This window comes from Cupriavidus gilardii, from assembly GCF_008801915.1.
In the GTDB taxonomy this organism is placed as follows: Bacteria; Pseudomonadota; Gammaproteobacteria; order Burkholderiales; family Burkholderiaceae; genus Cupriavidus; species Cupriavidus gilardii.
The window spans coordinates 1-49,011 of record NZ_VZOV01000031.1; the positions used below are offsets into that span (position 1 = coordinate 1).

Genomic DNA, 49,011 nt, shown 5'->3' on the forward strand with positions numbered 1-49,011 from the left:
AAATGGCAAAGGAAAAGTTCGAGCGGACCAAGCCGCACGTGAACGTTGGTACGATTGGTCACGTTGACCACGGCAAGACGACGCTGACGGCGGCGATTGCGACGGTGCTGGCTTCGAAGTTCGGCGGTGCCGCGAAGAAGTACGACGAAATCGATGCGGCGCCGGAAGAGAAGGCACGCGGTATTACCATCAACACCGCGCACGTCGAGTACGAGACGGCCAACCGCCACTACGCGCACGTTGACTGCCCGGGCCACGCCGACTACGTCAAGAACATGATCACGGGCGCCGCGCAGATGGACGGCGCGATCCTGGTGTGCTCGGCCGCTGACGGCCCGATGCCGCAGACGCGCGAACACATCCTGCTGGCCCGTCAGGTGGGCGTGCCGTACATCATCGTGTTCCTGAACAAGTGCGACATGGTGGACGACGCCGAGCTGCTCGAGCTGGTGGAAATGGAAGTGCGCGAGCTGCTGTCGAAGTACGAGTTCCCCGGCGACGACACCCCGATCATCAAGGGTTCGGCCAAGCTGGCGCTCGAAGGCGACAAGGGCGACCTGGGCGAAGAGGCGATCATGCGCCTGGCCGAGGCGCTGGACACCTACATCCCGACGCCGGAGCGCGCCGTGGACGGCACGTTCCTGATGCCGGTCGAAGACGTGTTCTCGATCTCGGGCCGCGGTACCGTGGTGACCGGCCGTATCGAGCGTGGCGTGATCAAGGTCGGCGAGGAAATCGAAATCGTCGGTATCCGCCCGACGGTCAAGACCACCTGCACCGGCGTGGAAATGTTCCGCAAGCTGCTGGACCAGGGCCAGGCTGGCGACAACGTCGGTCTGCTGCTGCGCGGCACCAAGCGTGAAGACGTCGAGCGCGGCCAGGTGCTGTGCAAGCCGGGTTCGATCAAGCCGCACACGCACTTCACCGGCGAGGTGTACATCCTGTCGAAGGACGAAGGCGGCCGTCACACCCCGTTCTTCAACAACTACCGTCCGCAGTTCTATTTCCGTACGACCGACGTGACCGGCTCGATCGAGCTGCCGAAGGACAAGGAAATGGTCATGCCGGGCGACAACGTGTCGATCACCGTCAAGCTGATCGCCCCGATCGCGATGGAAGAGGGCCTGCGCTTCGCCATCCGTGAAGGCGGCCGCACCGTCGGCGCCGGCGTCGTCGCCAAGATCCTGGACTAAGCAGTCACGACAGCAAGCGCGGCACCAACCGGCCGCGTTTGCCGCCAGTGGGGTTGGCTCCAGCCGACCCCAAAGTTGTTTTAGGGGTATAGCTCAACTGGCAGAGCGTCGGTCTCCAAAACCGAAGGTTGGGGGTTCGATTCCCTCTGCCCCTGCCAATTCAATCAGCCGCGTCGGGCGGATCCACAGAGGATCCATCGTGACGCGGCTTAGTCTCGTTTGCGAAACATGGCCAATCCCAACGTCGAAACCGTCAACACCTCCAGTGGCAAGTGGCTGCTGGGCGTGGCCGTGCTGCTCGTGGTGGCCGGCGTGATCGGTTTCTACGCGCTGGCACAACAGCCTGCCTACGTGCGCGGCGCCGCGCTGTTCGTTGGCATCGCGCTCGGCGTGATCGTCGCGCTGGTGTCCGCGCCGGGCAAGGAATTCGTGGGATTCGCCAGGGAATCGTACCGGGAAGTCCGCAAGGTGGTGTGGCCGACCCGCAAGGAAGCCGGACAGATGACGGGCCTGGTGTTCGTCTTCGTGGTCGTGATGGCGCTGTTCTTGTGGTCGGCCGACAAACTGATCGAGTGGGTGATCTTCTCCCTCGTGCTGGGCTGGAAATAAGGGAAAGGACATGACGGACGACGCAAAGCAGGAATCCACTCCTACGCAGCCGCCTTCGAAGAAGCGCTGGTACGTGGTCCACGCTTACTCCGGCATGGAGAAGAGCGTGCAGCGCGCACTGCAGGAACGCATCGAGCGCGCGGAGATGCAGGACAAGTTCGGACGCATCCTGGTGCCGTCCGAGGAAGTGATCGAAATGAAGGGCGGTCAGCGTTCGGTGACCGAGCGGCGCTTCTTCCCGGGCTACGTGCTCGTGGAAATGGAGATGACCGACGAGACGTGGCACCTGGTCAAGAACACCAGCAAGGTCACCGGTTTTGTCGGCGGCGCGCGCAACCGTCCGAGCCCGATTTCCCAGAAGGAAGTCGACAAGATCATGACGCAGATGCAGGAAGGCGTCGAAAAGCCGCGGCCCAAGACGCTGTTCGAGGTGGGCGAAATGGTGCGCGTCAAGGACGGCCCGTTCACCGACTTCAACGGCAACGTGGAAGAGGTCAATTACGAGAAGTCGCGCCTGCGCGTCTCGGTGACCATCTTCGGTCGTGCCACCCCGGTCGAGCTCGAGTTCGGCCAGGTCGAGAAGGTCTGATCGTCACAGGATTCGCAGGGTCGCGCCGTTTTCGGGCGGTGCGGCCGGCGACGCTCCGCAAGGGGCACAAGAGGAGCGTGAGGCCGGTCCCGCCGCAGGCGGACGGCGACAGCGCGTTACGACTCAACAGGACCGATTGCCCAAGGTGCAGCGGTCCGGATTGGAGTAAAGATGGCCAAGAAGATTATTGGCTTTATCAAGCTGCAGATCCCGGCTGGTAAAGCGAACCCCTCCCCGCCCGTGGGCCCGGCACTGGGTCAGCGCGGCCTGAACATCATGGAGTTCTGCAAGGCGTTCAACGCGCAGACCCAGGGTATGGAGCCCGGCCTGCCGGTGCCGGTGGTGATCACCGCCTACGCCGACAAGAGCTTCACCTTCGTGATGAAGTCGCCTCCGGCCACCGTGCTGATCAAGAAGGCTGCCGGCATCACCAAGGGTTCGGCCAAGCCGCACACCGACAAGGTTGGCAAGATCACCCGCGCCCAGGCTGAAGACATCGCCAAGGCCAAGAACGCCGACCTGACCGCCGCCGATCTGGACGCGGCAGTGCGCACCATCGCCGGCTCGGCCCGCTCGATGGGTATCACCGTGGAGGGTCTGTAAATGGCTAAGGTTTCGAAGCGCGTAGCGGCCAACAAGGCCAAGATCGAGCGCACCAAGTTCTACCCGATCGACGAGGCGCTGGGCCTGGTCAAGGAATGCGCGTCGGCCAAGTTCGACGAGTCGATCGACGTCGCCGTGCAGCTGGGCATCGACGCCAAGAAGTCGGACCAGGTGGTTCGTGGCTCGGTGGTGCTGCCCGCCGGTACCGGCAAGACCGTCCGCGTGGCGGTGTTCGCCCAGGGCGACAAGGCTGAAGCGGCCAAGGCCGCCGGCGCCGACGTGGTCGGCATGGAAGACCTGGCCGAACAAGTGAAGGCCGGCAACCTGAACTTTGACGTCGTGATCGCTTCGCCGGACACGATGCGCATCGTCGGTACGCTGGGCCAGATCCTGGGCCCGCGCGGCCTGATGCCGAACCCGAAGGTCGGTACCGTGACTCCCGACGTGGCCCAGGCAGTCAAGAACGCCAAGGCCGGTCAAGTCCAGTTCCGCGTCGACAAGGCCGGTATCATCCACGCGACCATCGGCCGCCGTTCGTTCGAGGACGCCGCGCTCAAGAGCAACCTGTCGGCGCTGATCGACGCGCTGGTCAAGGCCAAGCCGGCCACCAGCAAGGGTGTCTACCTGCGCAAGATCGCGGTCTCGTCGACCATGGGCGTGGGCGTTCGCGTCGACCAGGCTTCGCTGGCCGCCTAAGCGGTTGGCATCGCGCTGACCGGACCCGATAACACCGGTCGGCGAAAGCATTCGAGGTTCCGGCCCTGCGCCGGAACCGGTCCGCCACGGCGGGCCAGAGAAAGGCTTTGGGCAGTGGTGCCGGCGTCAGACGCCGGTCCCGCTGGTTATCAAAGACCGCTGGCGGTCATTGTTCGCGCGCAAGCTGCGGCATGGCCTTAATCGGTGGGACCGTACACGGCAGCAAGGTGACGGCAACCTGCCCGCCAGCGTAGATGGCGAACCCGAAGGTTGGAATGGTCCGGGGCGAGACCCCCGGGTGATTCGGGCCAATCGGACGCCGTTCGTTTGGACTGATGCAAGGTCCTCCGTCGCCGGAGTACCACGCATCGTTTTGGAGCTTAACCGTGCCACTCAATATTGAAGATAAGAAGGCCGTCGTTGCTGAGGTGTCGGCGCAAGTCGCCAAAGCCCAGACCATCGTCGTGGCCGAATATCGCGGCATCACGGTTGGCGATCTGACCAAGCTGCGTGCCACCGCCCGCGAGCAAGGCGTCTACCTGCGCGTTCTGAAGAACACGCTGGCCCGCCGCGCCGTGGAAGGTACGCCGTTTGCCGCGCTCGCGGAGCAACTGACCGGTCCGCTGATCTACGGGATTTCCGAAGATGCAGTGGCCTCGGCCAAGGTTCTGAACGACTTCGCCAAGACCAACGACAAGCTGGTCCTGCGCGCCGGTTCGTTCGACGGCAAGGTGCTCGACGTCAACGCCGTCAAGGCGCTGGCCTCGATCCCGAGCCGCGACCAACTGATTGCTCAGCTGCTTGGCGTCATGCAAGCGCCGGTGTCGGGCTTTGCCCGCCTGCTGGCCGCGCTGGCCGAGAAGAAGAGCGAAGGTGCCCCCGCCGAGGAAGGCGCCGCGGCCTAAGGTCAGGCTCGTCCCGATCGCAATACCGATACCGAATCAAATCTAGGAGTATTTCCAAATGGCAATCACCAAAGACGACATCCTCGAAGCCGTTGGCGCGATGTCCGTGATGGAACTGAACGACCTGGTCAAGGCGTTCGAAGAGAAGTTTGGCGTGTCCGCCGCTGCGATGGCCGTGGCCGCCGCTCCGGGCGCTGCTGGCGCTGGCGCCGCTGCTGAAGAGAAGACCGAATTCAACGTCGTGCTGGCCGAAGTCGGCGCGAACAAGGTCGGCGTCATCAAGGCAGTTCGCGAAATCACCGGCCTGGGCCTGAAGGAAGCCAAGGACCTGGTCGATGGCGCACCGAAGCCCGTCAAGGAAGGCGTGGACAAGGCTACCGCCGACGAGGCCAAGAAGAAGCTGGAAGAAGCCGGCGCGAAGGTCGAAGTCAAGTAAGTGGTACTCGCGTGCCCTCCGGCACGCGAATGGGGCTGGCAAAGGGGAAATCCCGGCGCCAGCCTTTTTGCGCTTCTGTGATGTGTGTTTTATAGGACACCCCATCGCGCATGAAGTGATGCATTGCCTACTCGGCGTCGGGGTGAACCTCGGGGCCGCAGCAGAGGCCAAACATCAGTGGCACACTAAGCGGTTGCTGCTGATGTTTGTCTTCTGAACCGACTGCAGAAGACAAGTTTGGTCGGGTGTTCCCCGGACCGGCGCGCGTGGATGATGGCGCCGGTTCGCAGCGCGCGGACACCGTCAGCCAGAGGTTGGTAGCGGCCAACCGCCAAATCCCCTCCCAGTCGCTGAACACCTCAGGCGCCGGTCAGGTCCAGCCAGCCCTGCGATGATTCGGAGATCCCATGGCGTACAGCTTCACCGAAAAGAAGCGCATTCGCAAAAGCTTTGCGAAGCGCGCGACGGTTCACCAGGTTCCATTCCTGCTAGCCACCCAGATCGAATCGTACACCCAGTTCTTGCAAGCGGATACGCCACCCGCGCGTCGCAAGAGCGAAGGCCTGCAAGCGGCCTTCAACGCAATTTTCCCCATCGTCTCCCATAACGGGCTCGCCCGTATGGAGTTCGTGTCGTACCACCTGTCCAACCCGCCGTTCGACGTCAAGGAATGTCAGCAGCGCGGCCTGACCTTCCACTCGGCCCTGCGCGCCAAGGTTCGCCTGATCATCAACGATCGCGAGAATCCGGGCAAGGTCAAGGAGGTCAAGGAGCAGGAAGTCTACATGGGCGAGATCCCGCTGATGACCTCGACCGGCTCGTTCGTGATCAACGGCACCGAGCGCGTGATCGTCTCCCAGCTGCACCGTTCGCCGGGCGTGTTCTTCGAGCACGACAAGGGCAAGACGCACAGCTCGGGCAAGCTGCTGTTCTCGGCACGGATCATTCCGTACCGCGGCTCGTGGCTGGACTTCGAGTTCGACCCGAAGGACATCCTGTACTTCCGCGTCGACCGCCGCCGCAAGATGCCGGTGACGATCCTGCTCAAGTCGATCGGCCTGACGCCGGAACAGATCCTCGCGCACTTCTTCGTGTTCGACAACTTCACGCTGCAGGCCGAAGGCGCGCAGCTGGAGTTCGTGCCCGAGCGCCTGCGCGGCGAAGTCGCGCGCTTCGACATTGCCGACAAGAACGGCCGTGTCGTGGTCGAGAAGGACAAGCGGATCAACGCCAAGCACATCCGTGACCTGGAGTCCGCCGGCACCAAGCTGATCAGCGTGCCGGAAGACTATCTGCTGGGCCGCGTGCTGGCCAAGAACATCATCGACCCGGATACCGGCGAGGTGATTGCCAACGCCAACGACGAGCTGACCGAAACGCTGCTCGAGTCGCTGCGCGAAGCCGGCGTCAAGCAGATCCAGACGCTGTACACCAACGATCTGGATCAGGGTCCGTACATCTCGCAGACCCTGCGCACCGACGACACCGCCGACCAGACCGCGGCCCGTATCGCGATCTACCGGATGATGCGCCCGGGCGAGCCGCCCACCGAGGACGCCGTCGAAGCGCTGTTCCAGCGCCTGTTCTACAGCGAAGAGTCGTACGACCTGTCGCGCGTGGGCCGCATGAAGGTCAACAGCCGCCTGGGCCGCCCGAGCGGCGAGGGCAGCATGGTGCTGCAGGACGAGGACATCCTCGAGACCATCAAGATCCTGGTCAACCTGCGCAACGGCAAGGGCGAAGTCGACGACATCGACCACCTGGGCAACCGCCGCGTGCGTTGCGTCGGCGAACTGGCCGAGAACCAGTTCCGCGCCGGCCTGTCGCGCGTGGAGCGCGCCGTCAAGGAACGTCTGGGCCAGGCCGAGACCGAGAACCTGATGCCGCACGACCTGATCAACTCGAAGCCGATCTCGTCGGCGATCCGCGAGTTCTTCGGTTCGTCGCAGCTGTCGCAGTTCATGGACCAGACCAACCCGCTGTCCGAGATCACGCACAAGCGCCGCGTGTCCGCTCTGGGCCCGGGCGGCCTGACGCGCGAACGCGCGGGCTTCGAAGTCCGCGACGTGCACCCGACCCACTATGGCCGCGTGTGCCCGATCGAAACGCCGGAAGGTCCGAACATCGGTCTGATCAACTCGCTGGCACTGTACGCCCGCCTGAACGAGTACGGCTTCCTGGAAACGCCGTACCGCAAGGTCGAGAACGGCAAGCTGACCGACCAGGTCGACTACCTGTCGGCGATCGAGGAAGGCAAGTACGTGGTGGCGCAGGCCAACGCGACGGTCGATGCCGAAGGCAACCTGATCGACGAACTGGTGTCGGCGCGCGAAGGCAGCGAGCGCGAGACCCGCATGGTCACGCCGGACCGCGTGCAGTACATCGACGTGGCGCCGTCGCAGATCGTGTCGGCCGCGGCCTCGCTGGTGCCGTTCCTCGAGCACGATGACGCGAACCGTGCACTGATGGGCGCGAACATGCAGCGTCAGGCCGTGCCTTGCCTGCGTCCGGACAAGCCGCTGGTCGGCACCGGCATCGAGCGCACCGTCGCGGTCGACTCGGGCACCGCCGTGCAGGCGACCCGTGGCGGCGTGGTCGACTATGTCGACGCGAACCGTATCGTGATCCGTGTCAACGACGACGAAGCCGTGGCCGGCGAAGTCGGCGTGGACATCTACAACCTGATCAAGTACACGCGTTCGAACCAGAACACGAACATCAACCAGCGTCCGATGGTCAAGGTGGGCGACCACGTGGCCCGCGGCGACGTGATTGCCGACGGCGCCTCGACCGATCTGGGCGAGCTCGCGCTCGGCCAGAACATGCTGGTCGCGTTCATGCCCTGGAACGGCTACAACTTCGAAGATTCGATCCTGATCTCGGAACGGGTCGTTGCCGAAGACCGCTACACCTCGATCCACATCGAGGAGCTGTCGGTGGTCGCCCGCGACACCAAGCTCGGACCCGAGGAAATCACGCGCGACATCTCGAACCTGGCTGAAGCGCAACTGGCCCGTCTGGACGAGTCCGGCATCACCTACATCGGTGCCGAGGTCGAGGCCGGCGACGTGCTGGTCGGCAAGGTCACGCCCAAGGGCGAGACCCAGCTGACGCCGGAAGAGAAGCTGCTGCGCGCGATCTTCGGCGAGAAGGCGTCCGACGTGAAGGACACCTCGCTGCGCGTGCCCTCGGGCATGAGCGGCATCGTGATCGACGTGCAGGTCTTCACCCGTGAGGGCGTGACCCGCGACAAGCGCGCGCAGTCGATCATCGACGACGAACTGAAGCGCTATCGCCTGGACCTGAACGACCAGCTGCGTATCGTCGAGGGCGACGCCTTCCAGCGTCTGGAGCGCCTGCTGATCGACAAGACCGTCAACGGCGGTCCGAAGAAGCTGGCCAAGGGCGCGAAGCTGACCAAGGAGTACCTGGACGATCTGGACAAGTACCACTGGTTCGACATCCGTCCGGCCGACGAGGAAGTCGCGGCCCAGCTCGAGGCGGTCAAGGAAGCGATCGAGCAGAAGCGCCACGAGTTCGACCTGGCCTTCGAGGAAAAGCGCAAGAAGCTGACCCAGGGCGACGAGCTGCCCCCGGGCGTGATCAAGATGGTCAAGGTGTACCTGGCCGTCAAGCGCCGCCTGCAGCCTGGCGACAAGATGGCCGGCCGTCACGGCAACAAGGGCGTGGTGTCGAAGATCGTGCCGATCGAGGACATGCCCTACATGGCCGACGGCACGCCTGCCGACATCGTGCTGAACCCGCTCGGCGTGCCGTCGCGGATGAACGTGGGTCAGATTCTCGAGACCCACCTGGGCTGGGCCGCGCGCGGTCTGGGCCAGCGCATCGGCGACATGCTGAAGGCACAGGCCAAGGCGCAGGAACTGCGCGCCCTGCTCGCTCAGATCTACAACGAGAGCGGCAAGGCCGAAGACCTCGACAGCCTGTCGGATGCCGAAGTGCTGGAGCTGGCGAACAACCTGAAGAAGGGCGTGCCCTTCGCGACCCCGGTGTTCGACGGCGCGCACGAGGCCGAAATCCGCCGCATGCTGGATCTGGCGTATCCGGACGAGGTGGCCAAGGAGAAGGGCCTGACGGCGTCCAAGCAGCAGGTCACGCTGTACGACGGCCGCACCGGCGAAGCGTTCGAGCGTCCGGTCACGCTGGGTGTGATGCACATGCTCAAGCTGCACCACCTGGTCGACGACAAGATGCACGCCCGCTCGACCGGCCCGTACTCGCTGGTCACCCAGCAGCCGCTGGGCGGCAAGGCGCAGTTCGGCGGCCAGCGTTTCGGCGAGATGGAAGTGTGGGCGCTGGAAGCGTATGGCGCCTCCTACGTGCTGCAGGAAATGCTGACGGTCAAGTCCGACGACGTGAACGGCCGTACCAAGGTGTACGAAAACATCGTCAAGGGCGAGCACTCGATCGATGCCGGCATGCCGGAGTCGTTCAACGTGCTGGTGAAGGAAATCCGCTCGCTGGGTATCGATATCGATCTGGATCGCTATTGATCGTCAGATCGAAACGGGGACGGCAGTGAAGCCGTCTCCGGCGGATTTCCCACAGGATGAATGCCGGCGGCCCGTTACCTCGGGCCGGCGGCGAAACAAGGAGTTGCAATGAAAGCATTGCTCGATCTCTTTAAGCAGGTTCAGCAGGAAGAGCAGTTCGACGCGATCAAGATCGGTCTGGCCTCGCCCGAGAAGATCCGCTCGTGGTCGTACGGCGAAGTCAAGAAGCCGGAAACCATCAACTACCGTACGTTCAAGCCCGAGCGCGATGGTCTGTTCTGCGCCAAGATCTTCGGTCCGATCAAGGACTACGAGTGCCTGTGCGGCAAGTACAAGCGCCTGAAGCACCGTGGCGTGATCTGCGAGAAGTGCGGCGTCGAAGTGACGCTGGCGAAGGTGCGCCGCGAGCGCATGGGCCATATCGAACTGGCCGCGCCGACCGCGCACATCTGGTTCCTGAAGTCGCTGCCGTCGCGTCTGGGCATGGTGCTCGACATGACGCTGCGCGACATCGAGCGCGTGCTGTATTTCGAAGCGTTCGTGGTGCTCGAGCCCGGCATGACCCCGCTCAAGAAGAGCCAGATCATGTCCGAGGACGACTACATCGCGAAGTGCGAGGAGTACGGCGAGGGCGAGTTCGTCGCGATGATGGGTGCCGAGGGCATCCGTGAACTGCTGCGCGGCATCGACATCGAGAAGCAGATCGAACAGATCCGCGCCGAGCTGCAGGCCACCGGTTCCGAAGCCAAGATCAAGAAGTACGCCAAGCGCCTGAAGGTGCTCGAGGCCTTCCAGCGTTCGGGCATCAAGCCCGAGTGGATGATCCTCGAAGTGCTGCCGGTGCTGCCGCCCGAACTGCGTCCGCTGGTGCCGTTGGACGGCGGCCGCTTCGCGACCTCGGACCTGAACGACCTGTATCGCCGCGTGATCAACCGCAACAACCGGTTGAAGCGCCTGCTCGAGCTGAAGGCCCCCGAAATCATCGTGCGCAACGAAAAGCGCATGCTGCAGGAAGCGGTCGACTCGCTGCTGGACAACGGCCGTCGCGGCAAGGCGATGACCGGCGCCAACAAGCGCCCGCTGAAGTCGCTGGCCGAGATGATCAAGGGCAAGGGCGGTCGTTTCCGTCAGAACCTGCTGGGCAAGCGCGTCGACTACTCCGGCCGTTCGGTCATCGTGGTCGGTCCGACGCTGAAGCTGCACCAGTGCGGCCTGCCCAAGCTGATGGCGCTGGAGCTGTTCAAGCCCTTCATCTTCCACAAGCTGGAAACGATGGGCATCGCCACCACCATCAAGGCGGCCAAGAAGGAAGTCGAGAGCCAGACGCCGGTCGTGTGGGACATCCTCGAAGAGGTGATCCGCGAGCACCCGGTGATGCTGAACCGCGCGCCGACGCTGCACCGCCTGGGCATCCAGGCCTTCGAACCGGTGCTGATCGAAGGCAAGGCGATCCAGCTGCATCCGCTGGTCTGCGCGGCGTTCAACGCCGACTTCGACGGCGACCAGATGGCCGTCCACGTGCCGCTGTCGCTGGAAGCGCAGATGGAAGCCCGCACGCTGATGCTGGCGTCGAACAACGTGCTGTTCCCGGCCAACGGCGATCCGTCGATCGTGCCGTCGCAGGACGTGGTGCTGGGCCTGTACTACACCACCCGCGACAAGATCAACGGCAAGGGCGAGGGCATGACCTTCGCCGACGTCAGCGAGGTGATCCGCGCCTACGAGAACAAGGAAGTCGAACTGGCTTCGCGCGTGAACGTGCGCATCACCGAGTATGAGCTGGTCGACAAGGACGCCGAGGGCGACGCGCGTTTCGCGCCGAAGGTCACGCTGCAGGCCACCACGGTCGGCCGCGCGATCCTGTCCGAGATCCTGCCGAAGGGCCTGCCGTTCTCGGTGCTGAACAAGCCGCTGAAGAAGAAGGAAATCTCGCGCCTGATCAACACCGCATTCCGCAAGTGCGGCCTGCGCGAGACGGTGATCTTCGCCGACAAGCTGCTGCAGTCGGGCTTCCGCCTGGCCACGCGCGCCGGTATCTCGATCGCGATCGACGACATGCTGGTGCCGCCGCAGAAGGAAAAGATCATCGCCGACGCCGCGGCCAAGGTGAAGGAATACGACAAGCAGTACATGTCGGGTCTGGTGACGGACCAGGAGCGCTACAACAACGTCGTGGACATCTGGGGCGCCGCCGGCGACCAGGTCGGCAAGGCGATGATGGAGCAGCTGCAGCACGAGGACGTGGTCGACCGCAACGGCAACACCGTCAAGCAGGAGTCGTTCAACTCCATCTACATGATGGCCGACTCGGGCGCACGGGGTTCCGCGGCGCAGATCCGTCAGCTGGCCGGTATGCGTGGCCTGATGGCCAAGCCGGACGGCTCGATCATCGAGACGCCGATTACCGCGAACTTCCGCGAAGGCCTGAACGTTCTGCAGTACTTCATCTCGACCCACGGCGCCCGTAAGGGCCTGGCCGATACCGCGCTGAAGACCGCGAACTCGGGTTACCTGACCCGTCGTCTGGTCGACGTGACGCAGGATCTGGTGGTGGTCGAGGAGGATTGCGGCACCACCAACGGCGTCGCGATGAAGGCGCTGGTCGAGGGCGGTGAAGTCATCGAAGCGCTGCGCGACCGTATCCTGGGCCGCGTGACGGTGTCGGACGTGGTCAACCCCGAGACGCAGGAAACCGCGATCGAGGCCGGCACGCTGCTGGACGAAGATCTGGTCGACCTGATCGACCAGATCGGTGTCGACGAGGTCAAGGTCCGTACCCCGCTGTCGTGCGACACGCGCTATGGCCTGTGCGCCAAGTGCTATGGCCGCGATCTGGGCCGCGGCACGCTGGTCAACACCGGCGAGGCGGTCGGCGTGATCGCCGCGCAGTCGATCGGCGAGCCGGGCACGCAGCTGACGATGCGGACGTTCCACATCGGTGGTGCGGCATCGCGCGCGGCGGTTGCCTCGAGCGTCGAAGCGAAGGCTACCGGCACGGTGCGCTTCACCGCGACGATGCGCTATGTGACCAACGCCAAGGGCGAACTGATCGTGATCTCGCGTTCGGGCGAGGCGCTGATCACCGACGACCACGGCCGCGAGCGCGAGCGCCACAAGATCCCGTACGGCGCCACGCTGCTGGTGCAGGACGGACAGGCGATCAAGGCGGGCACGCAGCTGGCGACGTGGGACGCGCTGACGCGCCCGATCGTGTCGGAGTACTCGGGCACGATCAAGTTCGAGAACGTCGAGGAAGGCGTGACCGTCGCCAAGCAGATGGACGAGGTCACCGGTCTGTCGACGCTGGTCGTGATCGACGCCAAGCGCCGTACGGCTGCCACCAAGGGCCTGCGCCCGCAGGTGAAGCTGCTCGACGCCAACGGCCAGGAAGTCAAGATTCCGGGCACGGACCACTCCGTGACCATCGGCTTCCAGGTCGGCGCGCTGATTACCGTCAAGGATGGTCAGCAGGTGCACGTCGGTGAAGTGCTGGCGCGTATCCCGACCGAGTCGCAGAAGACCCGCGACATTACCGGTGGTCTGCCGCGTGTGGCCGAGCTGTTCGAAGCGCGTTCGCCGAAGGACGCCGCCGTGCTGGCGGAAGTCACCGGTACCGTGTCGTTCGGCAAGGACACCAAGGGCAAGCAGCGTCTGGTCATCACCGACCTCGACGGCAATGCGCACGAGTTCCTGATCGCCAAGGAAAAGCAGGTGCTGGTCCACGACGGTCAGGTGGTGAACAAGGGCGAGATGATCGTCGAGGGTCCGGCGGATCCGCACGACATCCTGCGCCTGAAGGGCATCGAGGAGCTGGCGCACTACATCGTCGATGAAGTGCAGGACGTCTACCGTCTGCAGGGCGTGAAGATCAACGACAAGCACATCGAAGTGATCGTGCGTCAGATGCTGCGCCGCGTGCAGATCGTCGATGTCGGCGACACCAAGTTCATCCCGGGTGAACAGGTGGAGCGCTCGGAGCTACTGGACGAAAACGACCGCGTGATCGCGGAAGGCAAGCGTCCGGCGACCTACGAGAACCTGCTGCTCGGTATCACCAAGGCGTCGCTGTCGACCGACAGCTTCATCTCGGCGGCATCGTTCCAGGAAACGACGCGCGTGCTGACCGAGGCCGCGATCATGGGCAAGACCGACGACCTGCGTGGTCTGAAGGAAAACGTGATCGTGGGCCGTCTGATCCCGGCCGGTACGGGCCTGGCCTACCACCGCGCCCGCAAGGCGCGCGAGGCGGCCGAGCGCGAACGCGCCCAGGCAATCTCCGACGAAGAGCAGTCGCTGTTCATGGAGCCGTCGGAGGTGCATGCCACCACCGAGAACGGCGGGGACAACCCGGCGGTCTGAGGCCGATGCGGTAACGCTGTAAAGCCGTAGCGAAAAGCCCGGTGCGAGAAATCGCACCGGGCTTTTTTTTCGCCTCTGTTCGGAGCCGGCGGCAGTACACCGTGGCGTCAGCGCCTCAGACGTAGGCGCGCGCCGCGACGGTGGCGGTGGCCGCGGTCGGCGACGTGGGTGCGGCGTCGCTGGAGGCGAAGCCGCCCGGCTTCTCCAGCGATTTCATGATCAGATCGGACAGCATGCCGAATTCACGCGAACCCAGCTTCTGGCCATATTGCTTCAGGAAGGCGTCGATCGGCACGCCGGCATTGCGCAGCGACTTGATCTCCGAGTCGCTGAGCGTCACGGTTTCGTAGTTGCCGCTCTGCTGCGACAGCCTGGCCAGTTCATTGGCCTGTTCGCGATAGAACGTGGCGGCGGCGAACAGATCCAGGTCGCCGCTGGCGCCGATGCCGGCGCTGAGGGACACGGCCTGGGCGGCGCCGCCGACTTCCGGCGTCTGCGTTGATGCGGCGAGCGGCTGGACCGGGTGTTGGGGAGGGGAAACGGGGGATACAAGCATGGTAACGCTCCAGGAAACTCCAAAAGACTGCGATGGTTCTGATCGTCGTCATCGTTGCTTGCACAACGATTGGACGAGGCAGATGTTCGTCGCCACGAGACGGCGCTGTCTTGCGGTTTCCGAAGCCGACTTGGGGTTCTCGAATCGTTCGCCGTATGTCACGCAAGCCCGAGACGAAATTCGCAAATCGGCGGAGTCCGAGTGTGATACGGCGAAGGCCTGATTCCGCGCGCCGCACCCGCGTGGCAGCCCGTGGGCTCCGCATCGAGCCAGCCGTGACGCCACGCCGGCGATGGCCGGCGTCGTTACGATTCGAAGGGATCGCCAGCCGGTGCGGTGGTATGGTTACGCCTTTCCGATACGTTGCCCGTTTCCCGCTGTTCCTATGTCTGCTGCCCTGGCGATACTCAAGGATGTCTTCGGCTATCACGCCTTCCGTGGCCGCCAGGCGGAAATCATCGAACACGTGGCCGAGGGCGGCGATTGCCTGGTGCTGATGCCGACCGGCGGCGGCAAGTCGCTGTGCTATCAGATTCCCGCGCTGCTGCGCCAGCGCGCCGGCCATGGCGTCGGCATCGTGGTATCGCCGCTGATCGCGCTGATGCAGGACCAGGTTGCGGCGCTGACAGAAGCGGGCGTGCGCGCCGCGGTGCTCAATTCCACGCTGACCGGCGCGGAGGCATCGGCGGTCGAGCGCGACCTGCTGGCCGGCCGCCTCGAGATCCTGTACGTCGCGCCGGAACGGCTGATGACGCCGCGCTTCCAGGATCTGCTGGATCGCACCCGCGTCGGCCTGTTCGCGATCGACGAGGCGCACTGCGTGTCGCAGTGGGGCCACGACTTCCGGCCGGAATACATCCAGCTGTCGGTACTGCACGAGCGCTTCCCGCAGGTGCCGCGCATCGCGCTGACCGCGACGGCCGACGACGTGACGCGGCAGGAGATCGTCGAGCGCCTGGCGCTGCACGACGCCCGCGTCTTCCTGTCGAGCTTCGATCGTCCCAATATCCGCTATCGCATCGTCGAGAAGGACAACGCGCGCCAGCAGCTGCTGGCCTTCATCAAGGCCGAGCACATGGCCGCGGACGGCACCCACGACAGCGGCATCGTCTACTGCCTGTCGCGCCGCAAGGTCGAGGAGACCGCCGACTGGCTGCGCGGCCACGGCATCAACGCGCTGCCTTACCACGCCGGCATGGATGCGGCCGTGAGGCAGCAGCACCAGGCGCGCTTTCGCGACGAGGAAGGGCTGGTGATGGTCGCGACGATCGCCTTCGGCATGGGCATCGACAAGCCGGACGTCCGCTTCGTCGCCCACCTCGACCTGCCCAAAAGCATGGAGGGCTATTACCAGGAGACCGGCCGGGCCGGCCGCGATGGCCTGCCGGCCAATGCCTGGATGGCCTATGGGCTGGGCGACGTCGTGCAGCAGAAGCGGATGATCGACGAGTCGGAGGCCGACGAGACGCACAAGCGCGTGTCGTCGGCCAAGCTCGACGCGCTGCTGGGCCTGTGCGAGACCGCCGGTTGCCGCCGCGTGCGCATCCTCGCGTATTTCGGCGAATCCAGCGAGCCCTGCGGCAACTGCGACACCTGCCTGGAGCCGCCGGCGACCTGGGACGGCACGCGCGAGGCGCAGATGGCGCTGTCCTGCGTCTATCGGACCGCGCAGGCGAGCCGCGTGCACTTCGGCGCCACCCATCTGATCGACGTGCTGCGCGGCAACGCGACCGAGAAGATCCGGCAATGGGGCCACGACAAGGTGTCGACCTTCGGCATCGGCGCCGACCGGTCGGTGTCGGAGTGGCATGCGATCTTCCGGCAGCTGATCGCGCACGGCCTGCTGGTGATCGACCACGGCGGCCACGGAGCCCTGCTGCTGGGCGAATCGGCGCGGGCGGTGCTCAAGGGCGAGACCAGCATCACGCTGCGCCGCCAGGTCAGCAAGCCGGCGCGCGGCGAGCGCGGCGAACGGGGAGGGGCCGGGCGTGGCAACCGCGTGGACCATACCGCCCAGATGGATGAGCAGCAGCTGGCCAAGTGGGAGGCGCTGCGCCGCTGGCGCACCGAGACGGCGCGCGAGCATGGCGTGCCGGCCTATGTGATCTTCCACGATGCGACGCTGGCCGAACTGGCGCGCAGCGCGCCCGACAGCATGGCGGAACTGGCCGAGGTGCCGGGCATCGGCGCGGCCAAGCTGGAACGCTATGGCGACGAATTGCTGGAAGTGCTGCAGAAGGCATAGTCAGCGGGGCGACACGCGGGTGGAGCGCCGCAATGCGGCGCCTGCCGTCGCGCCGACATGTTCGCGCAGGTAAACCGCTTGACCGTTGATCGGTGCGCTGCTAGCATGCCGGATTCGAGTTTTTGGCTTCGGATTTCGCTCGCGCGTCGTTCGGCACCCGGTGTCCGACGATCGTCCCGGCAGTTCAGTCAGTCCTGACTGATTTCGCCAGCGGGATCCCAGGCGAGCTCGCGCTCTTTGGCAAGTCTGGTTGTTCACACAGTCCCGTCCCAGAGCGTTCTGCTCGCCTGCTCCCGCCCAAAACCCGTCCTACCGTTTCGTCGATCGTCGTCGCGCTTGCGGGCGTGCCGCCGATTCGTCGTCGAAGCGGTGTTTTTTTGTAAAACCAAGCTGGATTGAACAATGCCAACTATCAACCAACTGGTTCGCAAGCCGCGCGTCTCTGAAGTCGTCAAGAGCAAGAGCCCGGCGCTTGAGAACTGCCCCCAACGCCGTGGCGTGTGCACCCGTGTGTACACCACCACGCCGAAGAAGCCGAACTCGGCACTGCGTAAGGTCGCCAAGGTGCGTCTGACCAACGGTTTCGAGGTCATCTCGTATATCGGCGGTGAAGGCCACAACCTGCAGGAACACTCGGTCGTGCTGATCCGCGGTGGTCGTGTCAAGGACTTGCCGGGTGTGCGTTACCACATCGTGCGCGGTTCGCTCGACCTGCAAGGCGTCAAGGACCGCAAGCAAGCGCGTTCGAAGTACGGCGCGAAGCGTCCGAAGGCTGCGTAAGCCTGCAACACAAGCGATGGTGGCTGGCGCCCAGCGTCATGTTGCTGTCAACAAGCGGCGGTACAACGGCCCATTTGCTGCGCCGTGCCGTCGAGTAAGTGGTCCACCCGGCGAATTTGCCGCGCCCGGAGCGCAGGAAGGCAAGCTAGTTGGTGGCCGGAGCGCGGAAGACCCCGCACTCAACTGAATCCAAAGGAAAGAAGATGCCACGTCGTCGTGAAGTCCCCAAGCGGGAAATCCTGCCTGATCCGAAGTTCGGTAACGTCGAAGTTGCCAAGTTCATGAACGTGCTGATGCTGGACGGCAAGAAGTCGGTTGCCGAGCGCATCGTTTATGGCGCATTCGACCAGATCGAAAAGAAGGCAGGCAAGGCCCCCATCGAGGTGTTCTCCGTTGCGATCAACAACGTGAAGCCGGTGGTGGAAGTGAAGAGCCGCCGCGTCGGTGGCGCCAACTATCAGGTTCCGGTCGAAGTCCGTCCGTCGCGTCGTTTGGCATTGGCGATGCGCTGGCTGCGCGAGGCCGCAAAAAAACGCAGCGAGAAGTCGATGGCGCTGCGCCTGGCAGGTGAGCTGCTCGAAGCCGCGGAAGGCCGTGGTGGCGCGATGAAGAAGCGCGACGAAGTGCACCGCATGGCCGAAGCCAACAAGGCGTTCTCGCACTTCCGCTTCTAAAGCGCGCGGGATTCGCAGTTGGTTGCCGGGCGGGCTGTGTTTTTACACATCTCGCCCGTTTGTGTTAGGGGCGTAGGCGAAGAGATGCCGGCGCCTCACTGACGAATTAGAGGATTAAAGTGGCTCGTAAGACTCCCATCGAGCGTTACCGCAATATCGGTATCTCGGCTCACATTGACGCGGGTAAAACCACCACCACCGAGCGCATCCTGTTCTACACCGGTGTGAACCACAAGATCGGTGAAGTGCACGATGGCGCCGCCACGATGGACTGGATGGAGCAGGAACAGGAGCGTGGCATCACGATCACCTCGGCTGCGACCACCGCCTTCTGGAAGGGCATGGCCGGCAACTACCCCGAGCACCGCTTCAACATCATCGACACCCCGGGCCACGTGGACTTCACCATCGAGGTGGAGCGTTCCATGCGCGTGCTGGACGGCGCCTGCATGGTGTACTGCGCCGTGGGCGGCGTGCAGCCGCAGTCCGAAACCGTCTGGCGTCAGGCCAACAAGTACGGCGTGCCGCGTCTGGCGTTCGTCAACAAGATGGACCGTACCGGCGCCAACTTCTTCAAGGTCTACGAGCAGCTGAAGACCCGCCTGAAGGCCAACCCGGTGCCCGTGGTGGTGCCGATCGGCGCTGAAGACGGCTTCCAGGGCGTGATCGACCTGCTGGAAATGAAGGCGATCATCTGGGACGAAGCCAGCCAGGGCGTGAAGTTCGAATACAAGGACATCCCGGCCGAGCTGCAGGCGACCGCTGACGAATGGCGCGAGAAGATGGTCGAGTCCGCCGCCGAAGCCAGCGAAGAGCTGATGGAAAAGTACCTGGGCGGCGAAGAGCTGACCCGCGAGGAGATCGTCAAGGCGCTGCGTGACCGTACCATCGCCTGCGAAATCCAGCCGATGCTGTGCGGCACCGCGTTCAAGAACAAGGGCGTGCAGCGCATGCTCGACGCCGTGATCGACTTCCTGCCGTCGCCGGTCGATATTCCGCCGGTCAAGGGCGTGGACGAAAGCGACGACGAGAAGAAGCTCGAGCGCAAGGCCGACGACAACGAGAAGTTCTCGGCGCTGGCGTTCAAGATCATGACCGACCCGTTCGTTGGCCAGCTGATCTTCTTCCGCGTCTACTCGGGCAAGATCAATTCGGGCGACACCGTGTACAACCCGGTGAAGCAGAAGAAGGAGCGTCTGGGCCGTATTCTGCAGATGCACGCCAACCAGCGCGAAGAAATCAAGGAAGTGCTGGCCGGCGACATCGCCGCCGCGGTGGGCCTGAAGGATGCCACCACCGGCGACACGCTGTGCGATCCGTCGGCACCGATCGTGCTCGAGCGCATGGTGTTCCCGGAGCCGGTGATCTCGCAGGCGGTCGAGCCGAAGACCAAGGCCGACCAGGAAAAGATGGGCATCGCCCTGAACCGCCTGGCCGCCGAAGATCCGTCGTTCCGCGTGCGTACCGATGAAGAATCGGGCCAGACCATCATTTCGGGCATGGGCGAGCTCCACCTGGAAATCCTGGTCGACCGCATGAAGCGCGAATTCGGCGTGGAAGCCAACATCGGCGCGCCGCAGGTGGCCTACCGCGAAACCATCCGCAAGAAGGCCGAGGACGTCGAAGGCAAGTTCGTCAAGCAGTCGGGCGGCCGCGGCCAGTACGGCCACGCCGTGATCACGCTGGAACCGCAGGAGCCGGGCAAGGGCTTCGAGTTCATCGACGCCATCAAGGGCGGTGTGATTCCTCGCGAATACATCCCCGCTGTCGAGAAGGGCATCGTCGACACGCTGCAGTCGGGTGTCCTGGCGGGCTTCCCGGTGGTGGACGTGAAGGTCACGCTGACGTTCGGTTCGTACCACGACGTGGACTCGAACGAAAACGCGTTCCGCATGGCCGGCTCGATGGCTTTCAAGGAAGCCATGCGCAAGGCCAGCCCGGTTCTGCTCGAGCCGATGATGGCCGTGGAAGTGGAAACGCCGGAAGACTACACCGGTACCGTGATGGGCGACCTGTCGTCCCGCCGCGGCATCGTGCAGGGCATGGACGACATGGTGGGCGGCGGCAAGATCATCAAGGCCGAAGTCCCGCTGTCGGAAATGTTCGGTTATTCGACCGCGCTGCGCTCGGCCACGCAAGGCCGCGCCACCTACACCATGGAATTCAAGCACTACGCCGAGGCGCCGAAGAACATCGCCGAAGCAGTGATGGCGACCAAGGGCAAGTAACCAAGCTGTATGCCGCCTCGCCCGCGAGGGCGCGGCGGCGTGATGAATCGACAAGACTGCAGTCCATTAGGAGCTGAAAAAAATGGCAAAGGAAAAGTTCGAGCGGACCAAGCCGCACGTGAACGTTGGTACGATTGGTCACGTTGACCACGGCAAGACGACGCTGACGGCGGCGATTGCGACGGTGCTGGCTTCGAAGTTCGGCGGTGCCGCGAAGAAGTACGACGAAATCGATGCGGCGCCGGAAGAGAAGGCCCGCGGTATTACCATCAACACCGCGCACGTCGAGTACGAGACGGCCAACCGCCACTACGCGCACGTTGACTGCCCGGGCCACGCCGACTACGTCAAGAACATGATCACGGGCGCTGCGCAGATGGACGGCGCGATCCTGGTGTGCTCGGCCGCTGACGGCCCGATGCCGCAGACGCGCGAACACATCCTGCTGGCCCGTCAGGTGGGCGTGCCGTACATCATCGTGTTCCTGAACAAGTGCGACATGGTGGACGACGCCGAGCTGCTCGAGCTGGTGGAAATGGAAGTGCGCGAGCTGCTGTCGAAGTACGAGTTCCCCGGCGACGACACCCCGATCATCAAGGGTTCGGCCAAGCTGGCGCTCGAAGGCGACAAGGGCGACCTGGGCGAAGAGGCGATCATGCGCCTGGCCGAGGCGCTGGACACCTACATCCCGACGCCGGAGCGCGCCGTGGACGGCACGTTCCTGATGCCGGTCGAAGACGTGTTCTCGATCTCGGGCCGCGGTACCGTGGTGACCGGCCGTATCGAGCGTGGCGTGATCAAGGTCGGCGAGGAAATCGAAATCGTCGGTATCCGCCCGACGGTCAAGACCACCTGCACCGGCGTGGAAATGTTCCGCAAGCTGCTGGACCAGGGCCAGGCTGGCGACAACGTCGGTCTGCTGCTGCGCGGCACCAAGCGTGAAGACGTCGAGCGCGGCCAGGTGCTGTGCAAGCCGGGTTCGATCAAGCCGCACACGCACTTCACCGGCGAGGTGTACATCCTGTCGAAGGACGAAGGCGGCCGTCACACCCCGTTCTTCAACAACTACCGTCCGCAGTTCTATTTCCGTACGACCGACGTGACCGGCTCGATCGAGCTGCCGAAGGACAAGGAAATGGTCATGCCGGGCGACAACGTGTCGATCACCGTCAAGCTGATCGCCCCGATCGCGATGGAAGAAGGCCTGCGCTTCGCCATCCGTGAAGGCGGCCGCACCGTCGGCGCCGGCGTCGTCGCCAAGATCCTGGACTAAGCCAGGCTGTCGGGACGGGCGGCCTCCGCCCGTCCCTGCTATCACCGGGCCGGTGACGGCCCATCGCTCTTTTAAGGAAAAATCATGCAGAACCAGAAGATCCGTATCCGCCTGAAGGCTTTCGACTATCGCCTGATCGACCAGTCGGCCGCCGAAATCGTGGATACCGCCAAGCGCACCGGCGCGATCGTCAAGGGCCCGGTTCCCCTGCCGACCCGCATCGAGCGCTTCGACATCCTGCGTTCGCCGCACGTCAACAAGACCAGCCGCGATCAATTCGAGATCCGCACCCATCAGCGTCTGCTGGACATCGTCGACCCGTCGGAAAAGACCGTCGACGCGCTGATGAAGCTGGACCTGCCGGCTGGCGTGGACGTCGAGATCAAGGTGTAATCGATCCGACGAGACCGGCCGCGCCCGCGGCCGCTCTGCAGTGGAACGGCGAACGCAAGTTCGCCGTTTTCCTTTTTCGGTGCCGAAACGCCGAAATAGCGACGTATGAACCACGTTGCAACAGCAAATCCCCCGTTTGCTGAACGCCTTGCCAGATTGCAGTTGCCCTTTCCAGAGGGCTGCGATATAGTGTAAGGCTACCCATCTATCTATGGGTATTGGGCTGGCCGTTTTGGCCGCGCGCCGTCTCTTTTGCGCAAGCCCCCGACACCAGAAACACTCAACACGTTTCGTGTATCAATCAGCCCCGGCCAATCGCAGCCGGGAATGGAGCAAACCATGAGCCTTGGCCTTGTAGGTCGCAAGGTTGGCATGACCCGTATTTTCACGGACGACGGTGAAGCGATTCCCGTGACCGTGATCGAGGTCGGCGACAACCGCGTGACGCAAATCAAGACGGACGAGACCGACGGTTATACCGCGGTGCAAGTCACCTTCGGCGCCCGGCGCGCAAGCCGCGTCACCAAGCCGCTGGCGGGTCATCTCGCCAAAGCCGGCGTGGAAGCGGGCGAAGTCATCAAAGAATTCCGCGTGGATGCAGCCAAGGCTGCCGAGCTGCAAGCCGGCGGCACGCTGTCGGTCGACCTGTTCGCGGTCGGCCAGAAGATCGACGTGCAGGGCGTGACGATCGGTAAGGGCTACGCCGGTACCATCAAGCGCTACCACTTCGCGTCGGGCCGTGCCACCCACGGTAACTCGCGTTCGCACAACGTGCCGGGTTCGATCGGTATGGCGCAGGATCCGGGCCGTGTGTTCCCGGGCAAGCGCATGACCGGCCACCTCGGTGACGTCACGCGTACCGTCCAAAACCTGGTCATCGCCAAGATCGACGCAGAGCGCAAGCTGCTGCTGGTCAAGGGCGCGATCCCGGGTTCGAAGGGCGGCAAAGTCATCGTTACCCCGGCCGTCAAGGCCAAAGCTGCGGCTTAAGGAGCGGACACATGGAACTTAAGCTCCTCCAGGACAACGGTCAGATCGGTGCGGGCGTCGCTGCCTCGCCCGAAGTCTTCGGCCGCGATTACAACGAAGCTCTGGTTCACCAGATCGTCGTCGCTTACCAAGCCAACGCGCGTAGCGGCAACCGGAAGCAGAAGGACCGCGAAGAGGTCAAGCACACCACGAAGAAGCCGTGGCGTCAGAAGGGTACGGGCCGTGCTCGTGCCGGTATGTCCTCGTCGCCGCTGTGGCGCGGGGGCGGCCGTATCTTCCCGAACTCGCCGGAAGAGAACTTCAGCCAGAAGGTCAACAAGAAGATGTTCCGTGCCGGCATGCGCTCGATCTATTCGCAGCTGGCCCGGGAAGGTCGTATCAACGTGGTGGAGGGTTTCTCCGTCGACGCGCCCAAGACCAAGCTGCTGGCCGACAAGTTCAAGGCCATGGGTCTGGACTCGGTGCTGATCATCACCGACAACCTCGACGAAAACCTCTACCTGGCATCGCGCAACCTGCCGCACGTGGCGGTTGTCGAGCCGCGCCACGCCGATCCGCTGTCGCTCGTGCACTACAAGAAGGTGCTGGTGACCAAGGCGGCCGTCGCGCAGATCGAGGAGTTGCTCAAATGACGCAAGTAGCCAAGAACGATCATCGTTTGATGCAGGTGCTGCTCGCGCCGGTGGTTTCCGAAAAGGCAACCCTGGTCGCCGACAAGAACGAACAAGTGGTGTTCGAAGTCGCTCGCGACGCCAACAAGGCGGAAGTGAAGGCGGCGGTCGAACTGCTGTTCAAGGTCGAGGTGCAGTCCGTTCAGATCCTGAACCAGAAGGGCAAGCAAAAGCGTTTCGGTCGCTTCATGGGTCGTCGCAACCATGTGAAGAAGGCCTACGTGTCGCTGAAGCCGGGTCAGGAAATCAATTTTGAAGCGGAGGCCAAGTAATCATGGCACTCGTCAAGACCAAGCCGACTTCCCCGGGTCGTCGCTCGATGGTGAAGGTTGTCAACCGCAACCTGCACAAGGGCGATCCGTACGCGCCGCTGCTGGAAAAGCAATTCCAGAAGTCGGGCCGTAACAACAATGGCCACATCACCACCCGTCACAAGGGCGGTGGCCACAAGCATCACTACCGTGTGATCGACTTCAAGCGCAACGACAAGGACGGCATTCCCGCCAAGGTCGAGCGCCTGGAATACGATCCGAACCGCAGCGCCAACATCGCGCTGGTGCTGTTCGCCGACGGCGAGCGCCGCTACATCATCGCCACCAAGGGCATGGTTGCCGGCCAGCAGCTGATGAACGGCTCGGAAGCCCCGATCAAGGCCGGCAACAACCTGCCGATCCGCAACATCCCGGTCGGTACCACGATCAACAACGTGGAAATGCTGCCGGGCAAGGGCGCCCAGATCGCGCGTGCCGCCGGCGGTTCCGCCGTGCTGCTGGCTCGCGAAGGCGTCTACGCCCAGGTGCGCCTGCGCTCCGGTGAAGTGCGCCGCGTGCATATCGAATGCCGCGCCACCATCGGTGAAGTGGGCAACGAAGAGCACAGCCTGCGCGTGATCGGCAAGGCCGGCGCGACCCGCTGGCGCGGTATTCGCCCGACCGTCCGCGGCGTGGTGATGAACCCGATCGACCACCCGCACGGTGGTGGTGAAGGCCGTACCGCTGCTGGTCGCGATCCCGTGTCGCCGTGGGGCACCCCGACCAAGGGTTACCGCACCCGCAGCAACAAGCGCACTGCCAGCATGATCGTGCAGCGCCGCCACAAGCGTTAATCGGTAGGTAGGAGCTAAACACATGACTCGTTCTGCAAAAAAGGGTCCTTTCTGTGACGCCCACCTGCTGAAGAAGGTGGAAACGGCTGTCAGCGGCAAGGACAAGAAACCCATCAAGACGTGGTCGCGCCGCTCGACCATTCTGCCGGAGTTCATCGGCCTGACGATCGCCGTCCACAACGGCCGTCAACACGTGCCGGTGTACGTCACGGAAAACATGGTTGGCCACAAGCTCGGTGAATTTGCGCTGACGCGCACGTTCAAGGGCCACGCGGCTGACAAGAAAGCGAAGAGGTAAGGTGCCATCATGGAAGTGAAAGCGATTCATCGCGGTGCCCGCATCTCCGCCCAGAAGACGCGCCTGGTCGCTGACCAGATCCGTGGTCTGCCGATCGAGCGCGCGCTCAACATCCTGACGTTCAGCCCGAAAAAGGCTGCCGGGATCGTGAAGAAGGTGGTCGAATCGGCCATCGCCAACGCCGAGCACAATGAAGGCGCCGACATCGACGAGCTGAAGGTCAAATCGATCTACGTCGACAAGGCAACCTCGCTCAAGCGCTTCACCGCACGGGCAAAGGGCCGCGGCAACCGCATCGAGAAACAAACCTGTCACATCACTGTGACGCTCGGCAACTAAGGAGTCACGATGGGACAGAAGATTCATCCGACTGGCTTCCGTCTGGCCGTCAGCCGTAACTGGGCTTCGCGTTGGTACGCCAACAACACGAAGTTCGCCGGCATGCTGAAGGAAGACATCGAAGTTCGCGACTTTCTGAAGAAGAAGCTCAAGAACGCTTCGGTGGGCCGCGTCGTCATCGAGCGCCCCGCCCGCAATGCCCGTCTCACCATCTACAGCTCGCGTCCGGGCGTGGTGATCGGCAAGAAGGGTGAGGACATCGAACTGCTGAAGGCCGAGCTGCAGCGTCGCATGGGCGTGCCCGTGCACGTGAACATCGAGGAAATCCGCAAGCCGGAAACCGATGCCCAGCTGATCGCCGACTCGATCACCCAGCAGCTCGAGCGCCGCATCATGTTCCGCCGCGCGATGAAGCGTGCGATGCAGAACGCGATGCGCCTGGGCGCCCAGGGCATCAAGATCATGAGCTCGGGCCGTCTGAACGGTATCGAAATCGCACGTACCGAGTGGTACCGCGAGGGCCGCGTGCCCCTGCACACCCTGCGTGCCGACATCGACTACGGCTTCTCCGAAGCGGAAACCACCTACGGCATCATCGGTGTCAAGGTGTGGGTCTACAAGGGTGATCACCTCGGCCGCAACGACGCGCCGGTGGTGGAAGAGCCGCAAGACGAACGTCGTCGTCGCCCGGGTCGTCCGGACGGTCGCCGTCGTGACGGTGAAGGCCGTCCGGGTGGCAACCGCCGCGGTGGCGCAGGTGCCGGTCGCCGCGCTGCGCCTGGCGCAGACGCGAAGAGTGGAGAATAACGATGCTGCAACCGAAGCGCAGAAAATATCGCAAGGAGCAGAAAGGCCGCAACACGGGTAAGGCTACCCGTGGCAACGCCGTGTCTTTCGGCGAATTCGGCCTGAAGGCAATGGGCCGCGGCCGTCTGACGGCTCGTCAGATCGAGTCGGCACGTCGTGCGATGACCCGCCACATCAAGCGTGGCGGCCGCATCTGGATCCGGATCTTCCCGGACAAGCCGATCTCGAAGAAGCCTGCCGAAGTCCGTATGGGTAACGGCAAGGGCAATCCGGAGTACTACGTGGCTGAAATCCAGCCGGGCAAGATGCTGTACGAAATGGATGGCGTGAGCGAAGAGCTGGCGCGTGAGGCGTTCCGCCTCGCGGCCGCCAAGCTGCCGATCGCGACCAATTTCGTGGTGCGCCAGGTCGGGACGTAAGGAGAGCAGGAATGAAAGCATCCGAACTTCGCGGCAAGGACGCCGCAGGCCTGAACCAGGAGCTCTCCGAGCTCCTGAAGGCCCAATTTAGCCTGCGCATGCAAAAGGCCACCCAACAGCTGCAGAACACCAGCCAGCTGAAGAAGGTGCGCAAGGACATCGCGCGGGTGCATACCGTGCTGAACGAAAAGGCGAACTCGAAATGACTGAAACTGCAAAAACGGAATCGTCGCTTCGCCGTACGCTGGTCGGCCGCGTGGTAAGCGACAAGATGGACAAGACCGTGACGGTCCTGGTCGAAAACCGTGTCAAGCACCCGCTGTATGGCAAGTACGTGCTGCGCTCGAAGAAGTACAAGGCGCATGACGAAGCCAACCAGTACAAGGAAGGCGACAAGGTCGAGATCCAGGAAGGCCGTCCGATCTCGCGGACCAAGTCCTGGGTCGTTTCCCGGCTGGTCGAAGCAGCGCGCGTCATCTAAGAACCAACAGGTTCCAGGCTGACTTGCAGGTCCAGGATTATGTGCTATAATCCTGGACTTCCGCTTTATTGCGGCCGTCTCTTGTAACACCACCCGGGCGGTCCGTTAAAGCGAACCCCAGGCCTAGCGGCTCCTGACAGTCACACCGTTCAGACCGCCTGGCACACCGACTTCAAGTTGATCAACCCAAACGGTGACTGGCGCAATGCCGGTGGCCGACGGGACCAAGACTGACCGGCGGGCGTACCTTTTTCGTGGGCCCGGTGGATTAAGTTGGGAAGACAAACACCATGATTCAGACAGAAAGCCGGCTCGAAGTGGCCGATAACACGGGTGCGCGCGAAGTGCTGTGCATCAAAGTGCTGGGTGGGTCCAAGCGCCGCTATGCGAGCGTAGGCGACATCATCAAGGTGACCGTCAAGGACGCAGCGCCGCGCGGTCGCGTGAAGAAGGGCGACATCTACAACGCCGTCGTGGTCCGCACCGCCAAGGGCGTGCGCCGCGCGGACGGTTCGCTCGTCAAGTTCGACGGCAATGCCGCTGTCCTGCTGAACAACAAGCTCGAGCCGATCGGCACCCGTATCTTCGGGCCGGTGACTCGTGAACTCCGTACCGAGCGTTTCATGAAGATCGTGTCGCTCGCACCGGAAGTGCTGTAAGGAGCCGCCATGAACAAGATTCGCAAAGGCGACGAGGTCATCGTCCTGACCGGCAAGGACAAGGGCAAGCGCGGCAAGGTCCAGGCCGTGCTGGGCGACAAGGTCGCCGTCGAGGGCGTGAACGTCGCGAAGAAGCACGCACGTCCGAACCCGATGCTGGGCACGACCGGCGGCGTGATCGACAAGGTCATGCCCCTGCATATTTCCAACGTTGCGCTCGTGGATGCCAATGGCAAGCCGTCGCGCGTCGGCATCAAGCTGGTGGAAGGCAAGCGCGTGCGCGTGCTGAAGACCACCGGCGCCGTCGTCGCCGCTTGATTCTGGGCACGGATAGGAGTTGAGCATGGCAGCACGTCTGCAAGAGCAGTACAAAGAACAGGTCGTTCCGGCCCTGATGAAGAAGTTCGGCTACAAGTCGGTCATGGAGGTGCCCCGCATCACCAAGATCACGCTGAACATGGGTCTGGGCGAAGCCATCAATGACAAGAAGGTCATCGAGCTGGCAGTGGGCGACCTGACCAAGATCGCTGGTCAGAAGCCGGTCGTGACGAAGGCCCGCAAGGCCATCGCCGGCTTCAAGATTCGCCAGGGCTATCCCATCGGTGCGATGGTGACCCTGCGTGGCGAACGGATGTGGGAATTCCTGGACCGTTTCGTCACCGTGGCCCTGCCGCGCGTGCGCGATTTCCGTGGTGTGTCCGGCAAGTCGTTCGACGGCCGTGGCAACTACAACATCGGTGTGAAAGAGCAGATCATCTTCCCCGAAATCGAGTACGACAAGATCGACGCGCTGCGCGGTCTGAACATCAGCATCACGACGACGGCGAAGAATGACGAGGAAGCCAAGGAGCTCCTCGCGGCATTCAAGTTCCCGTTCCGCAATTAAGGGGTAACCGTGGCTAAATTGGCTCTGATTGAACGTGAGAAGAAGCGCGCCAAGCTCGTGGCGAAGTACGCCGAGAAGCGCGCTGCCCTCAAGGCCATCATCGACGACCAAGCGAAGTCGGAAGAAGAGCGTTACGAAGCGCGCCTGGAGCTGCAACAGCTGCCGCGCAACGCCAATCCGACCCGCCAGCGCAATCGCTGCGCGATCACCGGTCGTCCCCGCGGTACCTTCCGCAAGTTTGGCCTGGCGCGTAACAAGATCCGCGAGATCGCCTTCAAGGGCGAAATTCCGGGTCTGACGAAAGCCAGCTGGTAATTACGCACAGGCTACAGGAGAAACAGTATGAGCATGAGCGATCCTATCGCCGATATGCTGACGCGCATCCGCAACGCCCAGGGCGTGCAGAAGGCGTCGGTTGTCATGCCGTCGTCGAAGCTGAAAGTGGCGATCGCCAAGGTCCTGAAGGACGAGGGCTATATCGACGACTACGCTGTCGCCGAGGAAGGCGGCAAGGCACAACTGACCATCGGTCTGAAGTACTACGCCGGCCGTCCGGTGATCGAGCGCATCGAACGCGTGTCGAAGCCCGGTCTGCGCGTGTACAAGGGCCGCAGCGAAATCCCGCAAGTGATGAACGGCCTGGGGGTCGCGATCATCTCGACCCCCAAGGGTCTGATGACCGATCGCGCGGCACGTGCCACCGGCGTGGGCGGCGAAGTCATCTGCTACGTCGCGTAAGGAGTAACCATGTCCCGTGTAGGTAAGGCTCCCATCGCGCTGCCGAAAGGCGCGGAAGTGAATGTGGCGGCCGGCGTGCTCACCGTCAAGGGCCCGCTCGGTACGCTGTCCCAGCCGATTCACAAGCTGGTCAAGGCCAACGTCGAGAACGAGACGCTGACCTTCTCGCCGGCCGACGAATCGAGCGAAGCAAACGCTCTGCAGGGCACCATGCGTGCTCTGGCGGCCAATATGGTCAAGGGCGTGACCACCGGTTTCGAGCGCAAGCTGACGCTGGTTGGCGTGGGTTACCGCGCCCAGGTGCAAGGCGCTGCGCTGAAGCTCCAGCTTGGTTTCTCGCACGACGTGATCCATGAGATGCCGGAAGGCGTGAAGGCGGAAACGCCGACGCAGACCGAGATCATCATCAAGGGTGCGGACAAGCAGAAAGTCGGTCAGGTTGCCGCGGAAGTCCGCGCGTACCGTCCGCCCGAGCCCTATAAGGGCAAGGGTGTTCGCTACGCAGACGAGCGCGTCATCCTGAAGGAAACCAAGAAGAAGTAAGGGGTGCAGTGATGAACAAGAAAGACGCTCGTTTGCGCCGTGCACGTCAGACCCGCGCCAAGATTGCCGAGCTGAAGGTCAATCGTCTGACTGTGTTCCGTACGAATTCGCATATTTACGCTCAGGTCTACTCGCCGTGCGGCACCCAGGTGGTGGCGTCGGCTTCGACCGTCGAAGCAGAAGTGCGCAAGGAACTGACCGGCAGCGGTGCCACCACCGCTGCTGCCACCGTGATCGGCAAGCGCATCGCCGAGAAGGCGAAGGCCGCCGGCGTGGAAACCGTGGCGTTCGATCGCGCCGGCTTCCGCTTCCACGGTCGCGTGAAGGCCCTGGCTGACGCTGCCCGCGAAGCCGGCCTCAAGTTCTAAGCGCTTAAGAGAGATACGTCATGGCAAAGATGCAAGCAAAAGTCCAGCAGGACGAACGCGACGACGGCCTCCGCGAGAAGATGATCTCGGTCAACCGCGTCACCAAGGTGGTGAAGGGTGGCCGGATTCTCGGTTTCGCTGCGCTGACCGTGGTCGGTGACGGCGATGGCCGCATCGGCATGGGCAAGGGCAAGGCGAAGGAAGTGCCGGTGGCCGTGCAGAAGGCAATGGACGAAGCCCGTCGCAAGATGGTCAAGGTCCCGCTGAAGAACGGCACGCTGCAGCACGAAGTCGTTGGCAAGCACGGCGCCGCCAAGGTGCTGATGATGCCGGCCAAGGAAGGTACCGGCGTGATCGCCGGCGGCCCGATGCGCGCGATCTTCGAGGTGATGGGCGTGACCAACGTCGTCACCAAGTCGCACGGCTCGACCAACCCGTACAACATGGTTCGCGCCACGCTGGACGGTCTGCAGAAGATGAGCACGCCGGGCGAAATCGCCGCCAAGCGTGGCAAGTCTGTCGAAGACATCCTCGGTTAAGGCAGGTGAACGAAATGTCGCAGAAAACCGTAAAAGTGCAACTCGTGCGCAGCCTGATCGGCACGCGCGAGGATCATCGCGCCACCGTCCGTGGTCTTGGCCTGCGCCGCCTGAACTCGGTGTCGGAACTGCAGGATACGCCGGCCGTGCGCGGCATGATCAACAAGGTCTCGTACCTGGTGAAGGTCATCGGCTGAGCCTGGGCAAACGGAGAGCAATATGCAACTGAACAACCTGAAACCGGCCGCCGGTTCGAAGCACGCCAAGCGTCGCGTCGGCCGCGGTATCGGCTCCGGCCTGGGCAAGACCGCCGGTCGCGGTCACAAGGGTCAGAAGTCGCGTTCGGGCGGCTTCCACAAGGTGGGCTTCGAAGGCGGCCAGATGCCGCTGTACCGTCGTCTGCCGAAGCGCGGCTTCACGTCGCTGACCAAGGCGTTCACCGCCGAAGTCACGCTGCGTGATCTGGAGCGCCTGGAAGCGGCCGAAGTCGACCTGCTGGTTCTGAAGCAGGCTGGCCTGGTCAGCGACCTGGTCAAGAGCGCCAAGGTCATCAAGGCCGGCGAGCTGACCCGCAAGGTGACGATCAAGGGTCTGGGTGCCACCGCTGGCGCCAAGGCAGCGATCGAAGCCGCGGGCGGTCAGATCGCGGAGTAAGTAAGCAGATTTCGCAGCATAGGCGAGTCACAAGTCGGAGCATCGTTTGGCCACGGCGAAACCCAATGCAAGCGCACAGGCCAGGAACACGGCGAAGTACGGCGACCTCAAGCGCCGGCTGATGTTCCTGGTGCTGGCCCTGATCGTCTACCGCATCGGTGCGCATATTCCGGTGCCGGGGATCGATCCGGAGCAACTGGCGCAGCTGTTCCAGAGTCAGTCGGGTGGCATCCTCGGGATGTTCAACCTGTTCTCGGGAGGCGCGCTGTCGCGCTTCACCGTGTTCGCGCTCGGCATCATGCCGTACATCTCGGCGTCGATCATCATGCAGCTGCTGACGATCGTGCTGCCGCAGCTGGAATCGCTGAAGAAGGAAGGGCAGGCCGGACAGCGGAAGATCACCCAGTACACCCGCTACGGGACCGTGCTGCTGGCGACCTTCCAGGCGTTCTCGATCGCGGTCGCGCTCGAGTCGCAACCGGGCCTGGTGATCGACCCCGGCATGATGTTCCGCGCTACCGCGGTGATCACGCTGGTGACCGGCACGATGTTCCTGATGTGGCTGGGTGAGCAGATCACCGAGCGCGGACTGGGCAACGGCATCTCGATCATCATCTTCGGCGGTATCGCGGCGGGCTTGCCCAATGCGATCGGCGGGCTGTTCGAACTGGTTCGCACCGGCTCGATGAGCATCATCGCGGCGATCTTCATCGTGGCGATCGTGATCGCGGTGACGTTCGCGGTGGTGTTCGTCGAACGCGGCCAGCGCAAGATCCTGGTGAACTATGCCAAGCGTCAGGTCGGCAACAAGGTGTACGGCGGCCAGTCGTCGCACCTGCCGCTGAAGCTGAACATGGCAGGGGTGATTCCGCCGATCTTCGCATCGTCGATCATCCTGTTCCCGGCGACGATCGCGGGCTGGTTCACGTCGGATTCGACCGGCACCGTGGGCAGGTTCATCAAGGACCTGGCCGCGACGTTGTCGCCCGGCCAACCGGTGTACATCCTGCTCTATGCTGCGGCAATCGTGTTCTTCTGCTTCTTCTATACGGCGTTGGTTTACAACAGCCGGGAAGTGGCGGACAACCTGAAGAAAAGCGGTGCCTTCATTCCGGGCATCCGTCCTGGCGAGCAGACGACGCGCTATATCGACAAGATTCTGGTGCGACTGACGCTGGCTGGTGCGATCTACATCACACTGGTCTGCCTGTTGCCGGAATTCCTGGTGCTGCGCTGGAACGTGCCGTTCTATTTCGGCGGAACTTCGCTGCTGATCATCGTGGTCGTCACGATGGACTTCATGGCCCAGGTTCAGTCCTATGTCATGTCGCAGCAGTACGAGTCGTTGCTGAAGAAGGCCAATTTCAAAGGTAACCTGACTTTGCGCTGAGCCGGGTCAGGACAGGCTAGGTATGGCTAAAGACGACGTCATCCAGATGCAGGGTGAGGTAATCGAAAACCTGCCCAATGCGACCTTCAGGGTGAAGCTGGAAAATGGCCATGTCGTACTGGGCCATATCTCCGGGAAGATGCGGATGCACTACATCCGTATCCTGCCGGGGGACAAAGTTACGGTCGAATTGACGCCATACGATCTGTCACGCGCGCGCATCGTCTTCCGGACGAAGTGAGCCGAAACAGGAATTGAAGGAAGAGGAAAATCATGAAAGTGCTGGCTTCTGTTAAGCGCATTTGCCGCAACTGCAAAGTTATCAAGCGCAACGGTGTCGTGCGCGTGATCTGCTCGTCGGATCCCCGCCACAAGCAACGCCAAGGCTAATCGTAAAGAGGATTGACGAATGGCACGTATCGCAGGGGTTAACATCCCGAATCACAAGCATACCGAGATCGGCCTGACGGCGATTTACGGTATCGGCCGCTCGCGCGCTCGCAAGATTTGCGAGGCCACTGGCGTTCCTTTTGACAAGAAGGTCAAGGATCTGACCGACGCCGACCTGGAAAAGCTTCGTGACGAAGTGGGCAAGGTCACGGTCGAGGGTGACCTGCGTCGTGAAACCACGATGAACATCAAGCGTCTGATGGACCTTGGTTGCTATCGTGGCCTGCGTCACCGCCGCGGCCTGCCGCTGCGTGGCCAGCGCACCCGCACCAACGCCCGTACCCGCAAGGGTCCGCGTAAGGCCGGCGTGGCTCTGAAGAAGTAACGCCCAAGGCAGAGGAAGATAACTAATGGCAAAAGGTCCGAATAACGCCGCCCAGCGCGCGCGTAAGAAGGTCAAGAAGAACGTCGCCGACGGCATCGCGCACGTCCACGCCTCGTTCAACAACACGATCATCACGATCACCGACCGTCAGGGCAACGCCCTGTCGTGGGCGACCTCGGGTGGCCAGGGCTTCAAGGGTTCGCGCAAGTCGACCCCGTTCGCAGCCCAGGTTGCTGCCGAGAACGCCGGCCGCGTGGCGCAAGACCAGGGCATCAAGAACCTGGAAGTGCGCATCAAGGGCCCGGGTCCGGGTCGTGAGTCGGCCGTGCGTGCGCTGAACGCACTGGGCATCAAGATCGCGGTGATCGAAGATGTCACGCCGGTGCCGCACAACGGCTGCCGTCCGCCGAAGCGCCGCCGTATCTAAGCGCCAGGCATCGCCGGACCCGCGCCGGATTTTCCGGGCGCGGGTTCTGTCGTTCTTGTTGTGATAGAATGCCGCGTTTTGTCGGCGAGGCATCCGCGTCAGCGGCTGCTGCCGGACAGATCGTCGGAATTCAGTGCGAATTCATCGTGTGGCGCGCAGCCGGCCGGCCGCGCGCGTTGGATAAGCCCACCGTTCGCCGTCGCCGCCCTCCGGGCGGATGCAGCAGGCGGACTCGCGGCGCGTCGATCCTGGCGCCGCGATCGAATCAGTAAGGAAGATAAAGTGGCACGTTATACCGGCCCGAAGGCCAAACTTTCCCGCCGTGAAGGCACCGACCTGTTCCTGAAGAGCGCGCGCCGCTCGCTCGCCGACAAGTGCAAGCTGGACAGCAAGCCGGGCCAGCATGGCCGTACCTCGGGCGCCCGTACCTCCGACTACGGCACCCAGCTGCGTGAAAAGCAGAAGGTCAAGCGTATCTACGGCGTGCTCGAGCGCCAGTTCCGCCGCTACTTTGCCGAGGCCGACCGCCGCAAGGGCAATACCGGCGAGAACCTGCTCCAGCTGCTGGAAACGCGCCTGGACAACGTCGTGTACCGGATGGGCTTCGGCTCGACCCGCGCCGAAGCGCGCCAGCTGGTGTCGCACAAGGCGATCCTGGTCAACGGCCAGACCCTGAACGTGCCGTCGGCGCAGATCAAGGTGGGTGACGTCGTGTCGATCCGCGAGCAGTCGAAGAAGCAGGCTCGCATCGCCGAGTCGCTGTCGCTGGCCGAGCAGTCGGGCTTCCCGAGCTGGGTGGCCGTCGATCCGAAGAAGTTCGAAGGCACGTTCAAGCAAGTGCCGGATCGCGCCGATATCTCGGGCGACATCAACGAGAGCCTGATCGTCGAATTGTATTCGCGTTAATCGCCCGGACCCGTTCGCCTACAACGGCCGCGGCTTGCGATTTCTCGTCGAGCTCCATCTTCAGCCCGGCGCGCTTCGGCGCGCCGGGCTTATTGCCCATCGTACGATGGGTTTTTTCGGGTTCCAAAACTCAGCCTTATCGGTGTAACGAGCCGAGGGTATTGAAAAGGACAACCTAATGCAAACAGCACTCCTCAAGCCAAAAATCATCGCCGTCGAGCCGCTGGGCGATCATCACGCCAAAGTCGTGATGGAGCCGTTCGAGCGCGGCTACGGCCATACGCTCGGTAACGCCCTGCGTCGCGTGCTGCTGTCGTCGATGGTCGGCTATGCCCCGACCGAAGTGACGATCGCTGGGGTGGTCCACGAATATTCCACCATCGACGGCGTGCAGGAAGACGTCGTCAACCTGCTGCTGAACCTGAAGGGCGTCGTCTTCAAGCTGCACAACCGCGACGAAGTCACGGTGTCGCTGCGCAAGGAAGGCGAAGGCGTGGTGACGGCCGCCGATATCGAGCTGCCGCACGATGTCGAGATCATCAACCCCGGCCACGTGATCGCCCATCTGTCGGCCGGCGGCAAGCTGGACATGCAGATCAAGGTCGAACAGGGCCGCGGCTATGTGCCGGGCAACGTTCGCAAGTTCGGCGACGAGTCGAGCAAGGTGATCGGCCGCATCGTGCTGGACGCCTCGTTCTCGCCGGTGCGCCGCGTCTCGTACGCGGTCGAGTCGGCCCGTGTCGAGCAGCGTACCGACCTGGACAAGCTGGTGATGAACATCGAAACCGACGGCGTGATCTCGCCCGAGGAAGCGATCCGTCAATCGGCGCGCATCCTGGTCGATCAGCTGTCCGTGTTCGCCGCGCTGGAAGGCACCGAGTCGTCGGCGGAAGCCGCTTCGAGCCGCGCGCCGCAGATCGATCCGATCCTGCTGCGTCCGGTCGACGATCTGGAGCTGACGGTGCGCTCGGCCAACTGCCTGAAGGCCGAGAACATCTACTACATCGGCGACCTGATCCAGCGTACCGAGAACGAACTGCTGAAGACCCCGAACCTGGGTCGCAAGTCGCTCAACGAAATCAAGGAAGTCCTCGCTTCGCGTGGCCTGACGCTCGGCATGAAGCTGGAGAACTGGCCGCCCGCTGGCCTGGAGAAGTAATCTGCGCGGCGGGCGCCAGCCGGCGTCCGCCGCCAGTCCCTGCCGTATTGGCCAGCGATGGCCAGGCGGCGCAAACCGACTACCGGCCCGCGCCGGCGCGCTCCCGAAGGAATGCGCTGGCGATAGAAGAGCTGGTCAAACACTGATCTAGAAAGGAATCATCATGCGTCACCGTCATGGTTTGCGGAAACTGAACCGCACCTCGTCGCACCGTCTCGCGATGCTGCGCAACATGTCCAACTCGCTGTTCCAGCACGAGCTGATCAAGACCACGCTGCCGAAGGCCAAGGAACTGCGCAAGGTCGTCGAGCCGCTGATCACGCTGGCCAAGAAGGACACCGTTGCCAACCGCCGTCTGGCTTTCGCCCGTCTGCGCGACCGCGACATGGTCACCAAGCTGTTCAACGAACTGGGCCCGCGCTACGCCACCCGTCCGGGCGGCTACACCCGCATCCTGAAGTTCGGCTTCCGTCAGGGCGACAACGCGCCGATGGCGCTGGTCGAGCTGGTCGATCGTCCCGAAGTGACCGAGGCCCCGGCCGAGGAAGCTGCGGAGTAAGACCTTCGCCTCTTCGCCGATCCGACCGCCGGACCGATCGCTGATTCGGCGCGGCGGGCGCCACCGGCGCTGCGGATGGGCGAACCGCTTACAATCGAGCCAGGCAATCGCCTGGCTCTTTTGTTTTTGGGCCACCGCTTTTGAGTCGGCGTCATGCAGGAGCGATTTCGATGGACGCATCGCAGGTACTGGTCGTGATCACCACGCTGCCGGACGAGGACAGCGCAACCGCGCTGACCCGCGCGCTGCTGGAAGCGCGGGTCGCTGCGTGCGTGAACCGTATGCCGGCCTGCGAGTCGCAGTACTGGTGGCAGGGGAAGATCGAGACCGCGCGCGAACTGCCGCTGCTGATCAAGACCACGCGGGCTTGCTACGACGCGCTCGAAGCGGCGATCCGCCAGCACCATCCCTACGACGTGCCCGAGATCGTCGCGCTGCCCGTGCAGGCGGGGCTGCCGGCCTATCTCGACTGGGTCGTCCAGCAGACCGCGACGCCGGGCGGCAACGGCAACGCGCGCCGGGGCAACGACGCGGCATAACGAAACACAGCAGGTAACCGACGATGGGCAGCACCTTGGGGGCGATGGACGGGGTCATGCGGCGGGGCGCGCCGCGCAGCGCAGGTCGGCGGGGCTGGCGAGGTTGGCAATGGCTGGCCGCGATCGCGCTGGCGCTGCTGACGGCCTGGCTGTGTCTCGGCGCCGGCCTGGCGCGCGCCGCCGACCAGGACGATTTCCTGCCGCCCGAGCAGGCCTTCCGCTTCGCCGCCCGCGCCATCGACGCGCGCACCGTCGAAGTCCGCTTCGATGTCGCGCCGGGCTACTACATGTACCGCGAGCGCTTCGCCTTCGCCGCGCAGCCGGCGCAGGTCAAGCTCGGCGCGCCCGATCTGCCGGCCGGCAAGGTCAAGTTCGACGAGACGTTCGGCAAGGAGATGGAGACCTACCGCGACACGGTGACGATCCGCGTGCCGGTCGAGTCCGCGCCCGCGGACGGCAAATGGACGCTGGTCGTAACCTCGCAGGGCTGCGCCGACAAGGGCTTGTGCTATCCGCCGATGGAGAGCGTCTACGAAGTCGGCGGCGCCGGCATCGGCGCGTTGCTCGGCGGCCGCTCCAATGCGGCGTCGACCAATGCCACGTCGCGCATCGCGGCCGCTACGCCGCTGTCGGCCGGCACCGGGAGCACGGGGCCGAGTGCCGCGGTACAAGCCGATATCGGCAAGGCCGTCGACGACAGCGGCCGCATCGCCGCGACGCTGGCCGGTGGCCATCTGCTGACGATCGTCGCGCTGTTCTTCGGTCTCGGCCTGCTGCTGACCTTCACCCCCTGCGTGCTGCCGATGGTGCCGATCCTGTCATCGATCGTGGTCGGCGAGCACGTGCACCGCGGCCGCGCCTTCGTCGTGTCGCTGGCCTATGTGCTTGGCATGGCGGTGGTCTACACCGCGGTCGGCGTCGCCGCCGGGCTGATCGGCGAAGGGCTCGCGGCGACGTTGCAAACGCCCTGGGTACTGGCGCTGTTCGCCGCGCTGATGGTGGCGCTGGCGTTGTCGATGTTCGGCCTGTATGAACTGCAGCTTCCGCAGCGCTGGCAGACGCGGCTGGCCGATTCGGCCAATCGCCGACCCGGCGGCCAGATCGCGGGCGCCGCGGCGATGGGCGCGATCTCCGCGCTGATCGTCGGTCCCTGCGTGACCGCGCCGCTGGCCGGCGCGCTGGCCTATATCGCGCAGAGCGGCGATGCGTGGACGGGCGGCACCGCACTGTTCTCGATGGCGATCGGCATGGGCGTACCGCTGCTGCTGGTCGGCGTCGGTGCCGGCAATCTGCTGCCGCGCGCGGGCCAGTGGATGGAGGCGACCAAACGCGTGTTCGGCTTCCTGCTGCTCGGTGTCGCGCTGTGGATGGTCGGACCGGTGCTGCCTGCCTGGCTGTCGATGCTGGGCTGGGCGACGCTGCTGCTGGTTGGCGCGGTGTTCCTGCGCGCGTTCGACGGGCTGGGCGCGGAGCCGCATCCGGTGGCGCGGCTGGGCAAGGGGTTGGGCGTGCTGTCCGCGCTGGCCGGCGCAATCCTGCTGGTGGGCCTGGCCTCGGGCAGCCGCAATCCGCTGCAGCCGCTGTCGCATCTGGTGGCGGGTGCCCGCGACGGTGCGCCGGCGGCCCAGGCGGTACGCTTCGAACGGGTTCGCTCGGTGGCCGACCTCGACGCCCGCATCGCGCAGGCCAGCGCCGCCGGCAAGCCGGTGCTGCTGGACTTCTATGCGGACTGGTGCGTCAGCTGCAAGGAGATGGAGCGCTTCACCTTCAGCGATCCGCGCGTGCAGGCGCGGCTGGCCGACGTGGTGATGCTGCAGGCCGACGTGACCGCCAACAACGCCGACGACAAGGCGCTGCTGAAGCGCTTCGGCCTGTTCGGGCCGCCGGGCATCATCCTGTTCGGCGACGACGGGCGCGAGCTGCCGGTGCGAGTGATCGGCTATCAGGCGGCGGGACGGTTCCTGGGCAGCCTGGAGCGCGCGTTCGGCCCGGCGGGCGCCTGACGCCGGCCTGGCACGAACCCGGCACAGATATTCGGGCCCGGCCGCCGGCCCCGAATCACTCCCGCCACAACCAGCGGCCGACCGCCCACATTGCCGCGATTCCCACCACCACCGCGCCCATCAGCCCGATCGACCACCAGAAGCCGCTGGGCTCCTGCAGCCACGGCATGCGCTCGAAGTTCATGCCGAAGACGCCGGTGATCAGCGTCAGCGGCATGAACAGCGCGGTGATCATCGTCAGCATCCGCATCGTGCGGTTGGTCCGGTGCGCGACCGCCGAGAAGTGGATCTGCACTGCGGACTCGATCGAATCCTCGAGCCGGCGCGCATGCGCCAGCACGCGCAGGATGTGTTCCATCACGTCGTTGATGCGCACCAGCAGCACCTCGTCGCGCTCGTTGGCGATGCCGCCGCCCGGGTCGCTGTAGGTGTTGTCGAGCAGGCTGTCGCGGAACTCCTGCAGCGCGTCGCGCTGTTCCTCGCACAGATGTTCCAGCCGGCGCAGCTGGATGCGCGCATCGAGCAGGCCCTCCCAGCTGGAAAAGCCGCTGCGCGCGTTCAGCAGCGCGCGCTGCCAGCGGTCGAGCTGGCGCGTCAGCGGCGCGCGCAGGTCGAGATAGCGGTCGACCATCGCATTGAGCAGCCGCAGCATCAGGTCCTCGGGACGCGTCGGCGGACGGATGCCGTGTACCAGCGCCGTGCCGCCGTTTGCCCGGACCTCCGGCCGCGGCGCGCGGCTCAGCTCGAGCAGCCGCTGGCGGACCTGCTCGATCGTGCGCGACTGGCCAGGCCGCACGGTGGCCAGCACGTGGTCGAACACGAAGAAGGTCACCGGCTGCGTGTCGATGCGCGCCAGTGCCGGCAGGAAGCCGGGCGGGTGGCGGCGCGGCTTTGCTGCCGCGGTGCCCGTACCGGCGTTGGCCCCCGCCGCAGTTTCCGCGCCGCTGCCATTCCCCTTGGCGACAACCGGTGCCGGTCCCTCGCTGCCGGCTTCCGCAATCAGGCGGCTGGTCTCGAACGTCAGCTTGCGGAAGATCACCATGTCGTAGGCATGCGTCGTGTCGAAGAACGACGGATGCGCGGCATTGGTGGCGTCGGCCAGATGCAGGTCCAGCACCGGCGCGCCGGTCAGCGTCTGCAACTGGTCGCGCCAGGCCGCCGGCGCCGCGCTGACTTCAGCGAGGGTGCAGTCGACCCAGACGAAGCGGGGCGCGGCCTGTTCGGCGAGGAAGGCACGCGCGGCCTCGAGCGAGTCGAGCGGATGGACCTGGCTGGCGGAAAAACCGAGCAGCTGCATGCGCGACCGATCAGCGCGCCAGCAGGCGGGCGGCGTCGAGCGCGAAATAGGTCAGGATGCCGTCGGCTCCGGCGCGGCGGAACGCCAGCAGCGATTCCATCATGACCTTGTCGTGGTCGAGCCAGCCGTTCTGCGCGGCCGCCTTCAGCATCGCGTACTCGCCGCTGACCTGGTAGACGTAGGTCGGGAAGCGGAATTCGTCCTTGACCCGGCGGACGATGTCCAGATACGGCATGCCCGGCTTGACCATCACCATGTCGGCGCCTTCCATGATGTCCTGCGCGACCTCGCGCAGCGCCTCGTCGGTATTGGCCGGGTCCATCTGGTAGGTCATCTTGTTGCCCTTGCCCAGATTGGCGGCCGAGCCGACCGCGTCGCGGAACGGGCCGTAGAACGCCGATGCGTACTTGGCCGAGTACGCCATGATGCGCGTGTGGATGTGGCCCGCCTCTTCGAGCGCATTGCGCACCGCGCCGATGCGGCCGTCCATCATGTCGGATGGCGCGACGATGTCGACGCCGGCCGCGGCCTGCGTCAGCGCCTGCCGCACCAGGATCTCGACCGTTTCTTCGTTCAGCACGTAGCCGTCGGCATCGAGCACGCCGTCCTGGCCGTGGCTGGTGTACGGGTCGAGCGCGACATCGGTCAGCACGCCCAGTTCGGGGAAGCGGTCCTTCAGCGCGCGCACGGCGCGCGGAATCAGCCCGTCGTCGCGCGTCGCCTCGATGCCGTCGGGCGTCTTCAGCGACGGATCGATGACCGGGAACAGTGCGATCACCGGAACGCCCAGCTGCACGCATTGCTCGGCGACCGGCAGCAGCAGGTCGACCGACACGCGCTCGACGCCGGGCATCGACGCGACGCTCTGGCGCTGGCCCTGTCCGTCGAGCACGAACACGGGATAGATCAGGTTGTCCGGCGACAGCCGGTGCTCGCGCATCAGGCGGCGCGAGAAGTCGTCGCGGCGCATGCGGCGGGGGCGGAATTCGGGGAAGGTGGACATGGTGAGATCGTCAGTCAGGGGACGGCGGAGCGCAGCGGCCCACGATACATGGGCGATCGCGGCGTCACGGCGAAGGGACCGGATGTGGCAGGGGCTTGGCCTGCCGGGCGGCGGCGTCCCGCGTCCAATAAAAAACTAAACTTTTGTGCGTGCCCGCTATCATACTCGCGGACCCTTTGCGTTGCGCCGCGTGCGTGGCGCGAGGTCCCCCGCTACTCCTCCCTGAGCGGGTACCCGCCTCGCGGCGGGAATATTCCCCCCCGTTGCTTGCAGCGGGGTTTTTTTTGCGCGCTCGCCTACGACGGGGTGTCGCCGCTGCCGGACGCTGGATCGGGCCCGGTCTGCGGCGCCGCATTGGCCGCGGGCGGCGCAGCGCCTGCGGGCTGCGCCTCGGGCAGCCCCAGCCATCCGGCGATATGGCGCTGGGCCTCCTCGATGCCGCGGCGCTTCAGGCTCGAGAACAGCTGTGCGGTCAGCAACGGGGGGTTCTCCAGCTGGGCCGCATAGTCGGCCAGCACGCGGCGCGTCTCGCGCAGCGCCAGCGCGTTCTCGCTGCTGGTCAGCTTGTCGGCCTTGGTCAGCAGCACGTGGATCGGCTTGCCGGTCGGCAGGAACCACTCGACCATCTGGCAATCGAGGTCGGTGAAGGGCCGGCGTGCATCCATCATGATCACCAGCCCGGCCAACTGTTGCCGCGCCTGCACGTAGTCGCTCAGCAGCGACTGCCAGTGGTACTTGGCCGAACCGGACACCTGCGCATAGCCATAGCCGGGAAGGTCGACCAGGAAGGCCAGCGGATCGGGCGCCTTGACCGGCGCGACCGCGAAGAAATTGATGTGCTGCGTGCGGCCGGGGGTCTTCGACGAGAACGCCAGCCGCTTCTGATTGCACAGCACATTGATGGCGGTCGACTTGCCCGCGTTGGACCGTCCGGCAAAGGCGACCTCGGGCACCGCGGTGGCCGGCAGGTCGCGCAGATGGTTGACGGTGGTGAAGAAGCGGGCCTGATGTAGAAGGGACATGAGGAGAGGGAGGGTCGGGACGCCCGCGCGGGGTGCGCCAAGCGTCTATCCGGGAAGCGATTTATTGTACAATACCGCGGTTAACGGCCTCCCGGCCGGGTGGCGTTCGACGTTCTTTTGGCCTTGTTGGCGGCCGGCATGACCTGTGATGAACGGCCGGCAGTGGTCTGCCAACGGGTCTGTCCCGTCTTTTCGCCCAATGCGCGTCCTCACCGCAGGCCGGAGGCTGACCGGCACGCGATAACGAATTCAAAACAATTCAGACAAGGTGTGCGAATGAATGGCATTGCGAAACTTGTGGCTGTCGTAGCACTGGCCTTGCCGGCAACGGTCTTCACGGGTCTGGCCTCGGCCGCCGAGCAGGCCCCCGCCAAGGCGGACCCGGCCAAGGGCGAGACGCTCTACACGCAGGGCGCGCCGGATCGCAATGTTCCCGCCTGCCTGAGCTGTCACGGTGCCAACGGCAACAGCGGCGCCGCGGTCAATCCGAAACTGGCCGCGCAGCATCCCGAATACGCCCACAAGCAGCTGGCCGACTTCAAGGCCAAGGTCCGCAACAACCCGATCATGACGCCGATCGCGGCGCAGCTGACCGATCAGGAAATGCGCGACGTCGGCGCCTATCTGGCGCGCCAGACCCAGAAGCCGGCCTCCGCGAAGAACAAGGACACCATCGAGCTGGGCCAGAAGATCTATCGCGCCGGCATCGCCAACAAGGGCGTGCCCGCCTGCGCGGCCTGCCATGGCCCGGCCGGCGCCGGCATTCCGGCGCAGTATCCGCGCATCGGCGGCCAGTTCTCCGAATACACCGAGGCGCAGCTTGTGGCCTTCCGCCAGGGCGGCCGCAAGAACAACGCGGTGATGGCCGAGGTCGCGGCGCGCATGTCCGACGCCGAGATCAAGGCGGTGGCCGACTACGTCGCCGGCCTGCGCTGAGCCCACCGGTAGCCCCGGGCCGGCCGGCCCTCGCCGGCGCGGCGCGGGCGCGCAACCAAACGAGCCGGCGATAATCGAAGAGGGTGGCCTGCGCGAGCGAGCCTCCCTCTTTGTCTTTTGCGCCCCGCGCCTCCTGCCTTACCTGCCATGCCGACCGCTTCCACTTCGGGCCTGCGCCTGAAGACCCCCCACCGCCTGCTGCGCGATACCGTCGAGCTGGTCTCGTCGATGCGCTTCGCGATCGCGCTGCTGTCGGTGATCTCGATCGCCAGCGTGATCGGCACCGTGCTCAAGCAGAACGAGCCGTACGCCAACTACGTCAACCAGTTCGGGCCGTTCTGGGCCGAGCTGTTCCATGCGCTGTCGCTGCAGAAGGTCTACAGCTCGTGGTGGTTCCTGCTGATCCTGGCCTTCCTGGTGATTTCCACCTCGCTGTGCCTGGTGCGCAATGCGCCGAAGATGGTCGGCGACATGCGCTCGTGGAAGGACCATGTGCGCGAGCGCAGCCTGCGCGCTTTCCACCACCGCGTCGAGTTCGATGCCGCCCCAGCGCGCGCAGGGGCGGTGCAGCGCCTCGGCGCGCTGCTGGCCAACCGCGGCTATCGCGTGCGCCAGGTGGAGCATGACGGCGCCACGCTGCTGGCGGCCAAGGCCGGCGCCGCCAACAAGCTCGGCTATATCCTCGCGCACGCGGCCATCGTGGTGATCTGCATCGGCGGGCTGCTCGACGGCGACATGCTGATTCGCGCGCAGATGTGGTTCGGCGGCAAGACGCCGATCACCGGCAACGCGGTGATCAACGAGATCCCGCCGCAGCATCGGCTCTCCAGCAGCAATCCGGGCTTTCGCGGCAACGCCTTCGTGCCCGAGGGCGCCACCGTGTCGACCGCGATCCTGAACATCGCCGATGGCGCGCTGGTGCAGGACCTGCCGTTCACGCTGACGCTGAAGAAATTCATCATCGAGCATTACTCGACCGGCATGCCCAAGCTGTTCGCCTCCGACGTGGTCGTTACCGACCGCGCGACCGGCAAGCAGACCGCGGCCACCATCAAGGTCAACGAGCCGCTGATCGTCGACGGCATCGCGATCTACCAGTCCAGCTTCGAGGACGGCGGCTCGCGCCTGAAGTTCGTCGGCTATCCGATGCAGGGCAGCTCGGCGAAGACCTTCGCGTTCGCGGGCACCGTCGGCAACAGCGCGCCGCTGAAGGGCACCGGCAGCGACGTCGATGCGCAGGGCCTGGCGGTCGAGTTCAGCGACTTCCGGCTGATGAACATCGAGAACGTCACCGATGCGTCGGGCAAGACCGATGCGCGCGGCGTGGCGACGCGCTCGCTGAACGAGCGCATCGAGGCGCGCCTGGGCGCGGCCGCCAATCCCGAGCGCGAGAAGCAGCTGCGCAATGTCGGCCCGTCCGTGCAGTACAAGCTGCGCGACCGCAACGGTCAGGCGCGCGAATTCCACAACTACATGGTGCCGGTGCAGCTCGACGGCCAGACGGTGTTCCTGGCCGGCACGCGCGATACGCCGAACGAGCCATTCCGCTATCTGCGCATTCCGGCCGACGAGCAGGGCAGCGTGGCCGACTGGATGCGGCTGCGCGCGGCGCTGCAGGACAGCGCGCTGCGCGGCGAGGCCGCGCGCCGCTTCGCGCTGGCGTCGATGCCGGGCGACGACAAGGGCGAGGTGCGTGCGCAGCTGGCCGAGAGCGCGCGCCGTGCGCTGGATCTGTTCGCCGGCGCCGCGCGCCACGATGCCGATGCGCCGCCGGGCGGCTTCGCCGCGATCGCCGCCTTCCTCGAGCGCTCGGTACCGCAGGCCGAGCAGCAGAAGGCGGCCGATGTGCTGCTGAAGATCCTGAACGGCTCGATGTGGGAACTGTGGCAGCTCGCGCGCGAACGCGCGGACCTGCCGGTGGTCGCCAACAGCGCGCAGAGCGGCGCCTTCCTGCAGCAGGCGATCAACGCGCTGTCGGACAGTTTTTTCTACGCGGCGCCGGTATTCCTGCAGCTGGACGACTTCCAGGAGGTCAAGGCCAGCGTGTTCCAGATGACCCGTGCGCCGGGCAAGAACATCGTGTATCTTGGCTGCCTGCTGCTGGTGCTGGGCGTGTTCGCGATGCTCTATATCCGCGAGCGCCGGGTGTGGGTCTGGGTGAAGGATGCGCAGCCGTATGCTGCTCCGGATGCCGCGCCGAGCGACGGCGCGCAACGGGCCGCCGGCAGCCATGTGCTGATGGCAATGTCGACCCAGCGGCGCACCCTGGACTTCGAGAAGGAATTCGCCGCGCTGCGCGAGGACGTGCAGCGTGCCGCGGCGGCCGCGCAGGAATCGCCGCCGGCGGCACCGGCGACACGGTAGGGATTTCGTCATGTCTTCCAATTCTTCCAAGCTGCACGCCCCCGCCGACCCCACGGCGAACCCGGGCCAAATCCCGGCGGCAGCGGACACCTCGTATCTGGAGCCCTCGTTCCTGCGCCGCCTGTCGTGGCTCGACTGGCTGTACGCGCTGCTGCTGGTAGTCGGCGCCGGCGTCGGCCTGGCGCGCTATGGCCAGTGGATGGACGGCTACGACAAGGCGGTGCTGATCGGCGCGGTGCCGACCTTCGCGATGCTGGGCTGGCACTGGAAGCCGGTGCGCGCGCTGATGGCGGGCCTGGCCGTGCTGGCACTGCTTGCCGTGCAGATGTACCAAGGCGAACTGGCGCGGGCCGAGCAGGCCTTCCTGCTGAAGTACCTGCTGTCGAGCCAGTCCGCGATCCTGTGGATGTGCGCACTGGTGTTCCTGTCGACGCTGTTCTACTGGGGCGGCCTGCTGGCCCGCTCGCAGACCGGCTACGGCATCGGCCACAAGCTCGCCTGGGCGGCAGTGGTGCTGGGCTTTACCGGCATGCTGGTGCGCTGGTACGAGTCCTATCTGATCGGCCCCGATATCGGCCATATCCCGGTGTCGAACCTGTACGAAGTGTTCGTGCTGTTCGTGCTGATCACGACGCTGTTCCACCTGTACTACGAGGGCCGCTACCGCACCGGCGCGCTGGGCCCGTTCGTGATGCTGGTGGTGTCGGCGGCCGTCGGCTTCCTGCTGTGGTACACGGTCAGCCGCGATGCGCACGAGATCCAGCCGCTGGTGCCGGCACTGCAGAGCTGGTGGATGAAGATCCATGTGCCGGCCAATTTCATCGGCTACGGCACCTTCGCGCTGGCCGCGATGGTCGCGGTGGCCTATCTGCTGAAGCAGCGCGGCATCCTGGCCGAGCGCCTGCCCGCGCTGGAGCTGCTCGACGACGTCATGTACAAGGCGATCGCGGTCGGCTTCGCCTTCTTCACGATCGCCACGATTCTCGGCGCGCTGTGGGCGGCGGAGGCCTGGGGCGGCTACTGGAGTTGGGACCCGAAGGAAACCTGGGCGCTGATCGTCTGGCTGAACTACGCCGCCTGGCTGCACATGCGGCTGATCAAGGGCCTGCGCGGCGCGATGGCGGCCTGGTGGGCGCTGATCGGCCTCTTGATCACGACCTTCGCCTTCCTGGGCGTCAACATGTTCCTGTCCGGGCTGCACAGCTACGGCGAGTTGTGATCCACAGCGCGCTTTTCCGGCGTGGAAGCGAGGAAACCTGCCCTTTTGGGCAGGTTTTTTTATGGGAAAGGGAATAAAACGGCGCCTGACGGTGTTTACTGGGAAACACGGCGCCGGTGGGCGGCGCCGCCTTTTCCTGGAGACAGACATCATGACCCTCTCGCGCCTTACCGCTTCCGGTCGTCTTGCGCTTCCCGTGGCCGCCACCGTCACCATTGCCGCCGTGCTGCTGACCGCCTGTTCCGGCATGGGCATGGGCTCGGGCAGCAGCAGCGCCAGCGCCAGCAGCACGGCCAGCTCTACCGGCAACATGCCGCCGACCGTCAAGGTCAGCAACGGCGTGCTGACCGATCCCCAGGGCCTGACGCTGTACACCTTCGACCGCGATACCGCGGGCAGCGGCAAGAGCGTCTGCAACGGACAATGCGCGGTCAACTGGCCGCCGCTGCTGGCCCAGCCCGGGACCTCGGCCACCGGCCAGTACACGATCATCACGCGCGACGACGGCAGCCGCCAGTGGGCCTATCGCGGCAAGCCGCTGTACCGCTTTGCCAAGGACACGAAGCCGGGCGACCGCACCGGCGACAAGGTGATGAACGTGTGGCACATCGCCACGCCGTAAGGCGAGGCGCCACGGGCAGCCCGCCCATCGCACCAAACACCGGCCGGCCGGTCCAAACTGAGCCGGCCCGGCACGGCCCCGCGAGGCCGTCCGGCGCGCCGGCGCTCCGCCAAGCAAGGAACGATGATGTGGATTCCCTCTCCGAAATGGCTGCGCGGCGACGACATTCCGCCCAGCGAGATCACGCCGCCCGAGGCGTTCGCCGCGCGCCGCCGCTGGCTGGCGATGGTCGCCGCCGGCGCGGCCGGCAGCACGCTGGCGCCGTGGGCCGCGCGCCAGGCGCTGGCGCAGCAGCCGGGCCGCGGACAGAAACTGGCCGCCACGCCCAACCCCGCCTATGTGGTGACCGACAAGCGCACGCCCTACGAGGACGTCACCACCTACAACAACTTCTACGAGTTCGGCACCGACAAGTCCGACCCTTCCCGCAATGCCGGCACGCTGCGGCCGCGGCCGTGGCAGGTCAAGGTCGAAGGGCTGGTGCGGCAGCCCAGGACGTATGACATCGACGGCCTGATGAAGATGGCCGCGATGGAAGAGCGCGTCTACCGGCTGCGCTGCGTCGAGGGCTGGTCGATGGTGATTCCGTGGATCGGCTTCCCGCTCGCCGAGCTGATCCGTCGCGCCGAACCGCTCGGCAGCGCCAAGTACGTCGAGTTCGTGACGCTGGCCGACAAGAAGCAGATGCCGGGACTGGGCAGCCCGGTGCTCGATTGGCCGTATCGCGAGGGGCTGCGCCTGGACGAGGCCATGCATCCGCTGACGCTGCTGACGTTCGGCCTGTACGGCGAGGTGCTGCCAAACCAGAACGGCGCGCCGGTGCGCATCGTGGTGCCATGGAAGTACGGCTTCAAGAGCGCGAAGTCGATCGTCGCGATCCGCTTCGTCGACAAGCAGCCCGCCACCAGCTGGAACCTGGCCGCCCCGCAGGAGTACGGCTTCTATTCGAACGTCAATCCGGAAGTCGACCATCCGCGCTGGAGCCAGGCCACCGAGCGCCGCATCGGCGACGACAAGGGCGGCGGCTTCGCGGCGCTGTTCGCGCCCAAGCGCAAGACGCTGCCGTTCAATGGCTATGCGCAGCAGGTCGCCTCGCTGTATCAGGGCATGGATCTGCGCAAGTTCTTCTGACCGCTTTTCCTTGCACCGCATGCCTTCCACCGAGACGACGCCGGCCGCCCCGCGCACCGCCGGGCCGGCGGCCGCGCGCCGGGGCGGCGCCACGCCCGGCACCTTGCCG

54 protein-coding genes and 1 tRNA gene are annotated in these 49,011 nt (G+C 64.7%); 51 read left to right on the forward strand and 4 right to left on the reverse strand.

Annotation, left to right across the window (positions count from 1 at the left end; genetic code table 11):
- Positions 1-2: 2 nt before the first annotated feature.
- From tuf (F7Q96_RS23535) to rpoC, 10 genes are all read left to right on the forward strand, one after another.
- Entirely contained in the window at positions 3-1,193 is a 1,191-nt protein-coding gene (tuf, locus tag F7Q96_RS23535; protein ID WP_053822680.1) for an elongation factor Tu, read from the forward strand.
- Positions 1,194-1,275: 82 nt separating this feature from the next.
- Positions 1,276-1,351 (forward strand) — tRNA-Trp (locus tag F7Q96_RS23540).
- 70 nt (positions 1,352-1,421) lie between these two features.
- On the forward strand, positions 1,422-1,802 hold the full coding sequence (secE, locus tag F7Q96_RS23545) for a preprotein translocase subunit SecE (protein WP_053822689.1): 381 nt from the start codon (positions 1,422-1,424) through the stop codon (positions 1,800-1,802).
- A 10-nt stretch (positions 1,803-1,812) separates the two neighbouring features.
- Positions 1,813-2,391: a transcription termination/antitermination protein NusG gene (nusG, locus tag F7Q96_RS23550; protein WP_006576494.1), complete on the forward strand. Its 579-nt coding sequence runs from the start codon at positions 1,813-1,815 to the stop codon at positions 2,389-2,391.
- Positions 2,392-2,562: 171 nt separating this feature from the next.
- Positions 2,563-2,994: a 50S ribosomal protein L11 gene (gene rplK / locus F7Q96_RS23555; protein WP_053822688.1), complete on the forward strand. Its 432-nt coding sequence runs from the start codon at positions 2,563-2,565 to the stop codon at positions 2,992-2,994.
- On the forward strand, positions 2,995-3,690 hold the full coding sequence (gene rplA, locus F7Q96_RS23560; protein ID WP_053822687.1) for a 50S ribosomal protein L1: 696 nt from the start codon (positions 2,995-2,997) through the stop codon (positions 3,688-3,690).
- Positions 3,691-4,076: 386 nt separating this feature from the next.
- The gene (rplJ, locus tag F7Q96_RS23565; RefSeq protein ID WP_023264956.1) at positions 4,077-4,595 is read left to right on the forward strand and encodes a 50S ribosomal protein L10; all 519 of its coding nucleotides are present in this window, start codon (positions 4,077-4,079) and stop codon (positions 4,593-4,595) included.
- A 58-nt stretch (positions 4,596-4,653) separates the two neighbouring features.
- The gene (gene rplL / locus F7Q96_RS23570) at positions 4,654-5,031 is read left to right on the forward strand and encodes a 50S ribosomal protein L7/L12 (RefSeq protein ID WP_053822686.1); all 378 of its coding nucleotides are present in this window, start codon (positions 4,654-4,656) and stop codon (positions 5,029-5,031) included.
- 407 nt (positions 5,032-5,438) lie between these two features.
- Positions 5,439-9,545, forward strand: coding sequence for a DNA-directed RNA polymerase subunit beta (rpoB, locus tag F7Q96_RS23575; protein ID WP_053822685.1), 4,107 nt, complete (start codon positions 5,439-5,441; stop codon positions 9,543-9,545).
- Positions 9,546-9,653: 108 nt separating this feature from the next.
- Positions 9,654-13,904: a DNA-directed RNA polymerase subunit beta' gene (gene rpoC / locus F7Q96_RS23580; protein WP_053822684.1), complete on the forward strand. Its 4,251-nt coding sequence runs from the start codon at positions 9,654-9,656 to the stop codon at positions 13,902-13,904.
- Between the two features lie 115 nt (positions 13,905-14,019).
- On the opposite strand, the gene F7Q96_RS23585 is transcribed toward rpoC, so the two are convergent.
- Complete coding sequence (locus F7Q96_RS23585) at positions 14,020-14,460, reverse strand: hypothetical protein (RefSeq protein ID WP_144425848.1); 441 nt, start codon at positions 14,458-14,460, stop codon at positions 14,020-14,022.
- Positions 14,461-14,845: 385 nt separating this feature from the next.
- On the opposite strand from F7Q96_RS23585, the gene recQ reads away from it, so the two are divergent.
- The 36 genes from recQ (at position 14,846) to dsbD (ending at position 39,308) form a co-directional block, all read left to right on the forward strand.
- Positions 14,846-16,705 carry a DNA helicase RecQ gene (gene recQ / locus F7Q96_RS23590; protein WP_053822682.1) on the forward strand — a complete coding sequence of 620 codons (1,860 nt, stop codon included), beginning with the start codon at positions 14,846-14,848 and terminating at the stop codon, positions 16,703-16,705.
- A 402-nt stretch (positions 16,706-17,107) separates the two neighbouring features.
- The gene (rpsL, locus tag F7Q96_RS23595) at positions 17,108-17,485 is read left to right on the forward strand and encodes a 30S ribosomal protein S12 (protein WP_010810460.1); all 378 of its coding nucleotides are present in this window, start codon (positions 17,108-17,110) and stop codon (positions 17,483-17,485) included.
- A gap of 203 nt (positions 17,486-17,688) precedes the next feature.
- Entirely contained in the window at positions 17,689-18,159 is a 471-nt protein-coding gene (gene rpsG, locus F7Q96_RS23600; RefSeq protein ID WP_006576502.1) for a 30S ribosomal protein S7, read from the forward strand.
- A gap of 119 nt (positions 18,160-18,278) precedes the next feature.
- Positions 18,279-20,387: an elongation factor G gene (fusA, locus tag F7Q96_RS23605; RefSeq protein ID WP_053822681.1), complete on the forward strand. Its 2,109-nt coding sequence runs from the start codon at positions 18,279-18,281 to the stop codon at positions 20,385-20,387.
- Between the two features lie 82 nt (positions 20,388-20,469).
- Complete coding sequence (gene tuf / locus F7Q96_RS23610) at positions 20,470-21,660, forward strand: elongation factor Tu (protein ID WP_053822680.1); 1,191 nt, start codon at positions 20,470-20,472, stop codon at positions 21,658-21,660.
- Between the two features lie 84 nt (positions 21,661-21,744).
- Positions 21,745-22,053 (forward strand): 30S ribosomal protein S10, encoded by a 309-nt coding sequence (gene rpsJ / locus F7Q96_RS23615; RefSeq protein WP_006576248.1) that lies wholly within the window; start codon positions 21,745-21,747, stop codon positions 22,051-22,053.
- Positions 22,054-22,392: 339 nt separating this feature from the next.
- Positions 22,393-23,043: a 50S ribosomal protein L3 gene (rplC, locus tag F7Q96_RS23620; RefSeq protein WP_006576247.1), complete on the forward strand. Its 651-nt coding sequence runs from the start codon at positions 22,393-22,395 to the stop codon at positions 23,041-23,043.
- Positions 23,044-23,054: 11 nt separating this feature from the next.
- A complete protein-coding gene (gene rplD, locus F7Q96_RS23625; RefSeq protein ID WP_053822679.1) occupies positions 23,055-23,675 on the forward strand; it encodes a 50S ribosomal protein L4 in 621 nt (206 codons plus the stop codon).
- Positions 23,672-23,986 (forward strand): 50S ribosomal protein L23, encoded by a 315-nt coding sequence (rplW, locus tag F7Q96_RS23630; RefSeq protein ID WP_006576245.1) that lies wholly within the window; start codon positions 23,672-23,674, stop codon positions 23,984-23,986. Before rplD ends, rplW begins: the two co-directional genes overlap by 4 nt.
- Before the next feature lie 2 nt (positions 23,987-23,988).
- Positions 23,989-24,819 (forward strand): 50S ribosomal protein L2, encoded by an 831-nt coding sequence (gene rplB / locus F7Q96_RS23635; RefSeq protein WP_023264852.1) that lies wholly within the window; start codon positions 23,989-23,991, stop codon positions 24,817-24,819.
- Positions 24,820-24,841: 22 nt separating this feature from the next.
- On the forward strand, positions 24,842-25,117 hold the full coding sequence (rpsS, locus tag F7Q96_RS23640; RefSeq protein ID WP_006576244.1) for a 30S ribosomal protein S19: 276 nt from the start codon (positions 24,842-24,844) through the stop codon (positions 25,115-25,117).
- Between the two features lie 9 nt (positions 25,118-25,126).
- Complete coding sequence (gene rplV / locus F7Q96_RS23645; RefSeq protein ID WP_006576243.1) at positions 25,127-25,456, forward strand: 50S ribosomal protein L22; 330 nt, start codon at positions 25,127-25,129, stop codon at positions 25,454-25,456.
- 9 nt (positions 25,457-25,465) lie between these two features.
- On the forward strand, positions 25,466-26,263 hold the full coding sequence (rpsC, locus tag F7Q96_RS23650; protein ID WP_023264853.1) for a 30S ribosomal protein S3: 798 nt from the start codon (positions 25,466-25,468) through the stop codon (positions 26,261-26,263).
- Between the two features lie 2 nt (positions 26,264-26,265).
- A complete protein-coding gene (gene rplP, locus F7Q96_RS23655) occupies positions 26,266-26,682 on the forward strand; it encodes a 50S ribosomal protein L16 (RefSeq protein ID WP_006576240.1) in 417 nt (138 codons plus the stop codon).
- A gap of 11 nt (positions 26,683-26,693) precedes the next feature.
- Positions 26,694-26,888, forward strand: a complete 195-nt coding sequence (rpmC, locus tag F7Q96_RS23660; RefSeq protein WP_006576239.1) for a 50S ribosomal protein L29 — start codon at positions 26,694-26,696, stop codon at positions 26,886-26,888.
- Complete coding sequence (gene rpsQ, locus F7Q96_RS23665; protein WP_006576238.1) at positions 26,885-27,163, forward strand: 30S ribosomal protein S17; 279 nt, start codon at positions 26,885-26,887, stop codon at positions 27,161-27,163. The genes rpmC and rpsQ overlap by 4 nt, the downstream gene beginning before the upstream one ends.
- A gap of 290 nt (positions 27,164-27,453) precedes the next feature.
- On the forward strand, positions 27,454-27,822 hold the full coding sequence (gene rplN / locus F7Q96_RS23670) for a 50S ribosomal protein L14 (RefSeq protein ID WP_006576237.1): 369 nt from the start codon (positions 27,454-27,456) through the stop codon (positions 27,820-27,822).
- Positions 27,823-27,831: 9 nt separating this feature from the next.
- On the forward strand, positions 27,832-28,140 hold the full coding sequence (gene rplX / locus F7Q96_RS23675) for a 50S ribosomal protein L24 (protein WP_006576236.1): 309 nt from the start codon (positions 27,832-27,834) through the stop codon (positions 28,138-28,140).
- Positions 28,141-28,165: 25 nt separating this feature from the next.
- A complete protein-coding gene (gene rplE / locus F7Q96_RS23680) occupies positions 28,166-28,708 on the forward strand; it encodes a 50S ribosomal protein L5 (protein ID WP_006576235.1) in 543 nt (180 codons plus the stop codon).
- A 9-nt stretch (positions 28,709-28,717) separates the two neighbouring features.
- Positions 28,718-29,023, forward strand: coding sequence for a 30S ribosomal protein S14 (rpsN, locus tag F7Q96_RS23685; protein WP_053822678.1), 306 nt, complete (start codon positions 28,718-28,720; stop codon positions 29,021-29,023).
- Between the two features lie 27 nt (positions 29,024-29,050).
- On the forward strand, positions 29,051-29,446 hold the full coding sequence (gene rpsH, locus F7Q96_RS23690) for a 30S ribosomal protein S8 (protein ID WP_006576233.1): 396 nt from the start codon (positions 29,051-29,053) through the stop codon (positions 29,444-29,446).
- Between the two features lie 9 nt (positions 29,447-29,455).
- Entirely contained in the window at positions 29,456-29,989 is a 534-nt protein-coding gene (gene rplF, locus F7Q96_RS23695) for a 50S ribosomal protein L6 (RefSeq protein WP_053822677.1), read from the forward strand.
- Between the two features lie 11 nt (positions 29,990-30,000).
- Positions 30,001-30,357: a 50S ribosomal protein L18 gene (rplR, locus tag F7Q96_RS23700; RefSeq protein WP_053822676.1), complete on the forward strand. Its 357-nt coding sequence runs from the start codon at positions 30,001-30,003 to the stop codon at positions 30,355-30,357.
- Positions 30,358-30,377: 20 nt separating this feature from the next.
- On the forward strand, positions 30,378-30,896 hold the full coding sequence (rpsE, locus tag F7Q96_RS23705; RefSeq protein ID WP_006576230.1) for a 30S ribosomal protein S5: 519 nt from the start codon (positions 30,378-30,380) through the stop codon (positions 30,894-30,896).
- 14 nt (positions 30,897-30,910) lie between these two features.
- The gene (gene rpmD / locus F7Q96_RS23710; RefSeq protein ID WP_006576229.1) at positions 30,911-31,093 is read left to right on the forward strand and encodes a 50S ribosomal protein L30; all 183 of its coding nucleotides are present in this window, start codon (positions 30,911-30,913) and stop codon (positions 31,091-31,093) included.
- A gap of 22 nt (positions 31,094-31,115) precedes the next feature.
- Positions 31,116-31,550, forward strand: a complete 435-nt coding sequence (gene rplO / locus F7Q96_RS23715) for a 50S ribosomal protein L15 (protein ID WP_006576228.1) — start codon at positions 31,116-31,118, stop codon at positions 31,548-31,550.
- Positions 31,551-31,596: 46 nt separating this feature from the next.
- On the forward strand, positions 31,597-32,940 hold the full coding sequence (gene secY / locus F7Q96_RS23720; protein ID WP_023264856.1) for a preprotein translocase subunit SecY: 1,344 nt from the start codon (positions 31,597-31,599) through the stop codon (positions 32,938-32,940).
- Between the two features lie 22 nt (positions 32,941-32,962).
- Positions 32,963-33,181, forward strand: coding sequence for a translation initiation factor IF-1 (infA, locus tag F7Q96_RS23725; protein WP_006577442.1), 219 nt, complete (start codon positions 32,963-32,965; stop codon positions 33,179-33,181).
- Between the two features lie 32 nt (positions 33,182-33,213).
- Complete coding sequence (gene rpmJ / locus F7Q96_RS23730) at positions 33,214-33,330, forward strand: 50S ribosomal protein L36 (protein WP_006160433.1); 117 nt, start codon at positions 33,214-33,216, stop codon at positions 33,328-33,330.
- Between the two features lie 19 nt (positions 33,331-33,349).
- Positions 33,350-33,715 (forward strand): 30S ribosomal protein S13, encoded by a 366-nt coding sequence (gene rpsM, locus F7Q96_RS23735; protein WP_006577443.1) that lies wholly within the window; start codon positions 33,350-33,352, stop codon positions 33,713-33,715.
- 25 nt (positions 33,716-33,740) lie between these two features.
- Positions 33,741-34,142: a 30S ribosomal protein S11 gene (gene rpsK / locus F7Q96_RS23740; protein ID WP_023264857.1), complete on the forward strand. Its 402-nt coding sequence runs from the start codon at positions 33,741-33,743 to the stop codon at positions 34,140-34,142.
- Between the two features lie 282 nt (positions 34,143-34,424).
- Complete coding sequence (gene rpsD, locus F7Q96_RS23745; RefSeq protein WP_053822675.1) at positions 34,425-35,048, forward strand: 30S ribosomal protein S4; 624 nt, start codon at positions 34,425-34,427, stop codon at positions 35,046-35,048.
- A gap of 178 nt (positions 35,049-35,226) precedes the next feature.
- Positions 35,227-36,207 carry a DNA-directed RNA polymerase subunit alpha gene (locus tag F7Q96_RS23750; RefSeq protein ID WP_006577445.1) on the forward strand — a complete coding sequence of 327 codons (981 nt, stop codon included), beginning with the start codon at positions 35,227-35,229 and terminating at the stop codon, positions 36,205-36,207.
- 163 nt (positions 36,208-36,370) lie between these two features.
- On the forward strand, positions 36,371-36,766 hold the full coding sequence (gene rplQ, locus F7Q96_RS23755) for a 50S ribosomal protein L17 (RefSeq protein WP_006577446.1): 396 nt from the start codon (positions 36,371-36,373) through the stop codon (positions 36,764-36,766).
- A 170-nt stretch (positions 36,767-36,936) separates the two neighbouring features.
- Positions 36,937-37,305 (forward strand): divalent-cation tolerance protein CutA, encoded by a 369-nt coding sequence (cutA, locus tag F7Q96_RS23760; RefSeq protein WP_053822674.1) that lies wholly within the window; start codon positions 36,937-36,939, stop codon positions 37,303-37,305.
- Positions 37,306-37,361: 56 nt separating this feature from the next.
- A complete protein-coding gene (gene dsbD, locus F7Q96_RS23765; RefSeq protein ID WP_082371654.1) occupies positions 37,362-39,308 on the forward strand; it encodes a protein-disulfide reductase DsbD in 1,947 nt (648 codons plus the stop codon).
- 55 nt (positions 39,309-39,363) lie between these two features.
- Here dsbD and F7Q96_RS23770 read toward each other — a convergent pair whose 3' ends face one another.
- From F7Q96_RS23770 to yihA, 3 genes are all read right to left on the reverse strand, one after another.
- Positions 39,364-40,605: a magnesium transporter CorA family protein gene (locus F7Q96_RS23770; protein ID WP_053822673.1), complete on the reverse strand. Its 1,242-nt coding sequence runs from the start codon at positions 40,603-40,605 to the stop codon at positions 39,364-39,366.
- A gap of 10 nt (positions 40,606-40,615) precedes the next feature.
- On the reverse strand, positions 40,616-41,608 hold the full coding sequence (gene hemB, locus F7Q96_RS23775; RefSeq protein ID WP_053822672.1) for a porphobilinogen synthase: 993 nt from the start codon (positions 41,606-41,608) through the stop codon (positions 40,616-40,618).
- Between the two features lie 296 nt (positions 41,609-41,904).
- Entirely contained in the window at positions 41,905-42,630 is a 726-nt protein-coding gene (gene yihA, locus F7Q96_RS23780) for a ribosome biogenesis GTP-binding protein YihA/YsxC (protein ID WP_053822671.1), read from the reverse strand.
- 276 nt (positions 42,631-42,906) lie between these two features.
- On the opposite strand from yihA, the gene F7Q96_RS23785 reads away from it, so the two are divergent.
- The 5 genes from F7Q96_RS23785 (at position 42,907) to msrP (ending at position 48,902) form a co-directional block, all read left to right on the forward strand.
- Positions 42,907-43,566, forward strand: coding sequence for a c-type cytochrome (locus F7Q96_RS23785; RefSeq protein ID WP_151023389.1), 660 nt, complete (start codon positions 42,907-42,909; stop codon positions 43,564-43,566).
- 147 nt (positions 43,567-43,713) lie between these two features.
- On the forward strand, positions 43,714-45,930 hold the full coding sequence (locus F7Q96_RS23790) for a cytochrome c biogenesis protein ResB (RefSeq protein ID WP_053822670.1): 2,217 nt from the start codon (positions 43,714-43,716) through the stop codon (positions 45,928-45,930).
- A gap of 10 nt (positions 45,931-45,940) precedes the next feature.
- The gene (gene ccsB / locus F7Q96_RS23795) at positions 45,941-47,149 is read left to right on the forward strand and encodes a c-type cytochrome biogenesis protein CcsB (RefSeq protein ID WP_053822669.1); all 1,209 of its coding nucleotides are present in this window, start codon (positions 45,941-45,943) and stop codon (positions 47,147-47,149) included.
- A gap of 151 nt (positions 47,150-47,300) precedes the next feature.
- Positions 47,301-47,771, forward strand: a complete 471-nt coding sequence (locus F7Q96_RS23800; protein WP_053822668.1) for a COG4315 family predicted lipoprotein — start codon at positions 47,301-47,303, stop codon at positions 47,769-47,771.
- Positions 47,772-47,897: 126 nt separating this feature from the next.
- Entirely contained in the window at positions 47,898-48,902 is a 1,005-nt protein-coding gene (msrP, locus tag F7Q96_RS23805) for a protein-methionine-sulfoxide reductase catalytic subunit MsrP (protein ID WP_053822667.1), read from the forward strand.
- Positions 48,903-49,011 lie beyond the last annotated feature (109 nt).

What these genes read in the sequence shown, in the direction of transcription:
- tuf (WP_053822680.1), top strand. Translation starts at nt 3, where the DNA reads ATGGCAAAGGAAAAGTTCGAGCGGACCAAGCCGCACGTGAACGTTGGT.
- secE (WP_053822689.1), top strand. Translation starts at nt 1,422, where the DNA reads ATGGCCAATCCCAACGTCGAAACCGTCAACACCTCCAGTGGCAAGTGG.
- nusG (WP_006576494.1), top strand. Translation starts at nt 1,813, where the DNA reads ATGACGGACGACGCAAAGCAGGAATCCACTCCTACGCAGCCGCCTTCG.
- rplK (WP_053822688.1), top strand. Translation starts at nt 2,563, where the DNA reads ATGGCCAAGAAGATTATTGGCTTTATCAAGCTGCAGATCCCGGCTGGT.
- rplA (WP_053822687.1), top strand. Translation starts at nt 2,995, where the DNA reads ATGGCTAAGGTTTCGAAGCGCGTAGCGGCCAACAAGGCCAAGATCGAG.
- rplL (WP_053822686.1), top strand. Translation starts at nt 4,654, where the DNA reads ATGGCAATCACCAAAGACGACATCCTCGAAGCCGTTGGCGCGATGTCC.
- rpoB (WP_053822685.1), top strand. Translation starts at nt 5,439, where the DNA reads ATGGCGTACAGCTTCACCGAAAAGAAGCGCATTCGCAAAAGCTTTGCG.
- rpoC (WP_053822684.1), top strand. Translation starts at nt 9,654, where the DNA reads ATGAAAGCATTGCTCGATCTCTTTAAGCAGGTTCAGCAGGAAGAGCAG.
- F7Q96_RS23585 (WP_144425848.1), bottom strand. Translation starts at nt 14,460, where the DNA reads ATGCTTGTATCCCCCGTTTCCCCTCCCCAACACCCGGTCCAGCCGCTC.
- recQ (WP_053822682.1), top strand. Translation starts at nt 14,846, where the DNA reads ATGTCTGCTGCCCTGGCGATACTCAAGGATGTCTTCGGCTATCACGCC.
- rpsL (WP_010810460.1), top strand. Translation starts at nt 17,108, where the DNA reads ATGCCAACTATCAACCAACTGGTTCGCAAGCCGCGCGTCTCTGAAGTC.
- rpsG (WP_006576502.1), top strand. Translation starts at nt 17,689, where the DNA reads ATGCCACGTCGTCGTGAAGTCCCCAAGCGGGAAATCCTGCCTGATCCG.
- tuf (WP_053822680.1), top strand. Translation starts at nt 20,470, where the DNA reads ATGGCAAAGGAAAAGTTCGAGCGGACCAAGCCGCACGTGAACGTTGGT.
- rpsJ (WP_006576248.1), top strand. Translation starts at nt 21,745, where the DNA reads ATGCAGAACCAGAAGATCCGTATCCGCCTGAAGGCTTTCGACTATCGC.
- rplC (WP_006576247.1), top strand. Translation starts at nt 22,393, where the DNA reads ATGAGCCTTGGCCTTGTAGGTCGCAAGGTTGGCATGACCCGTATTTTC.
- rplD (WP_053822679.1), top strand. Translation starts at nt 23,055, where the DNA reads ATGGAACTTAAGCTCCTCCAGGACAACGGTCAGATCGGTGCGGGCGTC.
- rplW (WP_006576245.1), top strand. Translation starts at nt 23,672, where the DNA reads ATGACGCAAGTAGCCAAGAACGATCATCGTTTGATGCAGGTGCTGCTC.
- rplB (WP_023264852.1), top strand. Translation starts at nt 23,989, where the DNA reads ATGGCACTCGTCAAGACCAAGCCGACTTCCCCGGGTCGTCGCTCGATG.
- rpsS (WP_006576244.1), top strand. Translation starts at nt 24,842, where the DNA reads ATGACTCGTTCTGCAAAAAAGGGTCCTTTCTGTGACGCCCACCTGCTG.
- rplV (WP_006576243.1), top strand. Translation starts at nt 25,127, where the DNA reads ATGGAAGTGAAAGCGATTCATCGCGGTGCCCGCATCTCCGCCCAGAAG.
- rpsC (WP_023264853.1), top strand. Translation starts at nt 25,466, where the DNA reads ATGGGACAGAAGATTCATCCGACTGGCTTCCGTCTGGCCGTCAGCCGT.
- rplP (WP_006576240.1), top strand. Translation starts at nt 26,266, where the DNA reads ATGCTGCAACCGAAGCGCAGAAAATATCGCAAGGAGCAGAAAGGCCGC.
- rpmC (WP_006576239.1), top strand. Translation starts at nt 26,694, where the DNA reads ATGAAAGCATCCGAACTTCGCGGCAAGGACGCCGCAGGCCTGAACCAG.
- rpsQ (WP_006576238.1), top strand. Translation starts at nt 26,885, where the DNA reads ATGACTGAAACTGCAAAAACGGAATCGTCGCTTCGCCGTACGCTGGTC.
- rplN (WP_006576237.1), top strand. Translation starts at nt 27,454, where the DNA reads ATGATTCAGACAGAAAGCCGGCTCGAAGTGGCCGATAACACGGGTGCG.
- rplX (WP_006576236.1), top strand. Translation starts at nt 27,832, where the DNA reads ATGAACAAGATTCGCAAAGGCGACGAGGTCATCGTCCTGACCGGCAAG.
- rplE (WP_006576235.1), top strand. Translation starts at nt 28,166, where the DNA reads ATGGCAGCACGTCTGCAAGAGCAGTACAAAGAACAGGTCGTTCCGGCC.
- rpsH (WP_006576233.1), top strand. Translation starts at nt 29,051, where the DNA reads ATGAGCATGAGCGATCCTATCGCCGATATGCTGACGCGCATCCGCAAC.
- rplF (WP_053822677.1), top strand. Translation starts at nt 29,456, where the DNA reads ATGTCCCGTGTAGGTAAGGCTCCCATCGCGCTGCCGAAAGGCGCGGAA.
- rplR (WP_053822676.1), top strand. Translation starts at nt 30,001, where the DNA reads ATGAACAAGAAAGACGCTCGTTTGCGCCGTGCACGTCAGACCCGCGCC.
- rpsE (WP_006576230.1), top strand. Translation starts at nt 30,378, where the DNA reads ATGGCAAAGATGCAAGCAAAAGTCCAGCAGGACGAACGCGACGACGGC.
- rpmD (WP_006576229.1), top strand. Translation starts at nt 30,911, where the DNA reads ATGTCGCAGAAAACCGTAAAAGTGCAACTCGTGCGCAGCCTGATCGGC.
- rplO (WP_006576228.1), top strand. Translation starts at nt 31,116, where the DNA reads ATGCAACTGAACAACCTGAAACCGGCCGCCGGTTCGAAGCACGCCAAG.
- infA (WP_006577442.1), top strand. Translation starts at nt 32,963, where the DNA reads ATGGCTAAAGACGACGTCATCCAGATGCAGGGTGAGGTAATCGAAAAC.
- rpmJ (WP_006160433.1), top strand. Translation starts at nt 33,214, where the DNA reads ATGAAAGTGCTGGCTTCTGTTAAGCGCATTTGCCGCAACTGCAAAGTT.
- rpsM (WP_006577443.1), top strand. Translation starts at nt 33,350, where the DNA reads ATGGCACGTATCGCAGGGGTTAACATCCCGAATCACAAGCATACCGAG.
- rpsK (WP_023264857.1), top strand. Translation starts at nt 33,741, where the DNA reads ATGGCAAAAGGTCCGAATAACGCCGCCCAGCGCGCGCGTAAGAAGGTC.
- F7Q96_RS23750 (WP_006577445.1), top strand. Translation starts at nt 35,227, where the DNA reads ATGCAAACAGCACTCCTCAAGCCAAAAATCATCGCCGTCGAGCCGCTG.
- rplQ (WP_006577446.1), top strand. Translation starts at nt 36,371, where the DNA reads ATGCGTCACCGTCATGGTTTGCGGAAACTGAACCGCACCTCGTCGCAC.
- cutA (WP_053822674.1), top strand. Translation starts at nt 36,937, where the DNA reads ATGGACGCATCGCAGGTACTGGTCGTGATCACCACGCTGCCGGACGAG.
- dsbD (WP_082371654.1), top strand. Translation starts at nt 37,362, where the DNA reads ATGCGGCGGGGCGCGCCGCGCAGCGCAGGTCGGCGGGGCTGGCGAGGT.
- F7Q96_RS23770 (WP_053822673.1), bottom strand. Translation starts at nt 40,605, where the DNA reads ATGCAGCTGCTCGGTTTTTCCGCCAGCCAGGTCCATCCGCTCGACTCG.
- hemB (WP_053822672.1), bottom strand. Translation starts at nt 41,608, where the DNA reads ATGTCCACCTTCCCCGAATTCCGCCCCCGCCGCATGCGCCGCGACGAC.
- yihA (WP_053822671.1), bottom strand. Translation starts at nt 42,630, where the DNA reads ATGTCCCTTCTACATCAGGCCCGCTTCTTCACCACCGTCAACCATCTG.
- F7Q96_RS23785 (WP_151023389.1), top strand. Translation starts at nt 42,907, where the DNA reads ATGAATGGCATTGCGAAACTTGTGGCTGTCGTAGCACTGGCCTTGCCG.
- F7Q96_RS23790 (WP_053822670.1), top strand. Translation starts at nt 43,714, where the DNA reads ATGCCGACCGCTTCCACTTCGGGCCTGCGCCTGAAGACCCCCCACCGC.
- ccsB (WP_053822669.1), top strand. Translation starts at nt 45,941, where the DNA reads ATGTCTTCCAATTCTTCCAAGCTGCACGCCCCCGCCGACCCCACGGCG.
- F7Q96_RS23800 (WP_053822668.1), top strand. Translation starts at nt 47,301, where the DNA reads ATGACCCTCTCGCGCCTTACCGCTTCCGGTCGTCTTGCGCTTCCCGTG.
- msrP (WP_053822667.1), top strand. Translation starts at nt 47,898, where the DNA reads ATGTGGATTCCCTCTCCGAAATGGCTGCGCGGCGACGACATTCCGCCC.